The organism is Streptomyces sp. NPDC047706 (assembly GCF_043204795.1).
Lineage (GTDB): Bacteria > Actinomycetota > Actinomycetes > Streptomycetales > Streptomycetaceae > Streptomyces.
In genome coordinates this window covers 1-56,002 of the sequence record NZ_JBIDCW010000018.1, presented here as the reverse complement: position 1 = coordinate 56,002, position 56,002 = coordinate 1, and the positions used below count along the sequence as shown (strand labels likewise).

Sequence of the window (56,002 nt, the reverse complement as noted above, 5' to 3'; positions counted from 1 at the left end):
GGGGATCGAGGAGAGCTCCACCGGCACCGGCAGCTCGAAGTCCGGCGTCTGGGGCGGGAGCGGGAGCCGGGAGCCCGCGGCGCGCAGCTCCTCCGAGTCGAGGTACACCTCGTGCTGCGGGGCGCCGCCCGGAGTGGTGTTGTGGACGAGCTCCCAGAGGGTGAGCGCCGAGCCGTCGGCGAGCAGCCAGGTGTGCCGGTACGTCTCCTGGTGCAGGCCCGCGCTGTGGTGCGCGGAGTGCAGCGAACTGTCGTGCGCCAGCGCGCTGTCGAGCCGCCCTATCGTCTCGTCGGGCAGCTCGAACGAGTTCAGAGCGCGTCCGAGCAGTCGCTCGAGGTGCTCCTGAGGAGTCTCGGGCGAGTCGGGTGGTTCGTACGCTGCCGTCTCGTACGGAACGCTCAAGGTTTCTCCCGGCGTTGCTGCATGTCACCTTGTGGGTGCATACCGTAGCCCCTCGGTCGGACATCATGTCCGGGAACCGAGAAAACGTACGCCGGGAAAACGGCCGGTCCGCGCGGCAAGTTCCCACGCGAGCCGATGTTCCGTCAATGACCGCTGGTGAGGCGGCCGTCGCATGGCTCCCGGTGTCCTGGCGAGGCGTGTCCTGGCGAGGCGGCGGAGCCGGTGGCTCGCGCCGGTCAGCCGGCGCTCCCGGCGGTCCACTCGCTCCACGCCATGTTCCAGCCGTTGAGCCCGTTGTCCGGCGCCACCGTGGAGTCGGCGGAGTTCTTCACCACCACGACGTCCCCGAGGAGGGAGTTGTCGTAGAACCACTTGGCCGGAGTGTCCCCCTGTCCGCCCTGGACGTCCTGGAGGCCGACACAGCCGTGGCTGGAGCCGAAGCGGCCGAAGGGCGGATTGGACGGCTTGTACCAGTAGTTGCCGTGGATGAACGTGCCGGACGTGGTCAGCCGCATCGCGTGCGGCACGTCCGGGATGTCGTACGCGTCGGCGAGGTCGACGGTACGGCTGTCCATCCGCGTCTCCGCGAGCTTCTCGGAGATCACCATCTGCCCGTTGTACGTGGTGAACTCCGGGGAGCCCGCCGAGATCGGGATCGTGCGCACGGTCCTTCCGTCGCGCACGACCGTCATGGTCTGCGTGGCGGCGTCCACCGTGGACACCTGCGAGCGCCCGACGGTGAAGGTGACCGTCTTCTTCTGCACTCCGTAGACGCCGTTCGCGCCCTCCACCCCGTCCAGGTCGATCTTCATGGTGACCTTGGAGCCGGCCTTCCAGTACTCCTCGGGCCGGAAGTCCAGCCGCTGCTCCCCGAACCAGTGCCCGGTCACCTCCTGCCCACTGCTGGACGTGACCGTGATGTGCGACTGCACGGCCTTCCTGTCGGTGATCGCCTTGTCGAACCTGAACGACACCGGCATCCCGACCCCGACGGTCGTCCCGTTGTCCGGCGTGTACGTGCCGATGAAGCTGTCGGCCGCCGTGACGGTGGTGAACGTGGAGCCGGCGGCGACGGTCCTGCCGCCCCTGTCCTTCGCGCTCGCCGCTATCTCGTACTTCGTGCCCCGCTCCAGCTGCTCCTTCGGCTTCCAGCTGCCTCCGTCCGCCGAGATCGTCCCCGGCACGGCCTGGTCCGTGCCGGCCACCGTCATCGTCACCTCGGTCAGCCTGCCGCCGCTGACCTTCACGCCGGTGGTGTTGACGGACGCGCGGGTGGAGCCGTCCTCGGCCGAGATGACGATGCGCGCCGCCGAGTTCTTCGGCCCCTCGCCGTCGCCGTTCCTGCCGTCGTCACCGGCCTTGGCGCTGCCCGTGCAGGCGGTGAGGGCCAGCGCACCGACCATCAGGGCGGCACTGGCCGCCGACGTGCGCCGCTGTGCTATGTCCGGCGTTGTCACGGGCTGCTCCAGGTTTGTGTGATGTGGGTGATCCGCTCCGTTCCGTGGAGAGAGAGGGGACCGGCGACCGGCGGGGTTCCCTCCGTCCGAAGGAAGCGTCATCACGTGACAGAACCGGGACAATCGCCGAACTCGACGCGGGCTCGCGCGCGGTCCGGGCGGCGCAGGCCCCTCAACTCCCCCCGTACAGGTCCGAGTACGAGGGCCAGCCGCCGCCTTCCGTCTCGACCGGTTCGGCCGCCCGCACCGCCCGCACGATGGCGCGGGTCACCATGTCCGCGCCCGCCGCCAGGATCTCGTTCAGCGCGAGCGGCTGCGCGGAGTCGAGCCCGCGCACGCCGGTCGCCAGTGCGAAGACCGTGTCACCGTCGTGCAGCAGATGCACCGGCCGCACAGCCCGCGCGATGCCGTCGTGGGCCGTCCCCGCCAGCTTCTGCGCCTGCGCCTTCGACAGGTCCGCGTCCGTGGCGACGACCGCGAGCGTGGTGTTCAGCGGTGGCGGCGCGTTTCGCGCGGCGCTCTCGGCGAGCCGCGTCAGCGCCTCCTGATGCACCCGCGCCTTTGGGTGGAGCACCCGCCCCTGGAACAACTCCCCGTACAGAACGCCCGTCTCCGGGTCCATCACCGATCCCGCCGCGTTGGCCACCACCAGCGCGGCCACCGTGATCCCCGAGTCGAGGACGACGCTCGCGGTGCCCACCCCGCCCTTCATCACCCCCACCGCGGCGCCCGTACCGGCGCCGACGCAGCCCTCCCGTACCGGCGCGCCGATCCCGCTGGCCGCGGCAGCCTCGACGGCCGCCCGGCCGAGTGCGGCGTCCGGCCTGGCCCGGAAGTCGCCGCCCCGGCCCAGATCGAAGACGCACGCCGCGGGCACCACCGGCACGACATGCGCCGGGTCCGGCCCCACGCGCACCCCACGTCCCCGCTCCTCCAGCCAGGCCATCACGCCGGACGCCGAGTCGAGCCCGTAGGCGCTGCCGCCGGTCAGCACGACCGCCTCGGCCTTCTGCACCAGGTTGCGCGGGTCGAGCGCGTCGGTCTCCTTGGTGCCGGGGCCACCGCCGCGCACGTCCACCGCGGCGGTGGCCCCGCCCTCGGGTGCGAGCACGACCGTGGTGCCGGTGAGCCAGCCGTCGCCGGTGCGCGTCGCGTGCCCCACCCGCAGGCCGGTCACATCCGTCAGAGCATCAACTGTCATGGGGACCAGTCTCCTGCCCCCGGCGGGTCCTTCCCCCTGGCGCCCGCCTGGAAGGCGAGGGCCGCTCCCCGGGGTCAGGTGGCCGGCGTGCCTGTCCGCGCCGCGCGCGAGCGTGCGGCCCGGCGGGTCGTCAGGGTCTCCCCGACCCCCACGGACAGCGCCGACACCACACCGGCCGCGAAGACCGCCCACTCGCCCAGGAAGGTGCAGCAGATCACCAGCAGCGCGGTCGTCGGCAGCACGAGTTGCTGGGCGATGCCCACCTTGAAGTGGCCCGAGTGCAGGGCCCATACCGTGAGCAGATACAGCGCCGTCGGCAGGGTCACCGCGGCCGACGCGGACAGCGTGGAGATGTGCGCCGTGCCGACCGCCTGCTCCACCGCCACCTCCAGGCCCGCGCCGATGGCTGCCGCCGAGGCGAAGATCAGGTAGTGGCCGTAACCCCACACGAACGACTGCCGGTTGGATCGCAGGCGGCCGTGGACGGGCGCCATGAAGTAGATCCACCAGGCGGAGAACACGATCAGCAGGCCGCCGGCCGCGATCGGCAGAAGTTCGCCCAGCGCGTCGTTCTCGTCCGCGCCCGTCTTGACGGCGATCGTGGCCGCGGCGATGCTCTCGCCGAGCACGATGATCGTGAACAGCCCGTACCGCTCGGCGATGTGGTGCGGATGCCATGTGGTGGGCCGGCTCCGCTCCGCGTAGAGCGGCACGCACAGCTCCAGCACCACCATCACCAGGAAGAGCCAGGGGCGGGCGTGCTGCGGCAGGAGCACCAGCCCGCACCAGCCGGCCTGGCACAGCAGCACGCCCCCTGCGTACCGCAGTGCCGTGGTGCGCTCCGCCCCCTGCGCGGACCGCGCGGCCCGCAGCCACTGCGTGGCCATGGCGAGCCGCATCACCACGTAGCCGAGCAGCACCAGCAGGAAGTCGCGTGTCTCGAAGGCCCGCGAGATCCCGGCGGCGAGCACGAGGACACCGGCGATCTGCACCAGGGTGACCACGCGGTACAGGGCGTCGTCGTTGTCGTACGCCGAGGCGAACCAGCTGAAGTTCATCCAGGCCCACCAGATGGCGAAGAACACCATCGCGTAGCTCAGGATGCCCTCGCCGGCATGACTCTCGGCGACGGAGTGCACCAGCTCGATCCCGGCCTGCGCGACCGCCACGACGAAGCAGAGGTCGAAGAAGAGCTCCAGCGGCGTGGCGCCGCGATGCACCTCGTCGCGGCGGCGGGCGGTGAGCCGGCGCAGCGGCCTCCGCGGGGGCGGCGCGCCGGGTGAGGCGGGCGTCGGAGTCGGGCTGGACGTCATGATTCCTAGCACAGCAGACGTCGGCCGGAACTTCTCCGCGAGTCGGGACCGTCCGGGCACCCCGGCCTGCGCAGGCGCCCGCCCCGTACGCTGGGGGCATGAGTACCTCCCCCACCCCCGAGCCGCGGGCGCCCCAGGCGCTGATCTTCGGCGATCCGCTGGACGAGCAGTCCTCGGACGACACGGATCGCGGGTGGGGCGACCGGCCGCGCGGCGGGGGCGACGCGGCCGAGGACCTGAAGCGCTTCCTCGACGAGAAGCCGCCCCACCACCTGTGAGCCGCCCGCAGGGCCCGAAGAGCCCTGCGAAGCGCCTTCGCTACCCCCCGGTACGGCCCGAGCCGCGCCCGCCGCCCTGAGCGACGAGCGTGTCGCGGATCTCCTTGAGCACCTCCAGCTCGGACACCTCGATGATCTCGTGGGTGCCCTCCCTTGCCTTCCTGCGGGCCTCCTGCCGGGCCAGGTACTTCGCCATCGGCAGCACCATCAGGAAGTAGACCACCGCCGCGGTGATCACGAAGCTCAGCGTCGACCCGAGGACGGAGCCCCAAAGGATCATGACCCCACTGGAGACCGATCCGTCGTCCGCGACCCGGCACGGTCCCTTGAGGCAGGAGCTGTAGCTGTCGAGGTTCTTGGTGCCGATCGCTCCGACCAGCGGGTTGATGACGCCCTTCACCACCGCGTTGACGATGTTGGTGAAAGCGGCGCCGATGACCACCGCGACCGCCAGATCGACGACGTTCCCGCGCATCAGGAAGGCCTTGAAGCCCTGCCAGACGCCCGGTTCCTTCTGCTCGCTCACCTCGTGGCCTCTCCTCATCACATGGGCAGCTTGTGGAACAAACAGTTCCGCAACCTACGGCAGGGCTGGGCGGCCGTGTCCAATCCGGTGGCTCCGGGGAAGGACGTGACAGCAGTTCGCGCAACAGGCGCAAGGCGCGGTTCAGCACAGCGTCACCGCCAGCCGGGCCGTGGCGCTCGCGCCCGCCAGGCGTGCCGCGGTGCCGCGCGGTACCGAGAGCACGACCAGCGCCCCGCTCACCGTCTCGCCGTCCAGCGGCTCGGGCACCCCGGTCACGAGTGCGCCGCGTGCGACGACATCGGCCGCGCCGCCCGCCGCCGTCTCCCCGGTGGCGACGACGTCGACCCGGTCGCCGGGGCGCAGCAGCCGCACCGTCGCCGCGTCGGCGATCCGCACGGGCGCGGACACCCGCTCCACCGCCCGGCGTTCCGGCGCGGCGTCCGCAACGGGGTGCCCGCGGGCCCGGTCACCCTGCTCGGCGCCGGCCGGGGCCCGCGGGCCGGCGGCCACGAGCACGGCGGCGGTGAGCACGAGCCCTGCGGCCAGGGCCTGCCGCCGGCGCCGTACGAACCTGCGCGGCCGATACCGCCCGCCGCGTACGCGGACGGGAGTGAAGTGCGGCACTTCGCAGGTCGGCGGCGCGTCCGTCCCGGGCGGACGGGGCGGGAGCGGGCCTGAGGGCGGCACGGAGGACGGCTGAAAGGCATCAGCGAAGGACACGAGGACCACCACCTGTGACGACGGAACGCTTGCCGCCCACGATGAGGCTTCGCTCCGCCGCCCGCCGCGGCCCGTGCGCTACCGACGAGTTGTGGAAAACTCCCTCACCCGAACGTGAAGCTCCGCCGTCGTCGCGCCAGGAAGGCGCGTCACGGCAGCACGAACCCGGGATCCATGCCGCCCAGCGCGTTCACGCACGGACAGTCCCGCTCCTCGTTCGTGGGCAGCGCCGCCACCGCGTCGAACAGCACGTCCCGCAGCCGGTCCACGTTCGCCGCGAACACCCGCAGCACCTCGTCGTGCGAGACGCCCTCCCCGGTCTCGACGCCCGCGTCGAGGTCGGTGACCAGGGTCAGTGAGGAGTAGCAGAGTTCCAGTTCACGGGCGAGCGCCGCCTCGGGGTGGCCGGTCATGCCCACCACCGACCAGCCCTGCGACCGGTGCCACAGCGATTCGGCGCGGGTGGAGAAGCGCGGCCCCTCGACCACCACGAGCGCCCCGCCGTCCACCGGCTCCCAGTCCCGTCCGCGCGCCGCCTTCAGCGCGGCCGACCGTCCCGTGGGGCAGTAGGGGTCAGCGAGGGACACGTGCACCACGTTCGGTACGGTGCCGCCGGGCAGCGGCAGCCCGTCGAAGTAGGTCGACACCCGGGACTTCGTACGGTCGACGAGCTGGTCCGGGACGAGGAGCGTGCCCGGTCCGTACTCGGGACGCAGGCCACCCACCGCGCAGGGCCCGAGGACCTGGCGCACGCCGGCCGACCGCAGCGCCCACAGGTTGGCCCGGTAGTTGATCCGGTGCGGCGGGAGATGGTGGCCGCGTCCGTGCCGGGGCAGGAAGGCGACGCGCCGACCTGCGACCTCGCCGAGGAAGAGGGAGTCGCTGGGGGCCCCGTACGGCGTGTCCACCTGGAGCTCGGTCACGTCGTCGAGGAACGAGTAGAAACCTGAGCCGCCGATTACACCGATCTCTGCGTTCGCCATGACCAGCACAGTAGCCGCCGTCGCCGCGGCGGCAGGAGGTGGTGCCGCAAAGACCGAGGACCCCGCCGTCGGTACGCGGGCGGGGTCCGGGGAGTGCGCGTGGGCCTCAGGCGGCGGTGGTGCTGGAGGAGCTTCCCGCGCTCGACGTCTTCGAATCCGAGGACGAGGACGTGGAGGAGGACGAGGACGAGGGGGAGGACGTCGAGGACGCCCCGGTCGACGCCGGCGAGCTGCTCGACGAGGAGCCGCGGCTGTCGTTGCGGTAGAACCCGGAGCCCTTGAAGACAATGCCGACGGCGGAGAACACCTTCTTCAGGCGTCCCTGGCAGCTGGGGCACTCGGTCAGGGCGTCGTCGGTGAACTTCTGCACCGCCTCGAGGCCCTCGCCGCACTCGGTGCACTGGTACTGGTAGGTCGGCACTGTCTTCCTCCTGGCACTCTCACTCAATGAGTGCTAACGACGGTCCATAGTGACGCATTCCTCGGGATCAGTCCACTGCGACCGGCGCGCGGTGACCGACGCCACGTGCGACCGTACGGCTCCGGGGCCGCGCGTCCAGCCGCGACCGGAGCGCGACCAGGGTCGCCAGCGCGAGCGCTGTGCCGCCGAGCGGGACCAGGAACCCGGCGCCGCCCCAGAGGCGGTCCTCCATCTGCCCGGCGATCGTGACGGCACCCGCCTGACCGAGCGCCACCGCGCCGGTGAGCCACGTGAACGCCTCGGTGCGGGCCCCGGCCGGGACCAGGTTCTCGACCAGCGTGTAGCCGGTGATCAGGGCGGGTGCGATGCACATGCCGACGAGCAGGCCGAGCCCGGCGAGCAGCGGCACCGAGTGCGCCGCCCACAGCCCCGCGGCGGCCAGCGCGAGGGCGCCGTAGCCGACGATCAGGCGGCGCTGCGGGGCAGCCTTCCAGGCGATGGCCCCGCACGCGATGCCGGCGAGCATGTTGCCCGCCGCGAAGGTCCCGTACAGGACGCCGTTCAGGCCGGGCTCGCCGATCGACGCGGTGAACGCGGCCAGCGACACCTGCATGCCGCCGAAGACGGAACCGATGCCGAGGAACGCCACGGCCAGGACGCGCACCCCGGGGACGCGCAGCGCGGAGGCGTGCTCCACGCGCGCGTGCCCGCCGGCCGTCACCGTCGGCTGCGTGCTCCTCTGCGCGGCGAACAGCAGACCGCCGACCAGGGTCAGCGCGGCCTCGGTCACCAGACCCGCCGCCGGGTCGACGGCGGTGCACAGGGCGGTGGCGAGCAGCGGGCCGACGACGAAGGTCAGTTCGTCCGTGACGGACTCGAAGGCGGCGGCGGTGGTCATCAGGGGCGAGCCCTGGAGCTTCACGCCCCAGCGGGCGCGCACCATGGGCCCGACCTGCGGGACGGAGGCGCCTGTGGGGACGGCCGCCGCGAACAGCGCCCACAGGGGAGCGTCCGCGAGCGCGAGTGCCGTCAGGGTGAGACCCGCGAGGGCGTGCACCAGCACGCCGGGGAGCAGCACGGCGCGCTGCCCGAAACGGTCGGCCAGGCGCCCGGTCCAGGGCGCGAACAGCGCCATGGAGACGCCGGTGACGGCCGCGACGGCGCCTGCCGCGCCGTACGAGCCGGTGGTGTGCTGCACCAGCAGCACGATGGAGATCGTCAGCATCGCGAACGGCTGGCGTGCGGCGAAGCCGGGAAGCAGGAACGTCCAGGCGCCGCGGGTGCGCAGCAGTTGCCCGTAGCCCGGGCGGGAGGACTTCGACGAGGTGACCGTGGACGCCACGGCCCTTGCCTTTCTGCCGCCTGGTAGCGCGGCCCTCTTGTGGTGGGCCGGGGCGCCGAGAGCTGTCCTCTTGCGCTGACTGCGGTAGATACCGGCGCCCACTGCGTCGAAGAGCGTTTCCGGCCGCCATACGGTCGCGCCAGCTCTGCGTCAGGCAGAGTTGGTTCGATCTGGGTGACAACCTGCATCGTACAGGGGTGAAGGACGGGTGCGCCTGTGAAAGTGCGCACCACCGGCCGCGCCCGCCTGCGATCAGGTCGATTCGTTGGTGCCCAGCCAGCCGGCCAGCTTGCCCCCGCGGCCGACCGCGCGCAGCCGCCGCTCGGCCGCGTCCCGGACCGGGTCCGTGGCCACCACGAGCAGTTCGTCGCCCCGGCGCAGCGCCGTCGTCGGCAGCGGCACGAACGACGTGCCCTCCCGCACGACGAGGGTGACCGCGGCCCCGGCGGGCAGCCGCAGCTCGTTGATCTCGACGCCGTGCATCTTCGACCCGCGCGGGATGCTGACCGACAGCAGGTGCCCGCGCAGCTGCTCCAGGGGAGCCGACTCGATGCCGAGGTCGGCGGCGGCCTGGGAGCCGTCGCGCAGGTGCAGGGTGCGGGCCAGCCAGGGCAGCGTCGGCCCCTGCACCAAGGTGTAGACGACGACCAGTACGAAGACGATGTTGAAGATGCGACGGCTGCCGTCCACGCCGTTCACCATGGGGATGGTCGCCAGGATGATGGGCACGGCGCCGCGCAGCCCGGCCCACGACATCAGGGCCTGCTCCTGCCACGGCACCCGGAACGGCGCCAGGCAGAGCACGACGCTCATCGGGCGCGCGACCATGGTGAGCACCAGCCCGATGAGCAGGGCGGGCAGGATGTCGTCGCCCAGTTCGTGCGGTGTGACCAGCAGGCCGAGCAGGACGAACATGCCGATCTGGGCGATCCAGCCGAGCCCCTCGGCGAATCCGCGGGTGGCGGGCCAGTGCGGCAGGCGGGCGTTGCCCAGCACCATCGAGGCGAGATAGACGGAGAGGAAGCCGCTGCCGTGCGCGAGGGCACCCGCCGCGTAGGAGGCGACGGCGATGGCCATCACGGCGATCGGGTACAGACCGGACGCGGGCAGGGCCACGTGCCGCAGCCCCCAGGCGCCCAGCCAGCCCACCGCGATGCCGATGGCGGCGCCGATGGCGAGTTCCAGCAGTATCTCGCCGACCAGCACGTACCAGTGCTCGAACGGGCCGGCCGTGGAGAACGAGACGACCAGGATGACCACGGGCGCGTCGTTGAAGCCGGACTCGGCCTCCAGGGTGCCGGTCACGCGCGCGGGCAGGGGGATCTTCCGCAGTACGGAGAAGACCGCCGCCGCGTCGGTGGAGGAGACGACCGCTCCGATGATGAGCGCCTGCCGCCAGTCCAGCCCGACCAGGAAGTGCGCCGCCGTCGCGGTGACCCCGACGCTCACCGCGACCCCGACGAGCGCCAGCGCGGAGGCGGCGGGCAGGGCGGGCCTGATCTCCTTCCACTTCGTGCCGAGACCGCCCTCGGCCAGGATCACGACCAGGGCCGCGTACCCGATGACCTGCGTCAGTTCGGCGTTGTCGAAGTGGATGCCGCCGATCCCGTCCTGGCCCATGAGGATGCCGATGCCCAGGTAGACGAGCAGGCTGGGGAGCCCGCTGCGCGAGGAGATCCGTACCGCGGCCACGGCGACGAGCAGGACGAGCGAGCAGACGAGCAGGAGTTCGTTGAGGTCGTGGATGTTCAGCGGCCGCTTCCTTCCCCTGGTGCAGGTACTTCGTTACCTTACCTAACTCTTGACGATTTCTTGACGCTCGCCCGGGCAAGATCGAACGTCGGTCCGCGCTGGTTCCCCACTCCGCGTCAAGTGCCACCGGGCCCTGCGCCTATGGTTGCTCCAGCACTCCAGTACCGCCTGCCGCTCGCGTTAGGACAGCAAGGACAGCGATGCCCCCCAACACCACCGCCTCAACGGGTCAGCAGCCCGGCAAGTCCGGCAGGAAGAAGGGGCGCAAAGCCCGACTGTTCGTGCTCGTGCTGGTGCTGGCCGTCATCGGCGGCGTCGTCTACGGCGCGTACTGGTCCGTCAGCACCGTGCGTGCCTCCTTCCCGCAGACCAAGGGCTCGATCACGCTCGAGGGCCTGACCGCACCCGTCGACGTCAAACGGGACGGAAACGGCATCCCGCAGATCTACGCCTCCTCCGACGACGACCTGTTCATGGCGCAGGGCTTCGTCCAGGCGCAGGACCGGTTCTACGAGATGGACGTCCGCCGGCACATGACCTCCGGGCGCCTGTCGGAGATGTTCGGCAGGAGCCAGGTCGAGAACGACGAGTTCCTGCGCACGCTCGGCTGGCAGCGGACCGCGCAGAAGGAGTACGACACCGAGCTGTCGCCCGCCACCAAGAAGTACCTCCAGGCGTACGCCAAGGGGGTCAACGCGTATCTGGCGGGCAAGGACGCCGAGGACATCTCCCTGGAGTACGCGGCGCTCGGCTTCAGCAACGACTACAAGCCCGAGCAGTGGACCCCGGTCGACTCGGTGGCGTGGCTGAAGGCGATGGCCTGGGACCTGCGCGGCAACATGCAGGACGAGATCGACCGCTCCCTGATGACCAGCCGCCTCGGCCCCAAGCAGGTCGCCGACCTGTACCCGCGCTACCCCTACGACCGGAACCAGGTCGTCGTCCGGCAGGGCCAGTACGACGAACTCACCCAGACGTTCGACGGGGGCGCGAGCGGCGGCTCCGCGGAGGGCGCGGGCGACGGCTCCGTGGACGGCGCGTCCGAGGGCTCCACGGACGGGACAGGGGCGTCCACGGACGCCTCCGCGGACTCCTCCTCGTCCAGCGGGTCCTCGGCGCTCCAGAGCCAGCTCACGGGCCTCTACGACGAGCTGGAGGACCTGCCCGAGGCCGTCGGCGTGAACGGCAACGGCATCGGCTCCAACTCGTGGGTGGTCGGCGGCGAGCACACCATCACGGGCAAGCCGCTGCTCGCCAACGACCCGCATCTGTCGGCCTCGCTGCCGTCCGTCTGGTACCAGATGGGCCTGCACTGCCGCACGGTCTCCGGCAAGTGCCAGTACGACGTCTCCGGTTACACCTTCGCGGGCATGCCGGGCGTGATAATCGGTCACAACCAGAACATTTCATGGGGTATGACCAACTCCGGCGCCGACGTCACCGACCTCTACCTGGAGAAGCTCACCGGCGACGGCTACCTCTACGACGGCAAGGTGAAGCCCTTCACCACCTACGAGGAGACCATCGAGGTCGCCGGCGGCTCGCCGAAGAAGATCGTCGTCCGGGAGACCAGCAACGGTCCGCTGCTGTCCGACCGCGACGGCGAACTCGTCAAGGCCGGCAGGAAGGCCACCGTCGACACCGCCGCCCCCGACCGCGGCGACGGCTACGGCATCGCGCTGCGCTGGACCGCGCTGGAGCCGGGCAGGACCATGGACGCGCTCTTCGCGATGAACAAGGCGGCCGGCTGGGACGACTTCCGCGCCGCGGCGGCCCTGTTCGAGGTGCCCTCGCAGAACCTCGTCTACGCCGACACCGAGAACCACATCGGCTACACGCTGCCCGGACGCATCCCCACACGCGCCAAGGGCCACGACGGATCGGTCCCGGCGCCCGGCTGGGACTCCAGGTACGGGTGGAAGGGCTACGTCGAGCAGGACGAGCTGCCCTACGAGTACGACCCGGAGCGCGGCTACGTCGTCACCGCCAACCAGGCCGTCGTCGGCGAGGACTACCCGTACACGCTGACCACGGACTGGGGCTACGGCACCCGCAGCCAGCGGATCACCGACCTGATCGAGTCGAAGATCAAGGGCGGCGGCAAGGTCTCCACCGAGGACATGCGGCAGATGCAGATGGACAGCAGCAGCGAGATCGCCAAGCTGCTCGTCCCGCAGCTGCTGAAGATCGACGCCGGCGGCAAGGACGTACGCGACGCGCAGAAGCTCCTGGAGGGCTGGGACTACACCCAGGACGCGGACTCGGCGGCCGCCGCCTACTTCAACTCGGTCTGGCGCAACGTCCTCAAACTCGCGTTCGGCAACAAGCTGCCCAAGGAGCTGCGCGTCGAGGGCCAGTGCCTGTGGGTCGAGCCGGTCGACACCACCGGCCCGGCGGACGAGGACCGGCGGGTGCGCGAGTGCGGGCAGCGTGACGCGGACCAGGCCCAGCCGGACGGCGGCGACCGGTGGTTCGAGGTCGTGCGCACCCTCATGGACGACGAGGACAGCGACTGGTGGACGACGCCCAAGTCGGGCACCCGTCCCGGCGCCGACAACCGTGACGAGCTGTTCGAGCGCGCCATGATCGACGCCCGCTGGGAGCTGACCGCCAAGCTCGGCAAGGACATCGATTCCTGGAGCTGGGGCCGGCTGCACCGGCTGTTCCTGAAGAACCAGACCCTGGGCACGAGCGGCCCCGGCTTCCTCCAGTACGTGCTCAACCGCGGCCCCTGGGAGCTCGGCGGCGGCGAGGCGACGGTCAACGCGACCGGCTGGAACGCCGCCGGCGGCTACGGCGTCGTCTGGGTGCCGTCGATGCGCATGGTGGTCAACCTCGACGACCTCGACAAGTCGAAGTGGATCAACCTCAGCGGTGCCTCCGGGCACGCCTACAGCGACCACTACACCGACCAGACGGACAAGTGGGCCAAGGGCCAGCTGCTGGACTGGTCGTTCACCAAGCAGGCGGTCGACAGGAGCACGAACGACACCCTCGTGCTCAAGCCGTGACCCGCTGACGGCGACCGGTTCAGGGCCCTCCACGCGCGCGTGGAGGGCCCTTTCGCCGTCCGGGGCGTCAGCGTGCGGCGCGCGGGAAGCGGCGCACCCCCGACGGCGTCACCACCGCGTGCACCGGCCGGTCGTGCGGCTCGGCGGGCACACGCGCGCGGACCTCGGTGTCGTACAGCAGCACCACCAGTGCCGGCCGGCCGCCCGCGCGCTCCAGCCGCGCCAGGACTCGGTCGTAGGAACCTCCGCCGCGCCCCAGCCGCATCCCGCGCGCGTCCACCGCGAGTCCCGGCAGCAGCACCGCGTCGGCGCCGGTCACCGCGTCCGGCCCGAGCCGCTCGCCGGCGGGCTCCAGGAGCGCCGTCCGGGCACCGTGCCGCACCCGCGCGAGGGATCCCTCCCCGGCGTAGACACCCCAGTCGAGGTCGTTGTCGGGCAGCAGCACCGGGAGCAGGACGCGCACGCCCCGCGCGTGCAGCGCGTCGAGCAGCGCGAGGGTGCCGGGCTCGGCGCCCACGGAGACGTACGCCGCCACCGTGCGCGCGTGCGCCAGCTCATCCAGTTCGAGTGCGCGTGCCGCCAGCGCGGCCGCGGCCTCCCGCACGTCACCTGCGGGCAACCTGTTCCTCACCGCGAGGAGTTCTCGGCGCAATGTGCGCTTGTCAGGCTCGCCCATGTGTCCGAGGTGACTCATGTGTCGCTCCCGTACTGTGATCAAAGTGCTCATATGAGTGCGTACTTACCGGAGCCGCAGATTCCCCGCAAAGTCACCGGATATGGTTGCGAGCATGACTCAGGCGCAACCACGGATCAGCAAGGCTGTCATTCCCGCAGCAGGCCTCGGCACCCGGTTCCTGCCGGCCACCAAGGCCACTCCCAAGGAGATGCTGCCGGTGGTCGACAAGCCGGCGATCCAGTACGTGGTCGAGGAGGCCGTCTCGGCCGGTCTCGACGATGTCCTCATGATCACCGGCCGCAACAAGCGCCCCCTTGAGGACCACTTCGACCGCAACTACGAGCTCGAGTCGGCCCTGGAGAAGAAGGGCGACGCCGAGCGGCTCGCCAAGGTCCAGGAGTCGAGCGACCTCGCGACCATGCACTACGTGCGCCAGGGTGACCCCCGGGGCCTCGGCCACGCCGTCCTGTGCGCGGCCCCCCACGTCGGTGACGAGCCCTTCGCGGTGCTCCTCGGTGACGACCTCATCGACCCGCGCGACCCCCTGCTGAGGCGGATGATCGAGATCCAGGAGCGGTGCGGCGGCAGCGTGATCGCGCTCATGGAGGTGGCCCCCGAGCAGATCCACCTCTACGGCTGCGCGGCCGTCGAGGCCACCGAGGACGGCGACGTGGTCAAGGTCAGCGACCTGGTCGAGAAGCCGGACGCCGCCGACGCCCCCTCGAACTACGCCATCATCGGCCGCTACGTCCTCGACCCGCGCATCTTCGACGTCCTGCGCAAGACCGAACCCGGCCGCGGCGGTGAGATCCAGATCACGGACGCCCTCCAGCAGCTCGCGGCCGACGAGAAGCTGGGCGGCCCGGTGCACGGCGTCGTCTTCCAGGGCCGCCGCTATGACACCGGCGACCGCGGCGACTACCTGCGTGCCATTGTCCGACTCGCGTGCGAACGTGAAGACCTGGGCCCGGACTTCCGGACCTGGCTTCGCAGTTACGTCACCGAGGAGATGTAGCCACTTGAGCACCGCCGCGCCCCGCGCCACCGGACAGGACCATCTGTGGTCGGTGGACGAACACCTGGAGGACATCCTCGAGACCGTCCGCCCTCTCGAACCCATCGAGCTGCAACTGCTCGACGCCCAGGGCTGTGTCCTGGTCGACGACGTCACGGTGCCGGTCTCCCTGCCGCCGTTCGACAACAGCTCCATGGACGGGTACGCGGTACGGGTCGCGGATGTCGCGGGCGCCGGCGAGGAGTTCCCGGCGGTCCTGGAGGTCGTCGGGGACGTCGCCGCGGGCCAGGCGGAGCTCCTGACCGTGGGACCGGGCCAGGCCGCCCGCATCATGACCGGCGCCCCGCTGCCGCCCGGCGCCGAGACGGTGGTGCCCGTGGAGTGGACCGACGGCGGCCTCGGCGAGGGCCCCGTCACCGGGATGCGGGCCCGCAGCCTCGGCCCCGAGGGCGCCTCCGGGCAGGTGCGCGTGCACCGGCCCGCCGAGGCACGCGCGCACGTGCGCCCGAAGGGCAGCGACGTCAGGGCCGGTGACCGCGCCCTGGAGGCGGGCACGGTCCTCGGCCCGCCCCAGATCGCGCTGCTCGCCGCGATCGGCCGCGGCACCGTACGGGTGCGCCCGCGCCCGCGCGTGGTGGTGCTCTCCACCGGCAGCGAACTCGTCCCGCCCGGCGAGGAACTGGGCAGCGGCCAGATCTTCGACTCCAACAGCTTCGCCCTCACCGCGGCCGCCCGCGACGCCGGCGCCATCGCCTACCGGGTGGGCGCGGTCGCCGACGACGCCGAGACCCTGCGTACCACCATCGAGGACCAACTCGTCCGCGCCGACCTGATGGTCACCACGGGCGGCGTGAGCGTAGGGGCGTACGACGTGGTCAAGGAGGCCCTGTCGCACGTCGGCGACGAGGACGAACCGGGCAGCGGCATCGAGTTCCGCAAGATCGCCATGCAGCCCGGCAAGCCCCAGGGCTTCGGCTCCATCGGCCCCGACCACACCCCCCTGCTGGCCCTGCCCGGCAACCCGGTGTCGTCGTACGTCTCCTTCGAACTGTTCGTCCGCCCCGCGATCCGCACCCTCATGGGACTCCCCGACGTGCACCGCCCGCGGGCCCGGGCGACCCTGGCCGCCGACAAGGCGCTGACGTCGCCGCCGGGGCGCCGGCAGTTCCTGCGCGGCAGCTACGCCGACGGCCGGGTGACACCGGTCGGCGGGGCCGGATCCCACCTGGTCGCGGCCCTCGCGCACGCCGACGCGCTGATCGTCGTACCGGAGGAGACGGAGTCCGTCGAGCCGGGTGCCGAGGTCGAGGTGGTCCTGCTCGGCTGACCGCCCCGGGCTCGCGGTACCGTGTCGCGCACAACAGGTCCGTGCGCCGCACCGCGACGGGCCCGGACCGGGAGCGCCACACCATGACCGTGCCTTCCCGGGGGGAGACCCCCGGTGCCCCTGCGCAGGACCGCCTGACGCACATCGACGACGCGGGCGCCGCCCGCATGGTCGACGTATCGGACAAGGACGTGACCGCGCGCACCGCGCGCGCGAGCGGGCGGGTCCTCGTCTCGCCGCGCGTGATCGGACTGCTGCGCGGCGAAGGGGTTCCCAAGGGTGACGCCCTCGCCACCGCGCGGATCGCGGGGATCATGGGCGCCAAGCGGACGCCGGACCTGATCCCGCTGTGCCACCCGTTGTCGGTGTCCGGTGTGACACTGGACCTGTCGGTCGCGGACGACGCCGTGGAGATCACCGCCACGGTGCGCACGACGGACCGTACGGGCGTCGAGATGGAGGCCCTGACCGCGGTCTCCGTCGCCGCGCTCACCGTGATCGACATGGTCAAGGCGGTCGACAAGGGAGCGGTCATCACGGACGTACGGGTGGAGGAGAAGACGGGCGGCAAGTCGGGCGACTGGAGCCGGGCATGACTTCGGACGCGGCGCTCGGCGGCGCGCTGGTCGCGCCGTACAGCGCGCTGGTGATCACCGCCTCCAACCGGGCCGCCGCCGGGATCTACGAGGACAAGGGCGGCCCGCTGATCGCCGACGGCCTCCGGGGCTTCGGGTTCGCCGTCGACGGCCCGCAGGTCGTCCCCGACGGGGATCCGGTTCAGGCCGCGCTGCGGGCGGGCGTGGACGCCGGGTACGACGTGATCGTCACCACGGGCGGCACCGGCATCTCGCCCACCGACCGCACGCCGGAGGCCACCCGCGCCGTGCTGGACCGTGAGGTACCGGGCATCGCGGAGGCCATCCGCGCGTACGGCCGGGACAAGGTGCCCACCGCCGCGCTCTCCCGGGGGCTGGCCGGGGTGGCGGGCGGGACACTGGTCGTCAACCTGCCAGGTTCGTCCGGCGGCGTACGCGACGGACTGGCCGTGCTGGAACCGCTGCTGATGCACGCCGTCGACCAGATCCGCGGCGGTGACCACCCCGGACCCTCCGGTGGGGGTGCGAACTGAACAGCCCGTCCTGGCCCGTCGAACTGGTGGAGGGCGATGTCGTCCTCCGCCCGATAAGGCTGCGCGACCAGCGGGCCTGGCGTGAGGTCAACCGGCGCAACCGCGACTGGCTGCGCCCCTGGGAGGCCACCATCCCGCCGCCCACACCGGGCGGGCCGGTCACGAACCGGCCGACCTACCGCCAGATGGTCCGTCACCTGCGGTCGGAGGCGAGCGCGGGCCGGATGCTGCCGTTCGTCATCGAGTACCAGGGGCGGCTCGTCGGGCAGTTGACGGTGGCCGGGATCACCTGGGGCTCCATGTGCTCCGGCCACGTCGGTTACTGGGTGGACGAGGCGGTGGCCGGCCGCGGCGTGATGCCGACGGCCGTGGCGCTCGCCGTCGACCACTGTTTCCGGACCGTCGGCCTGCACCGCATCGAGGTCTGCATTCGCCCCGAGAACGGGCCCAGCCGCCGCGTGGTGGAGAAACTCGGATTCCGCGAGGAGGGCCTCAGGCCCCGATATCTCCACATCGACGGGGGCTGGCGCGACCATCTCGTCTTCGCGCTGACGGCGGAAGAGGTCCCTGAGGGGCTGCTGTCGCGCTGGCGCCGCGCCCGGTCCGGGAACACCTCTCGGAAGGCGCGGGACCTGCCGTGGAATCCGCAGAACGCCCCCGGGAATCCCGCCTGACGCCAAAATTGAATACGTGTTCGAAAATGATCGGTTGGTGACCGGTCCGAGGGCATTGAATTCGCGGGTGCGCCAGCCTGCTGATCGCATCGGTCACAAAAAAAGCTCGAAATATCAGCCAGATCGTGCGACACACCGGCTCAATTGGCAGATGGCCTCACGCAAACCCCTCTACCGTGTGAGGCGTGAGCAGCAGCGGCCTCATCTACGCAGTCATTGTCGGGGCCTGGGCCGCCTACTTGGTGCCGATGTGGCTCCGTAGGCAGGACGAGCTGAACGAGGCCCGTCCGACGGAACGCTTCAGCACAGCCATCCGGTTGCTGTCCGGACGGGCGGGGATGGAGCGCCGGTACGCCAAGGACCTGCGGGCGCGCTCCACCGACGAGGGGGAGCCCGGCTTCGACGACCCGGACGCGGTCACCGACTCGGTGGACGTCCGGGCCTTCGCCATGCCTCCGACGCGCCCCCGGACCGGCACCGTCAAAGAGGCGGGAGCGGAAGCCGTACCGGCGTCCGACACCCGCGCGGCGGTTCCCGCGCCGGTGCGGGAGGTGCCCACGCCCCCGCCCCCACGCAAGCCGGTTCCCCCGGCCCGCCGCGCACCCGGCGCGGAGGCGGCCGCGGCGCGCGCCCGGCGTTCCAAGGTGCTCGCGCGCCGCAGGCGCACCACCATCCTGCTCTTCCTGGCCTTCACGCTCGGCGCGGTCGTCGCGGCCGTCGGTGGCCTCGCGTTCCTCTGGGCGCCCGGGGTTCCCGCCGTCCTGCTCAGCGGGTACATCGTGTACCTGCGTGCGCAGGAGCGCCGCCGTTTCGCCTACCAGATGGACCGGCGTCAGGCGGAGGCCGCGGCACAGCGCCTCCGCGAGCGGGCGCGGCAGCCGCGCCGGCACGCGCTGGCCGAGACCGATGCCGACGAGCCTGAGGAGGGGCACGAACCGGAGGCCGACCCCGGGCTGTCCGCGCTGGCCGCGGACCGGCGGGCGCTGGTGGAGCAGACCGATCACGCCGAGTGGGTCGATCAGCAGCGGGAGCGGCAGCGGCGGCCCGGGCGCGGGGAGAGCTGGGAGCCCGTGCCGGTGCCGTTGCCGACGTACGTGACGGCGCCCGTCGCGCCGCGCGCGAGCGCCGAGGTGGACCTGGGGGCGCTGGACGCGTGGAGCTCGGCACGGTCGAGCCCGGCGGCGCGGCACCAGGAGGCGGAGGAGGGCTCGCGTGAGCACGGCTCCGGAACGTCGGCCGCCTCCCCTTCCCCGGCCGCCACTGCCTCGCCCGCCGCCGCCCCCTCCGACGGCGCGGCGGGCGGCCCGGGGGACGCGCGGACGGCGGACGGCGCGGCGGACAAGGCGGACGGCGAGGGGCGCGGGGACGCGCGGCGCCGGGCGGCCTCGGCGCGGCGGGCGCGGGAGCGTGGACGTACGCCGCTGTTCGACCAGTACGAGGAGGGGGAGCGGCCGCGGGCGGCCAACGAGTAGCCAGCAACGCTCCGGCCCCGGGTCCAGCGGGAACGGATTTCCAAGCACCCCGATCGGGGTGCTAAGGTTTCACTCGTTGCAAGGGCCTGTGGCGCAGTCTGGTAGCGCACCTCGTTCGCATCGAGGGGGTCTGGGGTTCAAATCCCCACAGGTCCACGCACGGCCGTTCTTGAGTTCGCTTGGGAGCGGTTGACGAGATCCCGCCGATCTTCTGATCGGTCGGGATCTTTGTCGTTTCCGGGGACTGTTCGAGCCTGTTCGGGGTGGTGGATGGCGGCGGGTGTCGAGCGTGGCCGTGTCTCTGTCCCGTTTTTCCGTGTCGTGGCCATCGCAGCCAGCCCCGGGGGGCCGGGGCTGGCTGCGGTTGTGTTCGGTTCTTGTGGTTCAGCGGCCTGTGGTGGGTGGCGGCGGCCGTCCGGCCTGTGCGGGTGGCTCAGTCTCGGGCCATGTCGGCGGCTGGGGACCGGTGTTGTCGAAGACGCTGTCGGTGAGTCGGGTGCCGGTGCGCTGGTAGAGCCAGGTTTCGAGGATGTCGAGGTTGCCGGCGGTGACCATGAGGGCGACGAGGAGCGTCTGGGCGACCTGGCCCGGTGCCGGGCGGTGCTTCGGGTTGCCGATGTCGATCTCGTCGCCCTTGAGGCGACCGTGGATGCCCTCGTTGTGAGAGCGGATGGGCTTGTAGGCGGCGATCCAGTCGTCGGACAGGTAGTGGCTGTCCTGTCGGAATTTGGCGGTCTTGAGGTCGCCGGCGGCGTCGGCGGGGACGGTGATGTCGGACTTGCTGCAGACACGGGGCAGTTCGTCCGCTGGTGGTGGGCTGAGCCATTCGTTCTGGGGGAGTTGGACGGTGGGCCGTGCGGCGGGATGGGCGGTGCGTTGGCGGCGGTCGCTGAAGTCGACCACTGCAGAGGGCGGGCCCTGCGTGCGGGGTGTGCGGGGCGGAGGCGGTCGCGGCGCGCACAGTTCACCGACGGCGACGGTCCGGCGGCCGGGCACTGGAGGCGGATGGCGCCGCGTGCGTCAGGTCCTTGTTTGGTCTTGAGGTAGTGCGGCTCGCGGGCGGTGATGTGTTCGGTGAGCTGCTGGTTGTCGCGGATCTCGCGTACGACTTTGTCGTCCAGCCCGCGGGTGGCCTGCACGAGTGCGGCAGGCATGTGAGGGCAGGCGAGGGAGCCGTCGATGAGCAGGGCGCCCTGCCAGCTGCCTTGTTCGCCAGGGGTGTGGCTGCGGACGGAGACGATCGACGCGTTCGTGCTGTCGGGCTGCTCGGGCCTGGAGGGCTCGACGGTGCAGACCTGCCGGACCTGGCTGCGCCCCTGGCTCACGCGGCAGTCCGCCACTGTCGGCTCACACGGCCAGCCGCCCGACGGCATACAGAAGCCGCCGCACCTCGTAGCAGGTGGCCGGGGCGGTGGCCGCCACCGTCGCCCGTACCTGGTCGGCGACCGGCGCCCACTGCCGGTGCGGCAGCCGCGGGCGGTAGTCGCGGATCCGGCCGGAGATCTCCGAGTTCAAGGTCACGGCCCAAGCCCACCGGCTGGTCAAGCAGCCAGTGAAGGGGGTGAAGCCGATCTTCACGGAAAGGAGTGCATCTGCATGGTCGGAGGCATGAACCGCCGAAGGCCGCCGCGCGAGCTTGCCGGCGATCCGGAAGCCTGGCCCCACGCCCAGCTCACCGACCCCGGTGCCGTCGCCGTTCAGGCCATCGCCCGCACCCGCGCCCGCCTGATCACTCCCGTTCCCGGCGGAGTCGGACCGATGACCATCGCCGTCCTGCTCTCGCAGACCGTCGACGCCGCAGCACGTCAGCTCGGAGTCCCGGGCTGACACCACCCGCATCGGCTGACCCGTCGGATCACGCCATGGGAAACGTCTTCTGTGCCGGATCAGCGGCGGTCCGTGGCCCGCGGATGCCCCGTACCTGCGAAGGTGATCCAGCAAGTCTTCCGGACGGTGTCGAGGAGGTACCAGATGCGGCCGCCGCCGGTCACCTCGATCTGCCACTGTTCGCAGGTCTGTCCGCGGTGTGTACCGTGCGCGAGGCCGCCCTTGAGCCGGTGGTGCCGGGGCGTCTCGGTGGCAGGTCTGGGGTCTGTGCGCATGGTGATCCAGGCGCGGTAGGTGTTCTCGCGGACCTGCTGGGCGAGGCTATCCAAGCCTTTGGCCGAGGCCGCGTCCGCGAAGCGGACTTCCCTTTGGCCTTCTGGCGCCGGTGGTGCGGCGCGGTCGCCGCGCCCCGCAGTCATGCAGCGTCCCGCGGGTCCGGTACGGGTCCGTAATCTTCGCCGTGATCCCGGGTCAGCGCCGCCAGCAGTTCAGGGTCGGAGTAGACCTCGGCAGTGTGTTGCCAGGCGATGAGCAACTGGGCGACAGAGGCGCTGTTGCCGAGCGAGTCGGCGGCCCGCATGGTGTCGACCAGTTCGACGGCGAAGGCGTGGACGTCGGCCTCTGGCAGGAAACGAACCCACGGGAAGGCGTCCGGCAGTATGTCGAGGAGCAGTTCCATGCTGCCGGGCTCCTGGCGCGCCATCGCCGCCAGCATCCGGGTGGCTGCCGACACCACCGTCTGGTCCTGCTCTGCCCGCGCCGCGGTGGTGAGGACCAGATCTTCGCCGTCTCTGCGGTGCAGGAGCAGTCTCGGCGATTCCTGGAGCCGGGCCAGCGTCTGCTTGTTCTTGTTCACCAGCTCGGAGAAGTTCACGGCCGAGTTCTCAGTACCCATAATTTTGAAATTACTTCGAAACTCACCCTGGCGCCATCACCCAAAAGAGGGGCACGGGGCGGCGGACCGCTCACGCACTCCTCGCGAGTGGCCGGATGGCGGCCACCCGTTCCGTTCCCCTGGCGGCTGGGGAACGATCTCCGCCATCAAGGGGAACGATCTTCAGGGCCTCTTGTCGCCGCACGTCAGCCCCACTCGTGAACACCCCACGCAGCGTAGAGCCCCGTCGGGATTCCGACGGGGCTCTGCCGTGTGCCCTGTTGTCCTTGAGGGCCCGATGACGGGTCCTCAAGTGGCGCCTGTCACAGGGCCTTCGCGAAGCAGCGGCTCGACTCGTAGAGGCGGTAGTAGCCGAACTTGGCGCACGGCTCGTAGCCGCTGGAGGTGTACAGGGCGATGGCCTCCGGCTGCTGGGTGCCGGTCTCCAGGACCATCCGGACGCGGCCCGCGGCGCGGGCGTCCTCCTCCAGGGCGGCGAGCATGCGCCGGGCGAGGCCGCGGCCGCGCACGTCCTTGATCACATACATCCGCTTCAGCTCGGCGTCGCCGTCCTCGTTGCCCTCGGCGTTCTTGTCCTGCCTGCGCCAGCCGCCGGTGGCGACGGGGCGGTCGGTCTCGTCGTAGGCGATCAGATATACGCCGCCCGGCGGCTGGAAGTCCGACGGGTCGAGGACGGTGGCGTCGCCGCCGTCGCCGTAGCGCTCGTGGTACTCGGCCTGGACCTCGTCGTTGAGCTTAACGGCGTCGGGATGGTCGAAGGGGACACGGCGTATATACATGCTGTGGATCGTACACCTATGCAGAGTCGAATCCGGACTTTGTCCAGTGTGCCGGTAGGGTGCCCCGGTGCTCACTGTGACCTCTGTGAATGTGAACGGGCTGCGGGCCGCCGCGAAGAAGGGCTTCGTGGAGTGGCTCGCCGGGACGCAGGCTGATGTGCTCTGCCTGCAGGAGGTGCGCGCCGAGCCGCAGCAACTGCCCGTGCAGGTGCGGGCGCCGGAGGGCTGGCATGTGGTGCACGCGCCCGCGGCCGCCAAGGGGCGCGCGGGCGTCTCCCTGTACACCCGGAGTGAGCCGGACGCCGTGCGGGTCGGCTTCGGGTCCACGGAGTTCGACGGCAGTGGGCGGTACGTCGAGGCCGACCTGCCCGGTGTGACGGTCGCCTCCCTCTATCTCCCCTCCGGCGAGGTGGGCACCGGACGGCAGGACGAGAAGGTCCGGTTCATGGGCGAGTTCCTCGCCTACCTCAAGGGTCTGCGGGAGCGGGCCGCCGCGGACGGGCGCGAGGTGGTCGTCTGCGGCGACTGGAACATCGCCCACCAGCGGGCCGACCTGAGGAACTGGCGCGGCAACACGAAGAACTCGGGTTTCCTGCCGGAGGAACGCGAATGGCTCACCGCGGTGTTCGACCCCCGGGCGGGCGGCTACGTCGACGTCGTACGCGCCCTGCATCCGGATGCCGAGGGCCCCTACACCTGGTGGTCCTACCGGGGGCGGGCGTTCGACAACGACTCGGGATGGCGGATCGACTACCAGGCGGCCACTCCCGGGCTCGCGGATCGCGCGCTCAAGGCGTACGTGGAGCGGGCCGCCACCCATGGTGAGCGGTGGTCGGACCACGCCCCGGTGACCGTCGTCTACGGCCGCTAGGGTCCGCGCGCGGCTGGCGCTCACGGCTCCTTGCGCATCCTCCGGTCCAGCGCCAGGGAGAGTTCCGCCTCCACCACGCTGCGGGCCAGGGGGCGCAGGCGGGGCAGGTCCTCGGCCGAGGCGTGGCGGAGGACCAGGCCGGCGAAGAGTTCGGCCAGGGCGTCGGCGTGGGAGCGGACCTCCTTGCCGGCCCGGAGCACCTCCGCGAGCGGGATGCCCTCGCGCACCAGGGCCGAGGACACGTCCAGCAGGCGGCGGCTGATGTGGACGATCTCGTCGCCGTCGGTGCCGAGGTAGCCGAGGTCCATCGCGGCGGCCAGGTTCTCCGGTGTGGCCTCGCCCTCGAAGCGGGCGGCGAGTTCCTCGGGGGTGAGGTGGACCGGCTCCTCCTCGGTGGGGGCTCCGGCGCCGACGCCGAGCAGGTCGGCCACGTCGCGGCCGTGGTCGAAGGCCTCGGCCAGTTCCGCGATGCCGTTCAGGGTGTGGCCGCGGTCCAGCAGCGCGCCGATCGTGCGCAGCCGGGCCAGGTGGTGATCGTCGTACCAGGCGATCCTGCCCTCGCGGCGGGGCGGTGGGATCAGCTTGCGTTCGCGGTAGAAGCGCAGGGTGCGCACCGTGATGCCGGCCAGGCGGGCCAGCTCCTCCATGCGGTACTCACGCTTGTCGGTCACGTCCGCACCCTACGGCGTACCGCCGGTAACTTTCCTTGTGCCGCCCCTACCCATCAGTACGCCGCTCCTCTAGTCTCCGATTGCGCCAGTATTCACTGGCAAGGTCGTGGAGTCGCAGAACGGCATGGAGGGGCGTCGGTATGGCCGAGCACGAACATGTACGGGTGGCGGTGGTGGGGTCGGGGTTCGGCGGGCTCGGGGCCGCCGTGCGGCTGCGCCGCGAGGGCATCACCGACTTCGTCGTCCTGGAACGGGCCGGCGGCGTCGGCGGCACGTGGCGGGACAACAGCTACCCCGGGTGCGCTTGCGACGTACCGTCCCATCTCTACTCCTTCTCCTTCGCGCCCAACCCCGAGTGGCCGCGCACCTTCTCCGGCCAGGAGCACATCCGCGCCTATCTGGAGCGCGTCACCGACGTCTTCGGGCTGCGCCCCCACCTCCGCCTCGGCTCGGAGGTGAAGCGGATGGCCTGGGACGGCGACCAGCTGCGCTGGGTGATCGAGACCGCCACCGGCACCCTCACCGCCGACCTCGTCGTCTCCGCGACCGGACCGCTGTCCGACCCGAAGATCCCCGCCATCGCGGGCCTCGACACCTTCCCGGGCAAGGTGTTCCACTCCGCCCGCTGGGACCACGACTTCGACCTGCGCGGCAAGCGGGTCGCGATGGTCGGTACGGGCGCGTCCGCGATCCAGATCGTGCCGGCCGTCCAGCCCCAGGTCGGCCGGCTGACCCTCTTCCAGCGCACCCCGCCCTGGGTGATGCCCCGCGTCGACCGCGCGATCAGCGGCGCCGAGCGAGGGCTGCACCGCGCTCTTCCGCTGACGGCCCGGCTCCGCCGGGGACTGCTGTGGGGCATCCGGGAGTTGCAGGTCCAGGCCTTCACCAAGCGCCCGGGCGAGCTGGGCTTCGTGGAGCGGCTGGCGAAGCAGAACATGGCCCGCGCCATCAAGGACCCGGCCTTGCGCGCCAAGCTCACCCCGGACTACCGCATCGGCTGCAAGCGGATCCTGCTGTCGAGCGAGTACTACCCGGCGCTCGCCCGGCCGAACGTGGACGTCGTCGCGAGCGGGCTGAGCGAGGTGCGCGGTTCGACGGTCGTCGCCGCCGACGGCACCGAGGCCGAGGTGGACGCGATCATCTTCGGCACCGGCTTCCACGTCACCGACATGCCGATCGCCGAGCGGGTCGTCGGGGCGGACGGCCGGACGCTCGCCGAGGCCTGGAAGGGCGGCATGGAGGCGCTGCGCGGCGCCTCGGCCGCCGGGTTCCCGAACTGGATGACGATCATCGGGCCCAACACCGGCCTCGGCAACTCGTCGATGATCCTGATGATCGAGTCCCAGCTGAACTACATGGCCGACTTCGTACGGCAGTTGGAGGTGCTCGGCGGGCGGGTGGCGCTCGACGCCCGCCCCGCCGCCGTGAGCGCCTGGAACCACAGGGTCCAGGAGCGGATGAAGCGCACGGTGTGGAACACCGGCGGCTGCAACAGCTGGTATCTGGATGCGGGCGGCCGCAACACCACCATCTGGCCCGGCACGACGGGCGAGTTCCGGCGCGCGACGCGACGGGTGGACCTCGGGGAGTACGAGGTGCTGCGCCCCTGTGCGGAGCAGGCCGGCGACGCGGCCGTGCGGGAGGCCGTCGCGTGAGCCGCCTGCTGCATGTCGCCTCCGGCCCCTACGCCCCGCCCGTCCCCGCCCGTGAACTGACCGTCACCTCCGTCGACGGCGCACCCCTGCACGTCGAGGTGCACGGTCCCGACGGCGCGCCCGCCGTCGTCCTCGTGCACGGCTGGACCTGCTCCACCGCGTTCTGGGCCGCGCAGATCCGCGCCCTCGCCGCCGACCACCGCGTCATCGCCTACGACCAGCGCGGGCACGGACGCAGCCCGGCGAGCCGCCTGTGCAGCACCGAGGCCCTCGCCGACGACCTGGAGGCCGTGCTCGCCGCCACGCTCGCGGCGGGGGAGCGGGCGGTGATCGCCGGACACTCCATGGGCGGCATGACGGTGCTGGCGGCGGCCGGGCGGGAACGCTTCCGGGCACACGCGGCCGCCGTCCTGCTGTGCAGCACCGGAAGTTCGCGGCTGGTCGCCGAGTCGACCGTCCTGCCGATGCGGGCGGGGCGGCTGCGGACGTGGCTGACCGGCCAGGTCCTCGGCTCCCGCGCCCCCCTCGGACCGGTCACGCCCCTGGCGTGCAGGATCCTCAAGTACGCCACCATGGGCGCCGGTTCCGCCCCGCACATGGTGGAGGCGTGCGCGCGGATCGTGCACGCCTGCCCCCGCGCCGTACGGCACAGCTGGTCGCGGGTGCTGCGCCTGCTCGATCTCGACCACGGGGTGAGGCAGTTGCAGGCGCCCACCGAGGTCGTCGTCGGCGCGCGTGACCGGCTCACGCCCCCGGTGCACGCCCGTGCGCTGGTCGCGGCGCTGCCGCGGTGCCTCGGGCTCACCGAGTTGCCCGGGCTCGGCCACATGACGCCGGTGGAGGCTCCCGAGCTGGTCACCGGGAAGATACGCGAACTCGTCACCACGTACGCGCCGGTGAAGCCGGTCAAGGAGGGCGCATGAGCAGGGTCAGCCTGGAGGGTCAGGTCGCGGTCGTCACCGGGGCCGCGCGGGGCGTCGGGGAACTGCTCGCCCGCAAGCTGTCGGCGCGCGGTGCCAGGGTCGCGCTGGTCGGCCTGGAACCGGACGAGCTGAAAGAGGTCTCCGCGCGGCTGCACAGCGACAGCGAGCACTGGTACGCCGACGTCACCGACCACGAGGCCATGGCGCGGGTGGCCCAGGAGGTCAAGGAGCGTTTCGGCAAGGTCGACATCGTCGTCGCCAACGCGGGCGTCGCGGCCGGCGGGCCCTTCGCCGAATCCGACCCGCGGGCCTGGCGGCGGGTCATCGAGGTCAATCTGATCGGCTCCGCGGTGACGGCCCGCGCCTTCCTGCCCGTGCTCACCGAGAGCCGGGGCTATCTGCTGCAGATCGCCTCCCTCGCCGCCATCACCCCGGCGCCCATGATGACCGCGTACTGCGCGTCCAAGTCGGGTGTGGAGGCGTACGCGCACAGTCTGCGCGCCGAGGTCGGGCACCAGGGCGTGAAGGTCGGCGTCGCGTATCTGTCCTGGACCGACACCGACATGGTCCGCGGGGCCGATCAGGACGACGTCATGCGGGAGTTGAGGCAGCGGCTGCCGTGGCCGTCCAGCAAGACCTATCCGCTGGGGCCGGCCGTGGACCGGATCGTGGCCGGGATCGAGCGGCGGTCGGCCCATGTGTACGGGCAGTGGTGGCTGCGCGGGATGCAGGGCGTGCGCGGTTACCTGCCGGCGCTCATCGGGACCGTGGGGCAGCGCGAGATGCGGCGGTTCGCCCCGCGGTTGCAGGGGATGCGCACGGGGCTTGTGGGCGCGGGCGGCGCGGCCGACGAACAGGCCCGCGCTACGCAGCGTAGTTGATCGAAATGCGTGCGTAGTCCCGCCGTGCAAATCTGGTCGAGGCCCCATCCCCCACCCACTACGGGAGTGAATCTCATGGGCATGAAGGACCAGTTCCAGGACAAGGCCGAGCAGCTGCGCCAGAAGGCGGAGCGCATGGGCCAGGAGAAGGGTGAGCGGCGCGAGCGCCCCTCCGACCCCATGCGCGAGCGTGGCCGCCGCGACCAGGAGCCCGAGCGGGACCGGGAGCGGCAGGAGGCCGAGGACCGGTTCGCGCAGGACTACGACGCCTGAACAGGCAGGTAGTCGGCTTCGCCCAGTGACGCAGGGTGCCCTCCCTTCTGGAGGGCACCCTGTGTTCGTGCGTAGCCCCGGCGTTCCTCGACAAGGTCACGGCCGTGGCGGCAGCTTGGGCCTTGACCGGTCCGGGACGTGGCTGTGGTCGGGCGGCGTCGCCGCGGGCCGCGTCACCAGAAGGTCCAGGGCGAGGTGTACCGCGTCGTCGAGCTGGGCGTAGCGGCCCTCCGCCCAGTCGAGGGGGGTGCGCAGGGCCTCAACGTCGGGAGCGACGCCGTGGTTCTCGACGGACCAGCCGTAGGCGTCGAACCAGGCCGCGTTCATCGGGACGGTGATGATCGTGCCGTCGCCCAGGCGATGGCGGCCGGTCATCCCGACCACGCCGCCCCAGGTGCGCTGGCCCACCACGGGCCCCAGGCCGAGGAGTTTGAAGGCGGCCGTGATCATGTCGCCGTCGGAGGACGTCGCCTCGTCGGCGAGCGCCACCACCGGCCCCCGCGGCGCGTTCGAGGCGTACGAAACCGGCTGGGCGTCGCGCGTGAGGTCCCAGCCCAGGATCGTGCGGGTCAGCTTCTCGATGACCAGTTCGCTGATGTGCCCGCCCGCGTTGCCGCGCACGTCCACGATCAGCGCGGGCCGGGACACCTCCATGCGCAGGTCGCGGTTGAACTGGGCCCAGCCCGAGCCGCCCATGTCGGGGATGTGCAGATAGCCGCAGCGGCCGCCGCTCAACCTCCGCACCACCGCCCGGCGTTTGGCCACCCAGTCCTGATAGCGCAGCGGACGCTCGTCGAGCAGCGGGACGACGGCGACCCGCCGGGAGCGTTCCTCGCCCTCGGCCGGATCAGCGGGGCCCGAAAGGCCTTCCCCGGAAGGGTGGTGGTGGGCGACGGGCTGGGCGAACGTCAGCTCCACCGTCGTACCGCCCGCGCCCGCGAGCAACGGGTAGGGGCCGGTGACCGGATCGACCGGGCGGCCGTCCACGTGGGTCAGGATCGCGCCCTCGCGGATTCCCGAACCGGCCAGCGGAGAGCGGGCCTTGGAGTCGGAGGAGTCACCGGGCAGGATGCGGGCGACGGTCCAGCCGCCGTCTCGGTGCACGAGGTTGGCGCCGAGCAGGCCTTGCCGGCGCTGGTAGTGGGGCGGGCCCTCGTTGCGGCGGGCGGCGGTGACGTAGGCGTGGGAGGTGCCCAGCTCGCCCAGCACCTCGCGGAGCAGGTCGGCGAACTCGTCCGGCGAGGCGACCCGGTCCACCAGGGGCCGGTACTGGTCCAGCACCGCGTCCCAGTCGATCCCGCACATCCCCGGCTCCCAGAAGTAGGCGCGGATCAGCCGGCCCGCCTCCTCGTACGACTGCCGCCACTCGGCGCCGGGATCGACCTCGTGCATGATGCGGCGCAGGTCGATCCATGTCGTCGTGTCGCTGTCGCCGGACTCGGTGGACGGCACCGCGCGCAGGTCGCCCTCGTCGACGACGACGAGCCGGGTGCCGTCGCCGCTGACGGTGAACCAGTCGAGGTGCTCGACGAGTTCGGACTTCTTCGCCTTGGTGATGTTGAAGTACTCCAGGGTGGGGCGGCCGCTGGTGTCGTCCGGGTTGACGAACGTCTCGCCGAGCGCGCCCGAGATCGGCCAGCGCAGCCAGACCAGCCCGCCGCCCGCGACCGGGTACAGCCCCGAGTACTTGGACGCCGCCACCGGGAAGGGCGTCACCCGGCTCTCCAGGCCCTCGACCTCGATCATCACCGCGCCGCCCTCACCGCCCTCGGCGCCGGCCTCGTCCTCGACCGGGTCCATGCCCCCGGCGGCCGGGCGCCCGTCCGGGCTGAGCGCGAAGGGGGAGGGGGTGGCCGAGGTGAGCGGGACCAGGTACGGGCGGCAGCCCAGCGGGAAGGAGAGGTCGCCGGTGTGGACGTCGTACACCGGGTCGAAGCCGCGCCAGGAGAGGAAGGCGAGATAGCGCCCGTCCCGGGTGAAGACCGGGTTCTCGTCCTCGAACCGGCCGTTGGTGAGGTCGACGACGAGACGGTCCTTGATCCGGGCCAGTTTGATCTGGCGCAGCGACCGGCCGATGCCCGGGTGTGACCAGGTGAGCCAGGAGCCGTCCGGTGAGAAGGCCAGGTCGCGCACCGGCCCGTTGATCGACCGGATCAGCTCGGTCACCTCGCCGTCCGACTCCTCCGTGGCGTCGAGCAGCAGCAGCCGTCCGTCGTGGGCGGCGACGGCGAGCCGTTCGCCTTCGGGGTCGCAGACCATCTCCAGCACCCGGCCCAGCTGACCCCGGGCCAGCCGCCGGGGCTCGCGGTCGCCGGTGGCGCGGGGCAGGTAGGAGATCTCGATCGCGTCCTCGCCCTCCGCGTCGGTCACATAGGCGACCCGGCCGCCCGGACCGAGCATCTCCGGGAGCCGTACTCGTACGCCGGGGGTGTCGGTGAGGGTGCGGGCGGGGCCGTCGCGATGCGTGAGCCAGTACAGGCTGCCGCGCACCACCACCGCGCTCGCCCGGCCGGTCTCGTCGACCGAGATGCCGTCCACGTGGTGCGCGGCCGGCACCTGGTAGGGACGGCGCCCCGCGCGCGGACCGCTCAGGCGCACGTCGAGGCGGCGCGGCGCCGAGTCCGCGGCGAGGTCGTCGACGAGCCACAGGTCCCCGGCGCACTGGTACACCACGCGCGTGCCGTCGCTGGAGGCGTGCCGGGCGTAGAAGGCGTCGTGGTCGGTGTGCCGGCGCAGGTCGGTGCCGTCGGGGGCGCAGGAGTAGAGGTTGCCGACGCCTTCGTGGTCGGAGAGGAAGGCGACCCGGCCGCCGACGAACATCGGGGAGGACAGATGGCCGTCGAGGCCGGCGAGCAGACGCGTGCCGTGCAGCCAGAGGCGGCCCATGGCGCCGCCGCGGTAGCGCTTCCAGGAGGCCGGTTCATGGGGCGGGGTGCCGGTGAGCAGGAGGGTGCGGCGTTCGCCGTCGATGTCCGCCACCTGGATGTCGGCGACCGGGCCCCACGGCAGCTTGCGGCCCGGGCAGCCGTCGGTGGAGACCTTGTAGGCCCAGGTGTGGTGCGAGAACGGCTCTCCGTGTGAGGCGACGGCCAGGATGTCGCCGTCCGGGGTCCAGCCGCACACCTGGGTGTCGGGGCTGCCCCAGTAGCTGAGCCGCCGGCCACCGCCGCCCTCCACCGGCACCAGGTACAGCTCCGGGGCGAGGCTGCGCCAGCTCGTGCAGGCGATCAGCCGGCCGTCGGGGGAGAGGCGCGGGTGGCCGACCTTGGTGCGGTCGACGGTGAGCCGCCAGGGGCGGCCGGGCCCGTCCGGAGAGGCGAGCCAGAGGTCGTCCTCGGCGATGAAGCACAGCAGGTCACCACTGAGGTGGGGCAGACGCAGATAGGTCACCTCCCCATGCTTCGCCCGGGGGACGGACGCGAGCAAGTCGTGACAAATAAGGTGGTGGGGCGGGCCTCGGGAGGGACGTGACCGGCGACACGTACGAAACGGTTTCGTTTCACAAGAGGCTGCGTTATCTTCGTACTGTACGAAACCGTGTCGTACGGAGGCTGTCATCGAGCAGAGGGGCTGAGTCGCATGGCCGATGCCGCAACGTCGCGTCGCAGCCGGATCACACCCGAGCGTGAGGCCGAGCTGTACGCGGCCGTGCTCGACCTGCTCCGGGAAGTCGGGTACGACGCGCTCACCATGGACGCCGTGGCCGCCCGCACCAGGTCCAGCAAGGCGACGCTCTACCGCCAGTGGGGCGGCAAGGCCGAGCTGGTCGCCAGGGCGATCCGGCACGACAAACCCGGCAGCATCGCCGATGCCGACACCGGCTCCCTGCGGGGCGACTTCCACGCCCTGATGGACCGCGAGGACGACTGCACCATGGAGCGGAACGCCGCGCTCATGCGCGGTCTGGCCATGGCGGCGCACACCAACCCGGATCTGCTGAAGGCCTTCAAGGAACTGCTGGTGGAGCCCGAGGCGCGGGAGTTCCGCAAGCTGATCCAGCGGGCCGTCGACCGGGGCGAGGTCCGGGCGGACAACCCCGCGCTGGACTACGTGCTGCACATGATGCTCGGCGCGTTCGCCACCCGTGCGCTGATCGACGACCGGCCGCCGACGAAGGCCTTCCTCCTCTCGTACATCGACGCCGTGGTCCTCCCCGCCCTCGGCGTCCCCACCACCTGACCCTCCCCGCCGGACCCCGCGCCGGTACCTGACGCGACCGCTCACGTCGTCGGGACGATCACCCCTTCCCCGCTGGTGATCACCCCTGCCCTGCAACACCACGACCTGACCGGGAGTACGCCCTCGTGGCCACGTTCCTCTACAAGATCGGCCGACTCGCCTTCCGGCGACGGCACTTCGTCGCCCTGATGTGGGTGGCGCTGCTGACCCTCGCCGGAGTCGGCGCGGCCAGCGCGCCCACCCCCGGCACCACGTCCTTCTCGATTCCCGGCACCGAGGCCCAGAAGGCCTTCGACCTGCTGGAGGAACGCTTCCCCGGGATGAGCGCGGACGGGGCGACCGCACGGGTCGTCTTCAAGGCGCCGCCCGGCGAGAAGATGACGGGCGCCGGCAACAAGGCGACCGTCGAGGAGACCGTCCGGGAGCTGTCCGACGGCTCCGAGGTCGCCGCCGTCGCCGACCCGTACGCCGCGAAGGCGGTCAGCCGGGACGGCACGATCGCCTACGCACAGGTCACCTACAAGGTCTCCGGCATGGAACTGGCGGACTCCTCCCGGGAGGCCCTGGAGGAGGCCGCGCAGGCCGCGCGGGACGCCGGGCTGACGGTGGAGGTCGGCGGCGACGCGCTCCAGACGACGCCGGAGACCGGGTCCACCGAGATCATCGGCATCGGGATCGCCGCGGTCGTCCTCGTCATCACCTTCGGCTCGCTGCTCGCGGCCGGGCTGCCGCTGCTGACGGCGGTCATCGGCGTCGGCATCGGCGTCGCGACGATCACCGCGCTGGCGAGCACCCTGGATCTGGGCTCGACGACGTCGACACTGGCCACCATGATCGGCCTCGCGGTCGGCATCGACTACGCGCTGTTCATCGTCTCCCGCTACCGGGCGGAACTCGCCGAGGGACGGGAGCGCGAGGAGGCCGCGGGCCGGGCGGTCGGCACGGCGGGCTCGGCGGTCGTCTTCGCCGGCCTCACGGTCGTGATCGCGCTGGTCGGGCTGGCGGTCGTGAACATCCCGATGCTGACGAAGATGGGCGTCGCGGCGGCGGGCACGGTGGCCGTCGCCGTGCTGATCGCGCTGACGATGATTCCGGCGCTGCTCGGTTACGCGGGCCGCAAGGTGCGTCCGGCGGGGGAGAAGAGCAAGCTGCTGGGCGGCGGCCGCGCGGCCGCCCCGCGGGGGCAGGGCCGTCCCAACATGGGCACGCGCTGGGCGAGCTTCGTCGTACGCCGTCCGGTCGCCGTCCTGCTCCTGGGCGTGCTCGGCCTCGGCGCCGCCGCCGTCCCTGCGGCCTCGCTCGAACTCGGTCTGCCCGACGACGGCTCCCAGCCGACGTCGACGACACAGCGCCGGGCCTACGACCTGCTCTCGGAAGGCTTCGGCCCCGGTTTCAACGGCCCGCTGATGGTCGTGGTCGACGCGAAGTCGAGCGAGGACGCCAAGGCCGCCTTCGGTGACGTGGCCGACGAGATCAAGGGCCTTCGGAACGTGGTGACGGTGACCCCGCCGGCACCCAACAAGGCGGGCGACACGGCGACCATCACCGTGATCCCCGACTCCAAGCCCTCGTCGGCGACGACCGAGGAACTGGTGCACTCCATCCGGGAAACGGGCGCGGACGTCAAGGCCGACACGGACGCGGAGGTGCTGGTCACCGGCGCGACGGCGATGAACATCGACGTGTCCCAGAAGCTGAACGACGCGCTGGTCCCGTACCTGATCCTGGTCGTGGGCCTGGCCTTCCTGCTCCTCATCGTGGTCTTCCGCTCGATCCTGGTCCCGCTGAAGGCGGCGCTCGGCTTCCTGCTGAGCGTGATGGCGGCGCTGGGCGCCGTGGTCGCGGTCTTCCAGTGGGGCTGGTTCGCCGGTCTGATGGGCGTCGAGGAGACCGGTCCGGTCATGTCGATGATGCCGATCTTCATGGTCGGCGTGGTCTTCGGGCTGGCCATGGACTACGAGGTCTTCCTCGTGACCCGCATGCGGGAGGCATACGTCCACGGGGAGAAGCCCAGCCAGGCGGTGGTGACCGGGTTCCGGCACGGCGCCCGGGTGGTCACGGCGGCGGCGGTCATCATGATGGCGGTCTTCGCGGGCTTCATCGGCTCCAGCGAGGCCATGGTCAAGATGATCGGCTTCGGCCTCGCGACAGCGGTCCTGTTCGACGCCTTCGTCGTCCGCATGGCGATCGTCCCGGCGGTGCTGGCGCTGCTCGGCAAGAAGGCCTGGTGGCTGCCGAAGTGGCTGGACCGCGTGCTGCCCGACGTCGACGTCGAGGGCGAGGGCCTGCGCACGAAGACGGACCACGACGAGGACCGCGGGCTGGTCCACGCCTGACGGCTCCCGGAGAACGGACCGGTGACGGCACCGTGCGCACGGCGCCCGCCCTCACCGGTCCTTCTCCTGCCCGAAGTCCGGACGCCGTGACGCCTCACCCGGGCGTAACCCGTTCGCATGCGCGCTGCGCGGGCCGCTAGCGTGCCGGGCATGACCACTTCGGAAGCAGGAGTCCACCCGCGGTTCGGTGCCGCGCTCGACGAGCTGGGGCTCGCGGATGTCCGGGGGCAGGTCCGGCGGTTTCCCGAGGCCACGCGGACCGCCGCCGAGGCGGCCGCCGCTGTGGGGTGTGAGCTCAGCCAGATCTGCAAGTCGCTCGTCTTCGCCGCCGACGGCGTACCGGTACTGGTGCTGATGGACGGGTCCTCCCGCGTCGACCTGGAGCTGGTGCGGCACCAACTCGGAGCCGGGAAGGTCACGCGGGCCGCCGCCGACGTCGTACGGGAGACGACCGGGTACGCCATCGGCGGAGTCCCGCCGTTCGGGCATCTGACCAGGACGCGGGTGCTCGCCGACCGGTCGCTGCTCGGCCACGACGTGGTGTGGGCGGCGGCCGGGACGCCGTACACCGTCTTCCCGATGGCGCCCGAGGCCCTGATCGCCCATGCCGGCGGCACCCTGGTGGACGTCCGCGAACGCGCTGCGTGACCCCGCTGGTCACCGCGGCCGGGCAAGGGGTGGTCATCCCGGCGTACGCGCTGTGCTTCTGGCGCACGCGGACCCGCGCGCGCCTGCGGCCGTTCCCCGGACCGGGGCTGCAGGGCGCCGGCCTGTCCGCGGGTGCCTACGCCCTGATCCCGCGGGCGCAGACCCGCGCCGGACTCGCGCCGACCGCCGCCCTGCGCGAGCCGTCGGTCATCGTGGGCGCCGCCGTAGGGGCCGTGGTCTTCAAGGAGAGGATCGGGGCGGCACGGATCGCCGCGGCGCCTTGGCCGGGGCCGGGAGGTCGTCCCGGCCCCCGGCCCCGGCAGCCGGACCGCCGGTGGTGGGGATGGGCTGATGCCGGCGTGGTCTCCGGCGCCGGTCCGCCGCCGTCGCGGGCTATGCCGCCGTGAGCCGGCCCGGCAGCGGGTCCCGCGGCGACGGGCGGGTGATGCCCGACAGGTCGTGGGCCGCGACACTGTTGCGGTCCGTCACCGAGTGGCCGAGCGCGTGGTGCGCCCACAGGCCGCCCGCGACCCGGCGGCTGCGCTCCACCCAGGCGCGGGCCGCGGCGTCCCGGGGCGTGTAGTGGTTCAGGGCGTATCCGGCCGTGTGCAGGCGCAGCAGGCTGAACCCGCCCGGATAGTCCTTCACCGCGCTCACCTCCTGGAAGGTGACGTGCGGCGCCTCGTGCAGGACCGTGCGCTTGTTGCGGTGGGTGTGGCCGGCGTGATGCAGGAAGACGCCCCGCGCGGCGGCGTAGGCCGCGAGGATCGCGCGGGCCTGGGCGCGGGCCAGGCGCTGACCCGCGCTCACCGGGAACAGGGACTGCCGTACCGTCAGCGGATGGTGGCCGAAGACGAGCGTCGGCTGCTCCCTCGCCTCCCGCAACCGCGCCCGCAGCCAGGCCAGTTGCTCCGCCCCCATCCCGCCGGCGTCGCCGCCGGTGCCGGTCTTCTCGTAGGTGTCGAGGCCGATGATCCGCAGGCCGCCGGCCTCGCGGGCGAAGTACGTGGGGTCTGCCGTGCCGGAGCCGAACGCCCGGTGGAACGGGTCGCCGCCGGGGCCCGCCCGGTCGTGGTTTCCCCGTACGACGAAGTAGTCCCGTCCGTGGGTACCGAAACCGTCCAGGATGCGCCGTGCCGTCGCCAGGTCGCGCGGCGCGCCGCCCGCCGAGACGTCCCCGGCGGCCAGCAGCAGGTCCGCCCCGCGCCGGAGGGCCTCCGCGACCACCGCCCGGCTCATGATCTCCGGGTACGGGGCACGCCCCGGCGCCTGGGACACGCCGCGCAGCAGCGGGAGCCCGGCCACGAGGCCCGCCGTCGTCTCGCCCAGGTGCAGATCGTTGCAGAGGGCGACCGACAGCAGGTGGCGGCCCGGTGGGGGCTGCGGCGTGGTGAAGGCGTACGGACCCGCCGGGGTGTCCAGGCCGTGCGGCAGGGTGCCCACCGCGTTGCCGCCGGCCAGGTGCAGGGGGGTGGGCGTGGCGGGGACGCCCCGGGAACGGGCCTGGTAGTAGTACGTCCGGCCGGGTTCGAGATCCGTCAGCTCCACCTGGTGGTGAGCGGTCGGCCGGTCCTCGCCCGCCACCCGGTCCAGGCGGGCCGGATGGGTGCCGTACACCACCTCGCCCTCGGTGGGCGCCGGGAACATCTGGCCGAGCCCGTCGTCCGTTCCGGGCACACCCGTGAACCAGGTGATCACGGCGTGGTCCTCGGCGAGGGTGACCAGTTCCAGCTGGACCGCGGCGACGGGGCCGCAGTGCCGCGTGCGCAGTCCGTGCAGGACGACAGGGGCCAGCAGGGCGGCGGAGCGCAGGACGTGGTGGGGAGCGGGGAGGGCGCAGAGGGCCCCGAGGGCCGAGCGGGCGGCTTGGGCAGCGGTCGGGCAGCAGCGCATGCCGTCTTCGTGCCCGGTGGCAGTGAACGGGGGCCGTGGCCGGGGCGGCGTACCCGGGTCCGGAACACGACAGGAGGGACGGGAACGCGACAAGCCGGGCATTCGGGGAGCACCCTGGAAGCAACGGCGGCGACGGGTGAGCACCTGGAAGCAACGCCGGCGACGGGTGAGCACCCTGGAAGTGACGCCGGCAACGGGTGATCCTGGAGACAGGTGGTCCGGAGGTGATCGTCATGATGCACACCACTGTGGGATGGCATGTCGAGCTGGAGTTCCAGGAGGACGACACCCACACAAGGGCGGCGGCGCTGGTACGCCTGCCCGACGGGACCGAGGTGCGGGCCCACGGACAGGCGAGCCGGCACCACACCGACCCCAATCAGCCGCGGGTGGGCGAGGAGATCGCGGGAGCACGGGCGCTGAACGAACTCGCCATGCGCCTGCTGACCAAGGCGCACGACGAGATCGACTCGGCGTCGGGGCGCACGTCGCACCCGATCCACGTCTGACCCGCGTCCCGCGCGGCCCGGCCGGCAGGGGCGTGACGGCACCCGGAGCGGGTTGACTTCCGCGAAGGGGGGCTGTCACGCTCTTGGCGGCGGTTGATGCATGCCCCGAGCGCCCCTCCGCGGGCCGGGGTCTCCCGCCCGCTGACCGTTCTCTTTTCCTTGTGCTCCGCCTCATGCTGTCGACACCGCGCGGCAGGCCCCCCGGCCTGCCGCGCGGTGTCTTTTTCATGCCGCGCGAAGGAGAGATCCGTGACCATCCCGACCCACCGACCCCAGGAGAGTGTGCCCGCCCGGACCGGGCGGGCACCGTCGCTCGCCGGGCTGCCGTCGCTGACGGGGCTCCGTTTCTACGCGGCGACGGCCGTGTTCCTGTACCACGTCACCAGCCCACAGCTCAGCCCCTTCGGCGGGCGGGCCGGACAGGAGGCGGCCCGGCTGTTCGGGATCGCGGGCGGGCTCGGGGTGTCGTTCTTCTTCATCCTCAGCGGATTCATCCTGACCTGGTCCGCCCGCCCCACGGACACCCCGGGCCGGTTCATGCGCCGCCGCCTGGTCAAGCTGTACCCCAACCACCTCGTCACCTTCGTGGTCTCCCTGGTGGTCTTCGCCGGCGCGACCACCACCGCCTGGCAGCACTGGCTGCCCAACCTGCTGCTGGTGCAGACCTGGTCCTGGGACCCGGCGGTGTCCTTCAGTGTCAACGCCCCCAGCTGGTCGCTCGGTTGCGAGCTGCTGTTCTACCTGTGCTTCCCGCTGCTGCACCGCGCGGTGAAGGCGATCTCCCCGGCCCGGCTGTGGGCGTGGACGGCGGGGTTCGTGGCCGCCGTGGTCGCCGTACCGGCCTTCGCCTACGCGGTGCTGCCGGGCGAGGCCCGGCTCCCGGGCTGGCAGGTCAGCGAGGTGCAGAACTGGTTCGTGTACCAGCTGCCGCCGGTCCGGATGCTGGAGTTCGTGCTCGGCATGCTGCTCGCCCGGCTCGTGCTGACCGACCGCTGGGTGGGCGTGCGGCTGTGGCAGGCGGCGGCGCTGTGCGTCGCCGCCTACGCGGTCGCGCTCGAAGTGCCGTACCTGTACGCCCTTTCCGCGGTCTGGGTGATCCCGCTCGGGCTGCTCGTCCCGGCCGCCGCGGTCGCCGATCTGCGCGGGCGGCGCTCGCCGTTCCGGGGGCGGGTGACGACCTGGCTCGGCGAGGTGTCCTTCGCCTTCTACCTGCTCCAGGCCGCCGTGCTGATCGGCGGCAGCAAGTACCTTGCCGGGCACGCCCCGTACAGCTTCGCCGAGGCCGTCGGGCTCTGCCTGCTCGCCTGGGTCGTCACCACCGTCCTCGCGTATCTGCTGTACGCGCTGGTCGAGCGGCCGGCGATGAAGCACCTCGGCCGCCCGCGCCGGAGGGAGGCGGCAACGGGCCCGGCCGAGCGGACGCCCAGCCTCCGTTGACACCGGACGCGTGCACATGTCACGCTTCCTCGCGGAGCCCGTTTGCCCTGAAACGGCATGACTAAGGCGACATCCACCGGTAGCGACCGGTTCTGGATGTCGCCTTTTCTGTTGGCCCCTCGCCGGGCCGGCCGGCCGTGCGCGGGCTCCCCGCATGCGCTTCAGCCCCTCACCAAGGATGTGTGGACATGCCCGAGACCATGACCCCCGACCAGGTGCCGCACGCCGCGCGCATCATGGACTACTTCCTGGGAGGTTCCGAGAACCTCCCGGTGGACCGCGCCGCGGCGGACGGCATCGTGAAGCTGCTGCCCGGCGGCCCGCTGGGGGCGCGCGCCAACCGGCGCTTCCTCAACCGGGCGGTGCGCGCCGCCACCCGGCGTGGCATCAGCCAGTTCCTGGACATCGGCTGCGGCATTCCGGCCGCGGCCGCCACGCACGAGGTCGCCCCCGAGGCCAAGGTGCTCTACGTCGACAACGACCCGGTCGTCGGGGACATCGCCCGCCGCATCCTGGGCGAGCGGTCCGACGGCCGCACCTCGTACCTCGACGCGGACTTCCGCGATCCGGATGCGGTCCTGTCCGCCCCCGCGACCAAGGAACTGCTGGACCTCTCCCAGCCGGTGGCCGTCCTATTCGGCGCCCTGCTGCACTTCGTCGTCGACTCCGAGGACCCGTACGGCACCGTCGAGCGCTACAAGGGGGCGCTGGCCCCCGGCAGCCTCGTCATCCTCACCCACTCCAGCCCCGACTACGTCTCCGCGCCGGTGCGGGCCGCGGTCGACGAGTTGTACACGAACCTCCGGGTGGACCTCGCCTCCCGCTCCCGCGCGGAGATCACCCGTTTCGTGGCCACCGACGGCTGGACCGTGCTCGAACCCGGTGTGGTGTCCGTCAACGAGTGGGAGACGGCGGACGAGCGGGCCTCCGACGCGGACTACCAAACCAACCGTGAGGACACGGCCGGTTTCGCCGCCGTCGCCGTGAAGAACTGACCCACCCGGGCGTGGCCGGCCCCGCCCCCGCGGGCCGGCCCGTCGTGCGGATCGGCGCGGGAACGTGTGAGGATTTGGAATCTTTTTGTTCATCTGACACTGGGCTTGCTTTCCGCTGCGGTGCCGAGGCGTATGAAGGACCCATGCAGGAGGTGTAACGGGTTGCTTCGAGGAGCGGTCGGATGGCAGGCAAACAGAAACGCTCCGAGCGGACCGTCGAACGGCTGGTGGTCGCCGCCGCCGAGCAGTTCGCGCGGAACGGCTACGTGCGGGCCACGCTGGCCGACATCAGCCACCATGCCGGGGTGACCAAGGGAGCGCTGTTCTTCCACTTCTCCACCAAGGACGAGGTCGCCATGGCCGTGCAGGACCGCGGCCGGGAGGCCATGGAGTGCGCGGTGCTCCAGCTGGAGGCGACCGGTGGGACGTATCTCCAGCTCGTGGTCGATATGACGTACGTGCTGGGGCGGTTGCTGCGCGAGGACGTGTTCGTGCGCGCGTCGGTGCGGATCGCGCGTGAGCGGGAGCCGGGGGACGCCGGCGGCATCGTTGTCGGCCGTGCCCTGCCCGCCGACGAGAGCGCCCCGGACTTCTACGGGCAGTGGCTGGGGCGGCTGGGCGGTCTGCTGGACGAGGCCCGCCGGGCCGGTGAACTCGGGGACTCCGTACCGGAGTCGTCCGCGCGGACACCGGTGGCGGCGGCCGTCTGCGGGCTGGAGACCCTGACATGGCTCGGCGTACCGGCGGACGAGTGCGAGAGCTGGCTGGCCGACCTGTGGGAACTGACGCTGCCCGCGCTGGCGTCGGAGGACGGGCTGCGGACGGTACGGACCACGGCGCCGTCCGTGTCGTGAGGGGCGGGGGGCCTCGGCCGGGGCGCCGTCAGCGGCGCGCGTCGCCGAGCACGCCCGTCTTCGTCGCCTACCGGTCAGTCGGTCTGTCCCCGTCCCTGCCCCTGCCCCTGTTCCTGTCCCCGCTCCGGCTCCCGCTCCGCCGGCCGGTCGTCGTCGAGCGGCGCAAGCCCCAGCTCGGCGCGGCACTTGGGGGAGCCGGACGGCTGGAGGGCGGCGAGCCGGTCCGCCGGGGCGATGCCCGGCAGCAGGTAGCGGAACATGTCCGCGACCCGCTCGTGCAGGTCTTCGCGCCCGGTGCGGACGTACGACGCGAGCTGTAGGCCGGTGAACGAGCCGCACACGAAGGTGGCCAGATCGGTGACGTTGATCTCCGGGAAGAGGTCGCCACGGCCCTGGGCGGGCGCCAGGCAGTCCCGCACGATGCTGATCCACGAGTTGTACGGCGTGGGGTCGGGGTCGACGAACGAACCGAACTCCACCACCAGCCTTATCCCCGCGCGCAGCCGGACGTCGGTGCGCAGTCCGTGCGCCAGACGGTGCCCCATGTCGATCACCGTCTGCACGCCCGGCATCAGCTCCCCGGCGATCAGGTCGGTGGACTGGAACTGCTCGTCGACCAGCGCGCGGGCGAGGGCCTCCTTGGAGGCGAAGTGGAAGTAGAGCGCGCCCTTGGTGACACCCGCCTGCTGTGCGACGTCACTCAGGCTCGTCCCGCCGAAGCCGGTCGCGTCGAAGGCTGTCGCGGCTCCGTCGAGGATCGCCTGCCGGGTGATCTCGGCCCGTTCCTGCCTGACCCTGGCCACGTGCCTACCTCCTGTCCGTCGACGGACCGGTGACGGTCGCCCACCCCCGCCGGTCCCGTCGATTGTCCCTTGGTAAAAGACTGCCATGTCCAAGAGAAAAAAAACCAGTCAGCTAGTACGCTTACGGCAGCGGCGTTGCCATGCACGACGGCGGCCCATGTAAGCCCTGTCCTGTTCCGCTCGCGGAAGGCCGCATTCCTTTCGCGCCTCAGGAGGCACACGATGAGTGCACTTGTGCAAGCCGACCGACTGGAATTTTTAACTCTCGAAAACGGGGAGGTCGACCTCTTTGAGCGCACGGTGCCACGCTGGCTCGTGCACCGTGCGGCGGTCTCGGAAGTCCTCATCACGGGGGTCCGGCCGCACAGACGCGACGTGTACCGCGTGGGTGCGCAGTGGGCCCGCGGACACAGCTACTACGGCCCGGTCGCGGGGCGCTGGCACGACCCCATGGTGCTGGGAGAATCGATACGCCAGGCCGGGCTGCTCCTCGCGCACCAGGCGCTCGGCATCCCGCAGGGGCACCGGTTCCTGACCAAGGGCACCTCGTTCGAGATCACCGAGGAGGGGGCACGCCTGGCCGGGGCGCCGGCGAACGTGGTGCTGGAAGTGACGCTCAAGGACATCCGCTGCCGCCGGGAACACGTCGTGTCGTTCTCCTGCGACGTGCTCGCGCACCGGGACGGCACGCTCATCGGGCACGGGTACGCCGCGAGTGACTGCGTGGCCCCGGGGGTGTACCGCAGGCTGCGCGGCGAGCGGGCGGAAGTCCGTCCGGCGTGCACGCTCATCCCGGCGGTGGAGCCGGAACTCGTGGGCCGGTCACGGGAGTTCGACGTCGTGCTGGGCGTGCCGGGCGGGGAGGCCGGCAACGACCAGGGTGCGGTGCACCTGCTGCGCGTCGACCACACCCACCCGGTCCTGTTCGACCACCCGGTGGACCATGTGCCGGGCATGCTCGTCATGGAGGCCGCCCGGCAGGCGGCCCTGGCCCGCCTGGGGCTGCCGCACGGCCTGCTGGTCGGGTGCGAGGCCTCGTTCCACCGCTACGTCGAGCTGGACACGCCCTGCGTGGTGTCGGCATCCGCACCGACGGTGGACGAGCTCGGGCGGCGCAGCCTGCGGGTGGACTTCCATCAGGGGGGCTCGGTGGCCGGCGTCTGCACGGTCACCATCCTGGACACCGCGGCCCCACACGCCTGACGGCCCGGCACACCCGAACGCCATGGGGGTGCCCCCTTCCCGCACGGGTGCGGGGAGGGGGCACGGTCGTGTGAACGGGCGAGCAGCAGAGAGGCTGAACGGGCGGACGGGGCGGGCGGGGCGTACGGAAGACGTGCGACTCGCGTACGTGAGGGGATCGTGGGGCGGACGCGTCGCGTGCGCCCCGGGGGTCGTGAGGCGTGTGCCTTGGGTACGCGCGGGTCCCGGGGTTCGATTCCGCCGGACGGACGCACGCGAGCCGTCCCCCGAGCCGTCCCCCCGTTCAGCCTCCCTGCTGCTCGGCCGTCTGCCGTACCGGGGTGAGGGCCTTGGGCGGAATCACCAGGCGGTAGCCGATGCCGCGGACCGTTTCGATCCATTCGCGGTTGCCCAGCTTGCCGCGCAGGGAGCCGACATGGACGTCGAGGGTACGGGTGGAGCCGAACCAGTTCTCGTCCCAGACCTGGGCCATGATGTCCTGGCGCCGGTGCACCGTGCCGGGCTCCTCCATGAGCAGGGCCAGCAGGTCGAACTCCCTCCGGGTGACCGGGATCTCCTCGCCGTGCAGGGCGACCGTGCGGGTGCGCAGGTCGAGTTCCAGCGGGCCGGCGCCCAGCATGTCCCGGGGCGAGGGCACGGCGGGTGCCGGCCGGTCCGCGGGCTGCGGCTGCCGGCCGTGGTCGTCGTGTCCGGGGCAGTGCCCGGTGCGCCGGAAGAGGGCCTGGATGCGGGCGCTCAACTCGTAGGAGCCCACCGGCTTGTAGGCGAACGCGTCCGCGCCCATGTGGAACGCCATCACCCGGTCCAGCTCCTCGGCCCGGTCGCTCATCGCGAGGATCGGCACGCAGGACCGCTCCCGGATGCGGCGGCACACCTCGTGCCCCGCCAGGTCCGGCAGGCTGAGTTCGAGCAGGACGAGCGACACGTCGTCCAGCAGGTCCAGCGCGTCGGCCCCGGTCGCGGCGCGCAGCGCGGCGAACCCGTGCACGGTCAGGGCCTGCGCGAGCGATTCGGCCACGCCGTCATCGTCATCGACGATCAGAACGGTCCTCATCGGTGTCTCCCAGCGCCGTGGCCCACCTGCGCCGGAGCGGTCCGCCGCAGGTCTGAAGGGTGGTCGAAAAAAACTGGTCGAACGGTATCTTCTGCTATGTTTATCAAACGGATCGGCCGGTCTTCAAGCCTTGCCCGGGAGCCACCGGACCGGCCCGGCGGCGGAACCGGTCCCTCCGGGGACGCGGCGTCGCCGACCGCCGGACCCGGCCCTGCGCACGGCCAATTCAGGCCGTCTCACACTGCCCTGACGGTCCGTTCACACAACTGCAGATGCTTGCCCAAACCCTGAACGGGCCTGCGTTGCAGCGCGTCAGGGCGGCCGCGAGCATGGAGGAAGTCTCAGGAGAACCCAGAGATCCGGGGGGATTCGAATGCACGAGGTTCGGCAACTCGCCGACGACCACAGGAGCAGAGACTGTGTGCCCCTGTGCGGTCGGATCTGCGCCAGGTGCGTGGGCCGGCTGCACCGGGAGTTACGTACGCTGCTCGAACTCTACGAAGAGAGCGACCAGGCCCTCACCCGGGCCACACCCCGGCTGCGTGAGCGTGTCAGCGGCAGCCGGAGCACCGTGGGCATCGTGCTGGACGACGACGCGGTGGCCCTGCGGACCCAGGTCACCGACGTCCTCGCGCAGTGGGCACGGCTCGTGGTGGACGAGCGGCGGGACCGCGCGCTGCGGCCCCGGGAGCCGCGGATGGACAGCCTGGTGCTCTTTCTGCGGCAGCAGTTGCCGTGGCTGGCCCTGCACCCCGCGGCCGTCGACTTCGACGAGGAGGTCGCCGAACTGCTCACCGGTCTTGGCAAGCTGTTCGGCCCCGGCCAGGTGCGCAGGTTCCCGCTCGGCCCGTGCCTGGAGCCGGGGTGCGACGGGGCGCTGCACGGGGTCACCTCCGCGGCCGGCGGCCGGGTGCCCAGCCACGTCACGTGCGACGCCGGGCACGCCCTGCCGCCGCACCAGTGGATGCGCCTGGCCGACCGGCTGAAGGGTGAGGCCGCGTGACCGAGGAGGCGTACCGGCGACAGCGGAGGGTCTCCACGGAGCTGGCCGCCCTCGCGATGGGGGTCTCCGAGGCCACCATCCGCAAGTGGGCGAGCCGCCGGAAGATCACCCGGTACGGCGGTCCGCAGCGCGCGGAGTACGACCTGGACGAACTGTTCAGGCTGAACCGCCGGGACGATTCCCGGTAATTCCCGATCTCCGGCAACGGCGCCGGGGAATAACGACCTGCAATTATCCACCCGACCGTCATGAGCGGATCGTCAGGACGACTCCGAAGAAGAAACGCGGATCCGTGCGGGGATCCCGTCGAGCAGCCCCCGAGGCCGGCCCCCAGGCCGCGGGGGCTGCTTCTTTTCCGTTTACCGGTCCTTCATCAAGTGGTGCCCGTAAGACCGGAGTTGACGAAGCTCAGGCCAAGGTGTCACACTTTTTCCGGCACCTTCATGCCCTGACTCGAAATCCGTGTCCACGCCGGTCCTCCGGCCTGGACGCGGATTTTTTGTTTCCCGAGTTCCCTCGGGTTTCCCCGGGTGTCACCCGGGTTTCCCCGACTAGAGGAAGTGTGGTCGATGCCTGTTTCTCCCTGGACGCCCGTCGGACGCTGGACGGGTACGGTCACGCACGACGGCGAGGTGGACGACTACACGGTCACCTTCGAGCAGGACGGTTCGCTCTCGGTCACGACCAAGAAGAGCACCGGCACCGGCTCGTGGACCGTGACCGGCGACACCGGACTGGAATTCTCCCTGCGCGAGGACTTCAACCTCGACGTCACCCAGATCAGCCCCAACGGCCACCACGCCGCCTACATACAGATCGACATCAGCGCCCGCCGTGACGGTGACTCGCTCACCGGCGAGGGCAAGGCCGTCGTGCACGGCCCGGACGGCGCCGTGATCTACGGGACGGACGCCACCACCGAAGCGCGCCGGGTGTCATGACCCGGCCGCAGGCGGCGGATCCGGCCGCCCTGGCCGCCGAGGTCGCCCGGCTTGCCGACCTCGCCGAGCTCCAGCGGCTCGCCGGCCGCTATCTGGCCAGCCTCGACGAGGGCAGCTTCGACGAGGCCTGGGCCAAGTCCCTGTTCACCGAGGACATCGAGATGACCTTCCCGGTGGGCAGCCACCGCGGCATCACCGGTGTCGGCGGTTTCACCACAGAGATCATGGCGCGCTGGGGCCGTACGCATCACCACGGCTCCGACAGCTCCGCCGACCTCGACGGCGACCGGGCCGAGCTCAGCTGGAGCCTGATCGCGTCCCATGTGCACCACGGCTCGCCCCTGCCGCCGGACCCTTCCGAGTACTTCCAGCTCGGCGGGCGGTTCACCGGCTCGGCACGGCGTACGCCGGACGGCTGGCGCTTCGGCCGGCTGCGGCTGCGCATCTCGTGGACCACGGGAGCCGTGCCCAGGGGCGTGACCCAGGTCGACGTCAAGACCCTCGACACCCGCGGGAACGCCACCGCGACCGCATCAGCGGCATCAGCAACAGCAGCGACGAAGGAGAACTGACGCATGCCCACCACGCTCACCGCCGAGCAGCAGCGCGAGGTCATCGAGAAGGTCTTCCACGAGGGCCTGGACCTCGGTGACCTCTCGGCCGCCGACCGCTATCTGACCGCGGACTTCCGCAACAACGGCAGCCACGACGACTCCATGCGCGGCCCGGAGGCGTTCAAGCACACCATCAAGATCCAGCAGTCCGCGTTCAGCGACATCCGCTACGAGATCCTCGACTTCATCTCGATGGGCGACAAGGCCGCGATCCGCTGGGTGATGCACGGCAGGCACACCGGTCCGTTCATCGGCGTCCCCGCGACCGGGCTGCAGGTGCAGCACCAGGCGATCATCTGGTTCCGCTTCGAGGGCGACAAGATCGCCGAGCGCTGGGGCATCGTCGACAACTTCACCCTGGAGCGCTTCCTGAAGTCCGGCGGCAAGCCGGCCGGCCCCCTGACCCCGGCCGGCGCGAACGGCGGACCCGGCGCGGGCAAGCCGGCCGCCTGACCCACGCCCCGGTCCGGACGGGCGCCCGCCGTCGGTGGACGATGCGGCGCCCGTCCGGCGTTCCGGGGCAACCGACAGCTCACAGGGAGGGAAGATCCGTGCCGATCGACAGGAAAGTGGCCCGCTTCAACCGGAAGTTCGCCAACCATCTGGTGGGCCCGCTGTTCAGCCGGCTGCCCGGCTTCGGCAAGGTGCACCACCGCGGCCGCAGGTCGGGGCGCGAGTTCGCCACGCCGGTGAAGCTGTTCCGGCGCGGCGAGGACATCGTCATCACCCTGCCGTACGGGCCGGGGTCCGACTGGGTCAAGAACGTGCTGGCGGCCGGAGGTTGCGAGATCACCACCCGGGGCCGGCGCGTGCAGGTCACGAACCCGGTGGTCTTCGCCGACGACGGCACCACGAAGATGCCGGCCCTGACCCGCCGCATCCTCTCCCGGGTCGACGCCAAGGAGTTCCTGGCGCTGACGCCGGTGACCGCGCCGGGACCGGCGGTACGGCGATGAGCGCGTCCGGACCGGTGACGCGCCCGCTGCGGGTCACGCTCCTCGTCGGCTCGGCACGGGACGGACGGCTCGCGCCGGACGTCGCGGGCTGGTTCGCCAGGGTGGCCTCCCGCCGTGACGACCTGGTGCTGGACGTCCTCGACGTGGCCGAGCACCTGCTGCCCGCGAGCCTGGACGCGGACGACCCGACGGCGGCGGCACTGCGGCCCCGGCTGACCGGGGCGGAGGCGTACGTCGTGGTCGTACCGGAGTACAACCGCAGCGTGCCGGGCCCGCTGAAGACCCTGATCGACAGCTTCCAGTCCGAGTGGCAGGCCAAGCCGGTCGGCTTCGTCGGCTACGGGCTCGGCACGGCCGGCGGGGTGCGCGCGATCGAGCATCTGCGGCAGATCTTCGCCGAGTTCCACTGCGTGGGGATGAAGGACGTCGTCACCTTCCCCAGGATCCTCGAACACTACGACGCCGAGGGCCGCTTCCCCGCCGACCCCGAGGGTGCGGAATCCGCGGTCAAGCTCATGCTGGACCAGCTGCTGTGGTGGGCCCGCGCACTGCGCGAGGCGAAGGCGGCACGCCCGTACGCCTCCTGACGCACCGTCGGTGACACCGGACGCCCGCGCGCTTTTCCTTCCCCGAACCCTCCACAGGAGACGTGTGATGGCCGCTGTTCCCGATCCCCTTCCCGATCTGCTGACAGCCGTGCCCGCGGTGATCCTGGCCTGCCGGGCCGGCGCCCAGCTCGTGCGGCGGCTCGGGCAGCCGCCCGTGGTGGGCGAGATCGTCGTGGGGATCCTGTTCGGTCCCTCGCTGCTGGGCTGGCTGTGGCCCGGCGCGCAGGCCTGGCTCTTCCCGCAGTCCGTGCTGCCGTACCTCGGCGTCCTGGGCAACATCGGGCTGCTCGCCTTCATGTTCCTCATCGGGCTGGAACTTGACCTCAAGGCGCTGCGCGGGCACAGCCGTACCGCGGTGGCCGTGTCGCAGGCGGGCATCGCGCTGCCGTTGCTGCTGGGCGCCCTGCTGGCCTTCGGCATGTACGGCACCTTCGCCCCCGCCGGCACCGACAGGACGGCGTTCGTGATGTTCATCGCGGTGTCGATGAGCATCACCGCCTTCCCCGTCCTGGCCCGCATCCTCACGGACCGGGGCCTGTACCGGACCCGGGTGGGCGCGCTGGCCATGGCCTGCGCCGCGGTGGACGACGTGACCGCCTGGTGCCTGCTGGCGGCCGTGGTCGCGGTGACGAAGAGCAGCTCGCCGCTGGACGCGCTGACCACCGCCGCGTACGCCCTGGCCTTCACGCTGGCCATGGTCTGTCTCGTCCGGCCGGTGCTGCGCCGGTGGGCGGGGCGGGCCGAGCGCAAGTACGCCGACGGTGTGGTGCTGGTCGTGCTGTTCAGCGGGCTGTGCCTGAGCGCCTACGCCACCGAGGAGATCGGTGTGCACGCGCTGTTCGGCGCGTTCCTGTTCGGTGTGGTCACCCCGCGTGGCCGGCGGAAGATCGAGGCCGCCGCGGGCCGGCTGCGGGCTTTCACCGTGCCGGTGCTGCTGCCGCTGTTCTTCGTGGTCACGGGCCTGAGGACCGATGTGTCGCTGCTGGGCGGCGACCCCGCGCTGTGGCTGTGGGCGGGCGCCGTGCTCGCCGTCGCCGTGCTCGGCAAGTGGGGCGGCGGCTCGGTCGCGGCCCGGCTCGCGGGCCGGGGCTGGCGGGACGCGATGTCCATCGGCGCACTGATGAACTGCCGTGGCCTGACCGAGCTGGTCGTGCTGAACATCGGCCTCGGCCTGGGCGTCATCGGCCCGGACCTGTTCACGATCCTCGTGCTGATGGCCCTGGTCACCACGGCCGCGACCTCCCCGGCGCTGAGCTGGATCCGCCGTGGCGCGAAGGATCCGGATCCGGCCGAGAACCCGACAGGAACCGGCCAGGAAGAGCCGGTCCTGGAGTCCGCCGGCACCCGCTGAAACCCCCTCTCACCTGCTCTTCCGGCATTGCTTGGGTGGCGGATGGTTGGATGGTTGTTAGTTGGGTGTATTGATGGATAAGTAAGTTGACGATAGTCTCGCGGTACGGCAACGCAGCAGAGGCACTGAGGGAGACAGTGATGAGCCAGGAGTTCAAGAACCTCGACATGACGATGATGTTCGCCATCCACGACGCCCTCCGGCGCGAGCTGGAACGGATCGCGCGGATCACCGCCCGGGTCGACGAGGACCCCCGTCATGTGCTGAGCACCGCGGTCGGCTGGGAGCTGTTCAAGAAGTTCCTGACGATCCACCACACGTCCGAGGACGTCACCGTGTGGCCGGTGATGCAGCAGGCGCTGGCCGGCAAGCCCGACGAGCTGGCCCTGCTGGACGCGATGGAGGCCGAACACGCGGTCATCGACCCGCTGCTCGCCGACATCGACGCGGCCCTCGCCGACCGTGACTCGGGCCTGGAGCGCCTCGGCGGGCTGACGGACACCCTCCACACCCAGCTCGGCGGCCACCTCGACCACGAGGAGAGCGAGGCCCTGAAGCTCATGGACATCACCATGACCCAGGAGCAGTGGGCGGCCTTCAGCGCAGAGCAGCGCACCCGGGTCGGCGACGACTCCCGCTTCTACCTGCCCTGGCTGCTCGACGACATGTCCGCCGCCAAACTCGACGGAATCCTCGGCAAGATGCCCGACCCGCTGAAGAACGCCTACGAGACCGAGTGGCGCGCCGCCTACGAGGCGCTGGACATCTGGGGCGCCAAGGCCGGCTCCGCCGCCCGCTGACACAGGGCCCCCGCGTCCGGTGGCGCCTCCGCTCCCCGCACCCCCGGCCCCCGCCGTGAAACCCCCGCATCCCAGAGACATCGGAGAGAGCTCATGTCGCTGCAAGACCGCACCCAGGTCCCCAGGGCCGCGGCACCGCCGCAGCAGGACGGCAAACTCGGCCTCGCGCTGCTGGTCATCGCCGCAGCACAGCTGATGCTCGTCCTGGACAACACGATCGTCGCGGTGGCCCTGCCGAGCATGCAGAGCGCCCTCGGACTCAGCGAGGCCGGCCTCGGCTGGGTCGTCACCGCCTACGCCCTCGCCTTCGGCGGACTGCTCCTGGCCGGTGGCCGCGCCGGCGACCTCTTCGGCCGCCGGCTGGTCTTCCGGATCGGCCTGGTCATCTTCACCGCCGCCTCCCTGCTCGGCGGTCTGGCCACCACCGGCGGACTGCTGATCACCGCCCGGCTGCTGCAGGGTCTGGGCGCCGCCATCGCCGCGCCCACCGCGCTGTCCCTGCTGGCCACCACGTTCCCCGCGGGCCCCGCCCGCAACAAGGCCCTCGGTGTGTACGGCGCGATGGGCGGCCTCGGCTCGGTCGTCGGCCTGCTGCTCGGCGGCGCACTGACCGAGTACCTGAACTGGCGCTGGGTGATGTTCGTCAACATCCCGATCGCCCTGGCCGTCCTGGTCGGCACCGGCGTCCTCGTCGAGGGCGGCCGTGAGCGCGGCAAGGTCGACGTGCCGGGTGCCTTCACCGCCACCTTCGGCTTCGGCGCCCTGGTCTACGGCATCACCCGCGCCGGTGAGGAAGGCCTCGACGACACCGCCACGATGGTCTCCCTCGGCGTCGCGGTGGTCCTGCTGATCGCCTTCGTCACCATCCAGCGCACCGCGCGGGCGCCGATGATCCCCGGCGGCATCCTGGCCGACAAGAGCCGCCTCGGCGCCAACCTGGTGATGTTCCTGGTCGGCGCGGGCATGCTCGCCACCTTCTACTTCCTCACCCTCTACATGCAACTGGTCAAGGGCTACGACCCGATGATCACCGGTGTCGCCTACCTGCCGTACGCGGTGGGCATGCTGCTCGCGGCCGGCGCCCTCGGCCCGCAGCTGCTGGCCAGGATGTCCGAGCGCGCGGTGATCTCCGTCGGCCTGACGGTCGGCATCCTCGGCATGGTCTGGTTCAGCCTGCTGGCGCCGGGCCAGAACCCGTGGGTCGCGCTGCTGCCGGCGCAGCTGGTCTCCGGACTCGGCCTCGGCATGGTCTTCGTGGCCGTCACCATCATCAGCGTCCGCGGGGTCGCGCCGCAGGAGACCGGGGCCGCCTCCGGCCTGGTCAACACCGCGCAGCAGATCGGTGGCGCGATCGGCCTCGCCGCGCTGGCCGCGGCGGCGACCGTGATCACGCAGAACGAGTCCGAGTCCGCCACGCCCGACGCGCTGACCAGCGGCTACTCGTACGGCTTCCTGCTCGGTGGCGGTCTCTACCTGCTGGCCCTGCTGACGGCGCTGCTCACCGCGCCGAATGCGGCGCCGCAGCCGCAGCGGGACGGAGCCCGGCCCCCCGTCGCGCTGTGACACACCCCGGCGGCCCCGCCCCTTCCCCCGCGGCGGGGCCGCCGGCCTCCCCGCACACCGCGTCGAGCTGACGTCACCCACTGGATCTCCGGACCGCGGCGCACCCGAGGGGACGGCGGGTGCACCGCACTTATACTCGGACAGGAGGTGCTGTTTTGCGGCGTGCACGCGACAAGGTCCAGGAGCCCGTCAGCCCGGTGAACCCGTCGACTCCCCTCACCACGACCGAGGAGAGCGCCGAGGTCCCGGGAGTGCTCCCGGAATCCCTCGCGGGCTATGTCAGCTACCTCCTGCGCCGGGTCCACGCCCAGTTCTCCGCCACCCCCGACGGCACCGGCACCGACTCCCGGGACTTCCTCGTCCTCGACGCCCTCACCGGCCAGGACTGGGCGTCCCAGCTCGACCTCGCCGAGCGGCTCGGCATCAACCGCACGATCATGGTGCAGGTCATCGACCGCCTGGAGGCCCGCGGCGAGGTCCAGCGCACCCGCAACCCCGACAACCGGCGCCAGTACGTGCTGTCCCTGACCGACCGGGGCCGCACGGCCCTGGGCTCCATGCGCCGCGCCGTCGCCGAACGGGACGCCCACCTGACCGCCGTGCTCTCCCGTGAGCAGACCGCCCGGCTCGACGAGCTGCTCGCCCGGCTGCTGCCCGAGTCGGCGCAGCCGCTGGTGCAGGGCACCGAGTACCTGGTCGCACAGGCCCATTTCCGGCTGCGCCGGCACGGCGACGACAAGCTCACCGGCACCGGGCTGCGCGTCCGTCACTACGGGCCCCTGTCCGCGCTCGTGGCCTCCGGCCCGTGTTCGCAGCAGCAGCTCGCGGAGTTCCTCGCCATCACCGGGCCGGCCGCCTCGCAGCTCGTCGACGAGCTCGTCGGACAGGGGCTCGTCCGCCGGGGCCGCGACCCGCACGACCGGCGCCGGTACGCCCTCGAGGTGACCGGGGAGGGCCGCGAGAAGCTCGCCGTCGTCACCGCGGCCGTCCACGAGCTGGCGCACGACGTGGCCGCCATGCTCGGGCCCGGCGGCGAGGACGAACTGCGGGCACTGCTGCTGAAACTGCTCGAACCGGCGGAGAACACCGGCTCGTATTCCGGCGAGCAGGCCGACGGGCATTCCGGCGAGCAGGCCGACGGGAATTCCGGTGGGCATTCCGGAAGCGATCTTTCCGAAAGTTCCAAGTCCACCGTTCCGGCCAGGGGTTGATCCTCTGGCCAAAACCTGTCACGCTTAATTCAGCGGTTACCTCACGCCTTTTTCCCCGGCTCTTCATTCACTCGAATGAAGGGCCTTTTTTCATGCGGTGTTCCGCCTCGAAGAATCCGAAGAAGGAGACAGTTCATGGTCACGAAGATGACCGAAGGCGCGACGGAATCGGTACACATACCCGAGGAGATGACTTTCGACGTCGTCATCCTGGGATCGGGCCTGGCCGGCTCCGTGACCGGCGCGATCCTGGCCAAGCACGGTGCGCGCGTCCTGCTGGTCGACGCGACCGCCCACCCGCGCTTCGCCGTCGGCGAGTCCATGACCCCGCAGCTCGTGGAGTGGATCCACATCCTCTCCGAGCGGCACGACATTCCCGAGCTGAAGAGCCTGTCCAGCGTCCAGGCGTCCACCCGCGACATCGGACCGACCTTCGGAACCAAGGCGCACTTCGGCTTCATCAAGCACGAGGTGGGCCAGGAACCCGACCCGCGTGCGGCCACCCAGCTGGCGCTGCCCAAGATCTTCCACCAGAACAGCCACATGCACCGCCAGGACAGCGACTCCTTCATGTTCCACGTGGCGATCAAGTACGGGTGCACGCCCCGGCAGAACTGGCGGGCGAGCGAGGTCGACTTCGACGACGACGGTGTGACCGTCACCGGGAGGAGCGCCGCGCCGGGCGCCCAGCCCGAGCGGTACCGGGCCAAGTACCTGGTGGACGCCTCCGGCTTCCGCTCACCGCTCGCCGACAAGTTCGACCTGCGGGAGAAGCCGGCCCGCTTCAAGCACCACAGCCGCTCGATGTTCACGCACTACGTCGGCATCAAGCGGTTCGACGACGTCAGCGGCCACCCCAAGGACCTGCGCCCGCCGGCCGACTGGCACACCGGCACCCTGCACCACATGATCGAGCGCGGCTGGTTCTGGATCATCCCGTTCGACAACCACGACAAGTCCCGCAACCCGCTGTGCAGCGTGGGTCTGACCGTCGACGAGCGCACCCACCCCAAGCCCGAAGACCTCACCCCGGAGCAGGAGTTCCAGCTCTGGCTCGACAAGTACCCGGCTGTCAAACGGCAGTTCGACGGCGCGACCCGGGTGCGCGAGTGGGTGTCCACGGACCGGCTCCAGTACTCCTCGAAGCAGACCATCGGCGACCGCTGGTGCCTGATGTCGCACGCGGCCGGCTTCATCGACGCGCTGTACTCCCGGGGTCTGTCCAACACCTTCGAGGTCGTCGACGCGCTGACCTCCCGGCTGCTGGTCGCGCTCGAGGACGGCGACTTCTCCGCCGAGCGCTTCGAGTACGTCGAGCGGCTGGAGCAGGGCCTGCTCCAGTACAACGACGAACTGGTCAACAGCTCCTTCATCGCCTTCTCGCACTTCCGCCTGTGGAACGCCGTGTTCCGGGTGTGGGGCTCCTTCATCACCCCCGGCACCATGCGGCTCACCCGCGCCCGGCTGAACCACGCCCGCGACGGCCGCAAGGAGCACTTCGAGGAGCTGGAGCAGGTCCGGTACCCGGGTCTGTGGTGGCCCCACTCCGACTCCTTCAAGCAGATCCTCGACACCACCGCCGAGGCCTGCGAGAAGTACGAAGCGGGCGCGATCACCGGTGACGAGGCCGCCGACATCATCTTCAGGACCCTGCGTGACTCGCCCGTCGTCAACCCGGTCTTCGGCTGGAAGGACGAGAAGCAGCGCTTCATCTACCCGTCGGTGCCGACGATGGCCCGCTTCCTGTTCTGGGCGTCGGTGCAGGCGCCGTCGGAGATGAACGCCGTCGGCCGGGAGTTCCTGCTCGGCATCGTCAAGGCCGGCTCCAAGGTCCGCAAGCTCCTCTGACCCGCGCGGCACACCCACGACACCCTCATGAAAGGGATGAGCATGTCCGCAGCAGCGCGGTCGCTGACCCGCACCCCTGAGCGACAGCCCATCGAGCCGCTGAGTCTGCGCCGCGTGTGCGGCCTGTTCACGACCGGCGTCACGGTGGTCTCCACCGGCCCGGACGGCCGGGCCGAGGGGACCACCGTGAACTCCTTCACCTCGGTCTCGCTGGACCCGCCGCTCGTGCTGTTCTGCCTGCACAAGCAGTCCCGGCTGCACGACCTGCTCCAGGAGAGCGGCGGCTTCACCGTCAGCTTCCTGTCCGGACAGCAGCAGCCGCTGGCCCGCTGGTTCGCCGAGAAGCGTCCCGACGCGTTCGCCGGAGTCCCGCACCACTTCACCGGCGACGGGCTGCCGGCGCTCAGCGAGGCACTGGCCTACATCGCCTGTACTACCGTCGACGTGCACGCGGCCGGCGACCACGACATCGTCATCGGCGAAGTGGTGGAACTGGGCGTCCCGCAGCACGGCCAGGAACCTCTGATCTTCTTCGACGGGTCGCTGGGTCCGCTGGAGACCGGCGCCGGCCGGTTCGGCCGGGCCGGCGAGCCGCCGGCACCGGCACGGGTGTCCTGACATGCACCGGGTGCTCATCGCCAACCGTGGCGAAATCGCTGTCCGCGTTGCCCGGGCCTGCCGGGACGCCGGGATCGCGAGCGTGGCCGTCTACGCCGACCCGG

The 56,002-nt window shown here is 71.5% G+C and carries 56 protein-coding genes, 1 tRNA gene and 2 pseudogenes (1 of these 59 cut by a window edge); 38 read left to right on the top strand and 21 right to left on the bottom strand.

Annotation, left to right across the window (positions count from 1 at the left end; translation table 11 throughout):
• The 4 genes from ACGF8A_RS21620 to ACGF8A_RS21605 form a co-directional block, all read right to left on the bottom strand.
• Positions 1-402, bottom strand: the 5' portion of a protein-coding gene (locus ACGF8A_RS21620) for a DUF6227 family protein (RefSeq protein ID WP_393110505.1). Its footprint begins 345 nt before the window's first position; only the first 402 of its 747 coding nucleotides appear in the window; the start codon lies at positions 400-402; its stop codon lies off the left edge, out of view.
• A gap of 236 nt (positions 403-638) precedes the next feature.
• Entirely contained in the window at positions 639-1,859 is a 1,221-nt protein-coding gene (locus ACGF8A_RS21615) for an Ig-like domain-containing protein (protein ID WP_393110503.1), read from the bottom strand.
• 172 nt (positions 1,860-2,031) lie between these two features.
• Entirely contained in the window at positions 2,032-3,060 is a 1,029-nt protein-coding gene (locus ACGF8A_RS21610) for a P1 family peptidase (protein ID WP_393110501.1), read from the bottom strand.
• 74 nt (positions 3,061-3,134) lie between these two features.
• Complete coding sequence (locus ACGF8A_RS21605) at positions 3,135-4,373, bottom strand: low temperature requirement protein A (protein ID WP_393110499.1); 1,239 nt, start codon at positions 4,371-4,373, stop codon at positions 3,135-3,137.
• Between the two features lie 98 nt (positions 4,374-4,471).
• On the opposite strand from ACGF8A_RS21605, the gene ACGF8A_RS21600 reads away from it, so the two are divergent.
• Positions 4,472-4,651, top strand: a complete 180-nt coding sequence (locus ACGF8A_RS21600) for a hypothetical protein (protein WP_393110497.1) — start codon at positions 4,472-4,474, stop codon at positions 4,649-4,651.
• A 40-nt stretch (positions 4,652-4,691) separates the two neighbouring features.
• Here the strand turns inward: ACGF8A_RS21600 and mscL are convergent, their stop codons facing one another.
• From mscL to ACGF8A_RS21570, 6 genes are all read right to left on the bottom strand, one after another.
• The gene (mscL, locus tag ACGF8A_RS21595; RefSeq protein ID WP_393110495.1) at positions 4,692-5,177 is read right to left on the bottom strand and encodes a large conductance mechanosensitive channel protein MscL; all 486 of its coding nucleotides are present in this window, start codon (positions 5,175-5,177) and stop codon (positions 4,692-4,694) included.
• A gap of 141 nt (positions 5,178-5,318) precedes the next feature.
• Positions 5,319-5,801, bottom strand: coding sequence for a hypothetical protein (locus ACGF8A_RS21590; protein WP_393110493.1), 483 nt, complete (start codon positions 5,799-5,801; stop codon positions 5,319-5,321).
• Between the two features lie 245 nt (positions 5,802-6,046).
• Complete coding sequence (locus ACGF8A_RS21585; RefSeq protein ID WP_393110491.1) at positions 6,047-6,880, bottom strand: S-methyl-5'-thioadenosine phosphorylase; 834 nt, start codon at positions 6,878-6,880, stop codon at positions 6,047-6,049.
• Positions 6,881-6,986: 106 nt separating this feature from the next.
• The gene (locus tag ACGF8A_RS21580; RefSeq protein ID WP_393110489.1) at positions 6,987-7,301 is read right to left on the bottom strand and encodes an FmdB family zinc ribbon protein; all 315 of its coding nucleotides are present in this window, start codon (positions 7,299-7,301) and stop codon (positions 6,987-6,989) included.
• A 67-nt stretch (positions 7,302-7,368) separates the two neighbouring features.
• Positions 7,369-8,643 (bottom strand): MFS transporter, encoded by a 1,275-nt coding sequence (locus ACGF8A_RS21575; protein ID WP_393110487.1) that lies wholly within the window; start codon positions 8,641-8,643, stop codon positions 7,369-7,371.
• Positions 8,644-8,895: 252 nt separating this feature from the next.
• On the bottom strand, positions 8,896-10,395 hold the full coding sequence (locus ACGF8A_RS21570) for a potassium/proton antiporter (RefSeq protein ID WP_393110750.1): 1,500 nt from the start codon (positions 10,393-10,395) through the stop codon (positions 8,896-8,898).
• Between the two features lie 200 nt (positions 10,396-10,595).
• On the opposite strand from ACGF8A_RS21570, the gene ACGF8A_RS21565 reads away from it, so the two are divergent.
• Positions 10,596-13,406, top strand: coding sequence for a penicillin acylase family protein (locus tag ACGF8A_RS21565; protein WP_393110485.1), 2,811 nt, complete (start codon positions 10,596-10,598; stop codon positions 13,404-13,406).
• 67 nt (positions 13,407-13,473) lie between these two features.
• Here the strand turns inward: ACGF8A_RS21565 and ACGF8A_RS21560 are convergent, their stop codons facing one another.
• Positions 13,474-14,100, bottom strand: coding sequence for a 5-formyltetrahydrofolate cyclo-ligase (locus tag ACGF8A_RS21560; RefSeq protein ID WP_393110483.1), 627 nt, complete (start codon positions 14,098-14,100; stop codon positions 13,474-13,476).
• A 94-nt stretch (positions 14,101-14,194) separates the two neighbouring features.
• On the opposite strand from ACGF8A_RS21560, the gene galU reads away from it, so the two are divergent.
• The 7 genes from galU to ACGF8A_RS21525 all read left to right on the top strand — a co-directional run bounded on the left by galU (position 14,195) and on the right by ACGF8A_RS21525 (position 19,855).
• Complete coding sequence (galU, locus tag ACGF8A_RS21555; RefSeq protein WP_393110481.1) at positions 14,195-15,097, top strand: UTP--glucose-1-phosphate uridylyltransferase GalU; 903 nt, start codon at positions 14,195-14,197, stop codon at positions 15,095-15,097.
• A gap of 4 nt (positions 15,098-15,101) precedes the next feature.
• Complete coding sequence (gene glp / locus ACGF8A_RS21550) at positions 15,102-16,424, top strand: gephyrin-like molybdotransferase Glp (protein ID WP_393110479.1); 1,323 nt, start codon at positions 15,102-15,104, stop codon at positions 16,422-16,424.
• Between the two features lie 83 nt (positions 16,425-16,507).
• Positions 16,508-17,020 (top strand): cyclic pyranopterin monophosphate synthase MoaC, encoded by a 513-nt coding sequence (gene moaC / locus ACGF8A_RS21545; protein ID WP_393110477.1) that lies wholly within the window; start codon positions 16,508-16,510, stop codon positions 17,018-17,020.
• A complete protein-coding gene (locus ACGF8A_RS21540; protein ID WP_393110475.1) occupies positions 17,017-17,553 on the top strand; it encodes a molybdenum cofactor biosynthesis protein B in 537 nt (178 codons plus the stop codon). The genes moaC and ACGF8A_RS21540 overlap by 4 nt, the downstream gene beginning before the upstream one ends.
• A 26-nt stretch (positions 17,554-17,579) precedes the next feature.
• Entirely contained in the window at positions 17,580-18,227 is a 648-nt protein-coding gene (locus tag ACGF8A_RS21535; protein ID WP_393110473.1) for a GNAT family N-acetyltransferase, read from the top strand.
• A gap of 185 nt (positions 18,228-18,412) precedes the next feature.
• Positions 18,413-19,699 carry a gephyrin-like molybdotransferase receptor GlpR gene (gene glpR, locus ACGF8A_RS21530; protein ID WP_393110471.1) on the top strand — a complete coding sequence of 429 codons (1,287 nt, stop codon included), beginning with the start codon at positions 18,413-18,415 and terminating at the stop codon, positions 19,697-19,699.
• An 82-nt stretch (positions 19,700-19,781) separates the two neighbouring features.
• Positions 19,782-19,855, top strand: a tRNA-Ala gene (locus tag ACGF8A_RS21525).
• A 228-nt stretch (positions 19,856-20,083) separates the two neighbouring features.
• Here the strand turns inward: ACGF8A_RS21525 and ACGF8A_RS21520 are convergent.
• Together ACGF8A_RS21520 and ACGF8A_RS21515 are read right to left on the bottom strand one after the other, a co-directional pair.
• Positions 20,084-20,602 (bottom strand): hypothetical protein, encoded by a 519-nt coding sequence (locus ACGF8A_RS21520; RefSeq protein WP_393110469.1) that lies wholly within the window; start codon positions 20,600-20,602, stop codon positions 20,084-20,086.
• A 444-nt stretch (positions 20,603-21,046) separates the two neighbouring features.
• Positions 21,047-21,220, bottom strand: coding sequence for a hypothetical protein (locus ACGF8A_RS21515; RefSeq protein ID WP_393110467.1), 174 nt, complete (start codon positions 21,218-21,220; stop codon positions 21,047-21,049).
• Between the two features lie 159 nt (positions 21,221-21,379).
• On the opposite strand from ACGF8A_RS21515, the pseudogene ACGF8A_RS21510 reads away from it, so the two are divergent.
• Positions 21,380-21,526 (top strand): annotated as a pseudogene (locus tag ACGF8A_RS21510) (bifunctional 5,10-methylene-tetrahydrofolate dehydrogenase/5,10-methylene-tetrahydrofolate cyclohydrolase); the annotation flags it as partial.
• A gap of 59 nt (positions 21,527-21,585) precedes the next feature.
• On the opposite strand, the gene ACGF8A_RS21505 reads toward ACGF8A_RS21510, so the two are convergent.
• From ACGF8A_RS21505 to ACGF8A_RS21495, 3 genes are all read right to left on the bottom strand, one after another.
• Positions 21,586-21,855 carry a hypothetical protein gene (locus ACGF8A_RS21505; protein ID WP_393110465.1) on the bottom strand — a complete coding sequence of 90 codons (270 nt, stop codon included), beginning with the start codon at positions 21,853-21,855 and terminating at the stop codon, positions 21,586-21,588.
• Positions 21,856-21,941: 86 nt separating this feature from the next.
• Complete coding sequence (locus tag ACGF8A_RS21500; protein WP_393110463.1) at positions 21,942-22,421, bottom strand: hypothetical protein; 480 nt, start codon at positions 22,419-22,421, stop codon at positions 21,942-21,944.
• 302 nt (positions 22,422-22,723) lie between these two features.
• A complete protein-coding gene (locus tag ACGF8A_RS21495; protein WP_393110461.1) occupies positions 22,724-23,200 on the bottom strand; it encodes a GNAT family N-acetyltransferase in 477 nt (158 codons plus the stop codon).
• Positions 23,201-23,267: 67 nt separating this feature from the next.
• On the opposite strand from ACGF8A_RS21495, the gene ACGF8A_RS21490 reads away from it, so the two are divergent.
• Positions 23,268-24,071, top strand: coding sequence for an exodeoxyribonuclease III (locus ACGF8A_RS21490; protein ID WP_393110459.1), 804 nt, complete (start codon positions 23,268-23,270; stop codon positions 24,069-24,071).
• 20 nt (positions 24,072-24,091) lie between these two features.
• Here the strand turns inward: ACGF8A_RS21490 and ACGF8A_RS21485 are convergent, their stop codons facing one another.
• Positions 24,092-24,742 (bottom strand): MerR family transcriptional regulator, encoded by a 651-nt coding sequence (locus ACGF8A_RS21485; RefSeq protein ID WP_393110457.1) that lies wholly within the window; start codon positions 24,740-24,742, stop codon positions 24,092-24,094.
• 140 nt (positions 24,743-24,882) lie between these two features.
• Here ACGF8A_RS21485 and ACGF8A_RS21480 point away from each other — a divergent pair, with 140 nt between their 5' ends.
• From ACGF8A_RS21480 to ACGF8A_RS21465, 4 genes are all read left to right on the top strand, one after another.
• Positions 24,883-26,397 carry a flavin-containing monooxygenase gene (locus ACGF8A_RS21480; protein ID WP_393110455.1) on the top strand — a complete coding sequence of 505 codons (1,515 nt, stop codon included), beginning with the start codon at positions 24,883-24,885 and terminating at the stop codon, positions 26,395-26,397.
• Positions 26,394-27,320 carry an alpha/beta fold hydrolase gene (locus ACGF8A_RS21475; protein WP_393110453.1) on the top strand — a complete coding sequence of 309 codons (927 nt, stop codon included), beginning with the start codon at positions 26,394-26,396 and terminating at the stop codon, positions 27,318-27,320. The genes ACGF8A_RS21480 and ACGF8A_RS21475 overlap by 4 nt, the downstream gene beginning before the upstream one ends.
• Positions 27,317-28,201, top strand: a complete 885-nt coding sequence (locus ACGF8A_RS21470) for an SDR family oxidoreductase (RefSeq protein ID WP_393110451.1) — start codon at positions 27,317-27,319, stop codon at positions 28,199-28,201. The genes ACGF8A_RS21475 and ACGF8A_RS21470 overlap by 4 nt, the downstream gene beginning before the upstream one ends.
• Positions 28,202-28,282: 81 nt before the next feature.
• Entirely contained in the window at positions 28,283-28,474 is a 192-nt protein-coding gene (locus ACGF8A_RS21465) for a hypothetical protein (RefSeq protein WP_393110449.1), read from the top strand.
• 96 nt (positions 28,475-28,570) lie between these two features.
• Here ACGF8A_RS21465 and ACGF8A_RS21460 read toward each other — a convergent pair whose 3' ends face one another.
• On the bottom strand, positions 28,571-31,864 hold the full coding sequence (locus ACGF8A_RS21460) for a S41 family peptidase (protein ID WP_393110447.1): 3,294 nt from the start codon (positions 31,862-31,864) through the stop codon (positions 28,571-28,573).
• Positions 31,865-32,053: 189 nt separating this feature from the next.
• On the opposite strand from ACGF8A_RS21460, the gene ACGF8A_RS21455 reads away from it, so the two are divergent.
• From ACGF8A_RS21455 to ACGF8A_RS21440, 4 genes and pseudogenes are all read left to right on the top strand, one after another.
• Entirely contained in the window at positions 32,054-32,653 is a 600-nt protein-coding gene (locus ACGF8A_RS21455) for a TetR/AcrR family transcriptional regulator (protein ID WP_393110445.1), read from the top strand.
• Between the two features lie 125 nt (positions 32,654-32,778).
• Positions 32,779-34,989, top strand: a complete 2,211-nt coding sequence (locus ACGF8A_RS21450; RefSeq protein ID WP_393110443.1) for an MMPL family transporter — start codon at positions 32,779-32,781, stop codon at positions 34,987-34,989.
• Between the two features lie 150 nt (positions 34,990-35,139).
• Positions 35,140-35,637, top strand: coding sequence for a YbaK/EbsC family protein (locus tag ACGF8A_RS21445; RefSeq protein WP_393110441.1), 498 nt, complete (start codon positions 35,140-35,142; stop codon positions 35,635-35,637).
• Positions 35,638-35,669: 32 nt separating this feature from the next.
• Positions 35,670-35,915, top strand: a pseudogene (locus ACGF8A_RS21440) (EamA family transporter); the annotation flags it as partial.
• A gap of 115 nt (positions 35,916-36,030) precedes the next feature.
• Here ACGF8A_RS21440 and ACGF8A_RS21435 read toward each other — a convergent pair.
• Positions 36,031-37,530: a metallophosphoesterase gene (locus tag ACGF8A_RS21435; protein ID WP_393110439.1), complete on the bottom strand. Its 1,500-nt coding sequence runs from the start codon at positions 37,528-37,530 to the stop codon at positions 36,031-36,033.
• A 233-nt stretch (positions 37,531-37,763) separates the two neighbouring features.
• On the opposite strand from ACGF8A_RS21435, the gene ACGF8A_RS21430 reads away from it, so the two are divergent.
• From ACGF8A_RS21430 to ACGF8A_RS21415, 4 genes are all read left to right on the top strand, one after another.
• On the top strand, positions 37,764-38,039 hold the full coding sequence (locus ACGF8A_RS21430; protein ID WP_393110437.1) for a DUF1876 domain-containing protein: 276 nt from the start codon (positions 37,764-37,766) through the stop codon (positions 38,037-38,039).
• A gap of 249 nt (positions 38,040-38,288) precedes the next feature.
• A complete protein-coding gene (locus tag ACGF8A_RS21425) occupies positions 38,289-39,476 on the top strand; it encodes an acyltransferase family protein (RefSeq protein ID WP_393110435.1) in 1,188 nt (395 codons plus the stop codon).
• 188 nt (positions 39,477-39,664) lie between these two features.
• On the top strand, positions 39,665-40,471 hold the full coding sequence (locus ACGF8A_RS21420) for an SAM-dependent methyltransferase (RefSeq protein ID WP_393110433.1): 807 nt from the start codon (positions 39,665-39,667) through the stop codon (positions 40,469-40,471).
• A gap of 182 nt (positions 40,472-40,653) precedes the next feature.
• Positions 40,654-41,325 carry a ScbR family autoregulator-binding transcription factor gene (locus tag ACGF8A_RS21415; RefSeq protein WP_393110431.1) on the top strand — a complete coding sequence of 224 codons (672 nt, stop codon included), beginning with the start codon at positions 40,654-40,656 and terminating at the stop codon, positions 41,323-41,325.
• 74 nt (positions 41,326-41,399) lie between these two features.
• On the opposite strand, the gene ACGF8A_RS21410 is transcribed toward ACGF8A_RS21415, so the two are convergent.
• A complete protein-coding gene (locus ACGF8A_RS21410) occupies positions 41,400-42,128 on the bottom strand; it encodes a ScbR family autoregulator-binding transcription factor (protein WP_393110429.1) in 729 nt (242 codons plus the stop codon).
• A gap of 222 nt (positions 42,129-42,350) precedes the next feature.
• Between ACGF8A_RS21410 and ACGF8A_RS21405 the strand changes: the two genes are divergently transcribed.
• Complete coding sequence (locus tag ACGF8A_RS21405; protein ID WP_393110427.1) at positions 42,351-43,331, top strand: ScbA/BarX family gamma-butyrolactone biosynthesis protein; 981 nt, start codon at positions 42,351-42,353, stop codon at positions 43,329-43,331.
• A gap of 283 nt (positions 43,332-43,614) precedes the next feature.
• Here ACGF8A_RS21405 and ACGF8A_RS21400 read toward each other — a convergent pair whose 3' ends face one another.
• Positions 43,615-44,385, bottom strand: coding sequence for a response regulator transcription factor (locus ACGF8A_RS21400; protein WP_393110425.1), 771 nt, complete (start codon positions 44,383-44,385; stop codon positions 43,615-43,617).
• A gap of 421 nt (positions 44,386-44,806) precedes the next feature.
• Here ACGF8A_RS21400 and ACGF8A_RS21395 point away from each other — a divergent pair, with 421 nt between their 5' ends.
• The 14 genes from ACGF8A_RS21395 to ACGF8A_RS21330 all read left to right on the top strand — a co-directional run.
• Positions 44,807-45,388, top strand: coding sequence for a hypothetical protein (locus tag ACGF8A_RS21395; RefSeq protein ID WP_393110423.1), 582 nt, complete (start codon positions 44,807-44,809; stop codon positions 45,386-45,388).
• Complete coding sequence (locus tag ACGF8A_RS21390) at positions 45,385-45,576, top strand: hypothetical protein (RefSeq protein WP_393110421.1); 192 nt, start codon at positions 45,385-45,387, stop codon at positions 45,574-45,576. The genes ACGF8A_RS21395 and ACGF8A_RS21390 overlap by 4 nt, the downstream gene beginning before the upstream one ends.
• A 381-nt stretch (positions 45,577-45,957) precedes the next feature.
• On the top strand, positions 45,958-46,329 hold the full coding sequence (locus ACGF8A_RS21385) for a dehydrogenase (RefSeq protein WP_393110419.1): 372 nt from the start codon (positions 45,958-45,960) through the stop codon (positions 46,327-46,329).
• Positions 46,326-46,901 carry a nuclear transport factor 2 family protein gene (locus tag ACGF8A_RS21380; protein WP_393110417.1) on the top strand — a complete coding sequence of 192 codons (576 nt, stop codon included), beginning with the start codon at positions 46,326-46,328 and terminating at the stop codon, positions 46,899-46,901. The genes ACGF8A_RS21385 and ACGF8A_RS21380 overlap by 4 nt, the downstream gene beginning before the upstream one ends.
• A gap of 3 nt (positions 46,902-46,904) precedes the next feature.
• The gene (locus ACGF8A_RS21375; protein WP_393110415.1) at positions 46,905-47,396 is read left to right on the top strand and encodes an ester cyclase; all 492 of its coding nucleotides are present in this window, start codon (positions 46,905-46,907) and stop codon (positions 47,394-47,396) included.
• Between the two features lie 98 nt (positions 47,397-47,494).
• Positions 47,495-47,899 (top strand): nitroreductase family deazaflavin-dependent oxidoreductase, encoded by a 405-nt coding sequence (locus ACGF8A_RS21370; protein WP_393110413.1) that lies wholly within the window; start codon positions 47,495-47,497, stop codon positions 47,897-47,899.
• On the top strand, positions 47,896-48,486 hold the full coding sequence (locus ACGF8A_RS21365) for an NADPH-dependent FMN reductase (RefSeq protein ID WP_393110411.1): 591 nt from the start codon (positions 47,896-47,898) through the stop codon (positions 48,484-48,486). The genes ACGF8A_RS21370 and ACGF8A_RS21365 overlap by 4 nt, the downstream gene beginning before the upstream one ends.
• Positions 48,487-48,553: 67 nt before the next feature.
• Entirely contained in the window at positions 48,554-49,858 is a 1,305-nt protein-coding gene (locus ACGF8A_RS21360; protein WP_393110409.1) for a cation:proton antiporter, read from the top strand.
• A 140-nt stretch (positions 49,859-49,998) separates the two neighbouring features.
• Positions 49,999-50,658 (top strand): hemerythrin domain-containing protein, encoded by a 660-nt coding sequence (locus ACGF8A_RS21355; RefSeq protein WP_393110407.1) that lies wholly within the window; start codon positions 49,999-50,001, stop codon positions 50,656-50,658.
• Between the two features lie 93 nt (positions 50,659-50,751).
• On the top strand, positions 50,752-52,221 hold the full coding sequence (locus ACGF8A_RS21350) for an MFS transporter (RefSeq protein ID WP_393110404.1): 1,470 nt from the start codon (positions 50,752-50,754) through the stop codon (positions 52,219-52,221).
• A 155-nt stretch (positions 52,222-52,376) separates the two neighbouring features.
• Positions 52,377-53,432 (top strand): MarR family winged helix-turn-helix transcriptional regulator, encoded by a 1,056-nt coding sequence (locus ACGF8A_RS21345; protein ID WP_393110402.1) that lies wholly within the window; start codon positions 52,377-52,379, stop codon positions 53,430-53,432.
• A gap of 135 nt (positions 53,433-53,567) precedes the next feature.
• Complete coding sequence (locus tag ACGF8A_RS21340) at positions 53,568-55,280, top strand: NAD(P)/FAD-dependent oxidoreductase (protein ID WP_393110400.1); 1,713 nt, start codon at positions 53,568-53,570, stop codon at positions 55,278-55,280.
• 42 nt (positions 55,281-55,322) lie between these two features.
• Positions 55,323-55,898 carry a flavin reductase family protein gene (locus tag ACGF8A_RS21335; RefSeq protein ID WP_393110398.1) on the top strand — a complete coding sequence of 192 codons (576 nt, stop codon included), beginning with the start codon at positions 55,323-55,325 and terminating at the stop codon, positions 55,896-55,898.
• 1 nt (position 55,899) lies between these two features.
• Positions 55,900-56,002 (top strand): biotin carboxylase N-terminal domain-containing protein (locus ACGF8A_RS21330; protein WP_356048529.1); only part of this gene is annotated, 103 nt, incomplete at its 3' end.

Coding starts and splice junctions, on each gene's coding strand:
- ACGF8A_RS21610 (WP_393110501.1), bottom strand. CDS start 3,060: ATGACAGTTGATGCTCTGACGGATGTGACCGGCCTGCGGGTGGGGCAC.
- ACGF8A_RS21605 (WP_393110499.1), bottom strand. CDS start 4,373: ATGACGTCCAGCCCGACTCCGACGCCCGCCTCACCCGGCGCGCCGCCC.
- ACGF8A_RS21600 (WP_393110497.1), top strand. CDS start 4,472: ATGAGTACCTCCCCCACCCCCGAGCCGCGGGCGCCCCAGGCGCTGATC.
- ACGF8A_RS21585 (WP_393110491.1), bottom strand. CDS start 6,880: ATGGCGAACGCAGAGATCGGTGTAATCGGCGGCTCAGGTTTCTACTCG.
- ACGF8A_RS21565 (WP_393110485.1), top strand. CDS start 10,596: ATGCCCCCCAACACCACCGCCTCAACGGGTCAGCAGCCCGGCAAGTCC.
- ACGF8A_RS21560 (WP_393110483.1), bottom strand. CDS start 14,100: ATGAGTCACCTCGGACACATGGGCGAGCCTGACAAGCGCACATTGCGC.
- galU (WP_393110481.1), top strand. CDS start 14,195: ATGACTCAGGCGCAACCACGGATCAGCAAGGCTGTCATTCCCGCAGCA.
- moaC (WP_393110477.1), top strand. CDS start 16,508: ATGACCGTGCCTTCCCGGGGGGAGACCCCCGGTGCCCCTGCGCAGGAC.
- ACGF8A_RS21540 (WP_393110475.1), top strand. CDS start 17,017: ATGACTTCGGACGCGGCGCTCGGCGGCGCGCTGGTCGCGCCGTACAGC.
- ACGF8A_RS21500 (WP_393110463.1), bottom strand. CDS start 22,421: ATGGGTACTGAGAACTCGGCCGTGAACTTCTCCGAGCTGGTGAACAAG.
- ACGF8A_RS21495 (WP_393110461.1), bottom strand. CDS start 23,200: ATGTATATACGCCGTGTCCCCTTCGACCATCCCGACGCCGTTAAGCTC.
- ACGF8A_RS21480 (WP_393110455.1), top strand. CDS start 24,883: ATGGCCGAGCACGAACATGTACGGGTGGCGGTGGTGGGGTCGGGGTTC.
- ACGF8A_RS21470 (WP_393110451.1), top strand. CDS start 27,317: ATGAGCAGGGTCAGCCTGGAGGGTCAGGTCGCGGTCGTCACCGGGGCC.
- ACGF8A_RS21465 (WP_393110449.1), top strand. CDS start 28,283: ATGAAGGACCAGTTCCAGGACAAGGCCGAGCAGCTGCGCCAGAAGGCG.
- ACGF8A_RS21455 (WP_393110445.1), top strand. CDS start 32,054: ATGGCCGATGCCGCAACGTCGCGTCGCAGCCGGATCACACCCGAGCGT.
- ACGF8A_RS21445 (WP_393110441.1), top strand. CDS start 35,140: ATGACCACTTCGGAAGCAGGAGTCCACCCGCGGTTCGGTGCCGCGCTC.
- ACGF8A_RS21435 (WP_393110439.1), bottom strand. CDS start 37,530: ATGCGCTGCTGCCCGACCGCTGCCCAAGCCGCCCGCTCGGCCCTCGGG.
- ACGF8A_RS21430 (WP_393110437.1), top strand. CDS start 37,764: ATGATGCACACCACTGTGGGATGGCATGTCGAGCTGGAGTTCCAGGAG.
- ACGF8A_RS21420 (WP_393110433.1), top strand. CDS start 39,665: ATGCCCGAGACCATGACCCCCGACCAGGTGCCGCACGCCGCGCGCATC.
- ACGF8A_RS21415 (WP_393110431.1), top strand. CDS start 40,654: ATGGCAGGCAAACAGAAACGCTCCGAGCGGACCGTCGAACGGCTGGTG.
- ACGF8A_RS21405 (WP_393110427.1), top strand. CDS start 42,351: ATGAGTGCACTTGTGCAAGCCGACCGACTGGAATTTTTAACTCTCGAA.
- ACGF8A_RS21400 (WP_393110425.1), bottom strand. CDS start 44,385: ATGAGGACCGTTCTGATCGTCGATGACGATGACGGCGTGGCCGAATCG.
- ACGF8A_RS21385 (WP_393110419.1), top strand. CDS start 45,958: ATGCCTGTTTCTCCCTGGACGCCCGTCGGACGCTGGACGGGTACGGTC.
- ACGF8A_RS21380 (WP_393110417.1), top strand. CDS start 46,326: ATGACCCGGCCGCAGGCGGCGGATCCGGCCGCCCTGGCCGCCGAGGTC.
- ACGF8A_RS21375 (WP_393110415.1), top strand. CDS start 46,905: ATGCCCACCACGCTCACCGCCGAGCAGCAGCGCGAGGTCATCGAGAAG.
- ACGF8A_RS21365 (WP_393110411.1), top strand. CDS start 47,896: ATGAGCGCGTCCGGACCGGTGACGCGCCCGCTGCGGGTCACGCTCCTC.
- ACGF8A_RS21360 (WP_393110409.1), top strand. CDS start 48,554: ATGGCCGCTGTTCCCGATCCCCTTCCCGATCTGCTGACAGCCGTGCCC.
- ACGF8A_RS21355 (WP_393110407.1), top strand. CDS start 49,999: ATGAGCCAGGAGTTCAAGAACCTCGACATGACGATGATGTTCGCCATC.
- ACGF8A_RS21350 (WP_393110404.1), top strand. CDS start 50,752: ATGTCGCTGCAAGACCGCACCCAGGTCCCCAGGGCCGCGGCACCGCCG.
- ACGF8A_RS21340 (WP_393110400.1), top strand. CDS start 53,568: ATGGTCACGAAGATGACCGAAGGCGCGACGGAATCGGTACACATACCC.
- ACGF8A_RS21335 (WP_393110398.1), top strand. CDS start 55,323: ATGTCCGCAGCAGCGCGGTCGCTGACCCGCACCCCTGAGCGACAGCCC.